At 60.4% G+C, this 55762-nt stretch carries 55 protein-coding genes (1 of these 55 cut by a window edge); 39 read left to right on the forward strand and 16 right to left on the reverse strand.

The window, feature by feature from the left end; translation table 11 throughout:
- Positions 1 to 217: 217 nt before the first annotated feature.
- Both AC1Q6I_RS26020 and ttcA read right to left on the reverse strand, forming a co-directional pair.
- Entirely contained in the window at positions 218 to 889 is a 672-nt protein-coding gene (locus AC1Q6I_RS26020; protein ID WP_102625108.1) for a DNA-3-methyladenine glycosylase I, read from the reverse strand.
- Positions 890 to 956: 67 nt separating this feature from the next.
- Complete coding sequence (ttcA, locus tag AC1Q6I_RS26025) at positions 957 to 1781, reverse strand: tRNA 2-thiocytidine(32) synthetase TtcA (RefSeq protein WP_024076146.1); 825 nt, start codon at positions 1779 to 1781, stop codon at positions 957 to 959.
- Positions 1782 to 2082: 301 nt separating this feature from the next.
- On the opposite strand from ttcA, the gene AC1Q6I_RS26030 reads away from it, so the two are divergent.
- Positions 2083 to 2685, forward strand: a complete 603-nt coding sequence (locus AC1Q6I_RS26030; RefSeq protein WP_024076147.1) for a Yip1 family protein — start codon at positions 2083 to 2085, stop codon at positions 2683 to 2685.
- A 127-nt stretch (positions 2686 to 2812) separates the two neighbouring features.
- A complete protein-coding gene (locus AC1Q6I_RS26035; RefSeq protein WP_041161247.1) occupies positions 2813 to 3307 on the forward strand; it encodes a SprT family zinc-dependent metalloprotease in 495 nt (164 codons plus the stop codon).
- Between the two features lie 115 nt (positions 3308 to 3422).
- Here the strand turns inward: AC1Q6I_RS26035 and AC1Q6I_RS26040 are convergent, their stop codons facing one another.
- Complete coding sequence (locus tag AC1Q6I_RS26040) at positions 3423 to 4598, reverse strand: CaiB/BaiF CoA transferase family protein (protein WP_024076149.1); 1176 nt, start codon at positions 4596 to 4598, stop codon at positions 3423 to 3425.
- Positions 4599 to 4755: 157 nt separating this feature from the next.
- On the opposite strand from AC1Q6I_RS26040, the gene tusD reads away from it, so the two are divergent.
- The 6 genes from tusD (at position 4756) to AC1Q6I_RS26070 (ending at position 8192) form a co-directional block, all read left to right on the forward strand.
- Positions 4756 to 5148, forward strand: coding sequence for a sulfurtransferase complex subunit TusD (gene tusD, locus AC1Q6I_RS26045; RefSeq protein WP_041160966.1), 393 nt, complete (start codon positions 4756 to 4758; stop codon positions 5146 to 5148).
- A 1-nt stretch (position 5149) separates the two neighbouring features.
- Positions 5150 to 5500: a sulfurtransferase complex subunit TusC gene (gene tusC, locus AC1Q6I_RS26050; protein WP_024076151.1), complete on the forward strand. Its 351-nt coding sequence runs from the start codon at positions 5150 to 5152 to the stop codon at positions 5498 to 5500.
- Positions 5500 to 5778: a sulfurtransferase complex subunit TusB gene (gene tusB, locus AC1Q6I_RS26055; RefSeq protein WP_024076152.1), complete on the forward strand. Its 279-nt coding sequence runs from the start codon at positions 5500 to 5502 to the stop codon at positions 5776 to 5778. Before tusC ends, tusB begins: the two co-directional genes overlap by 1 nt.
- Positions 5775 to 6110, forward strand: coding sequence for a TusE/DsrC/DsvC family sulfur relay protein (locus tag AC1Q6I_RS26060; protein WP_102625109.1), 336 nt, complete (start codon positions 5775 to 5777; stop codon positions 6108 to 6110). The genes tusB and AC1Q6I_RS26060 overlap by 4 nt, the downstream gene beginning before the upstream one ends.
- On the forward strand, positions 6107 to 7108 hold the full coding sequence (locus tag AC1Q6I_RS26065; RefSeq protein WP_024076154.1) for a glycosyl transferase family protein: 1002 nt from the start codon (positions 6107 to 6109) through the stop codon (positions 7106 to 7108). Before AC1Q6I_RS26060 ends, AC1Q6I_RS26065 begins: the two co-directional genes overlap by 4 nt.
- Positions 7109 to 7196: 88 nt before the next feature.
- Positions 7197 to 8192, forward strand: coding sequence for a glutathione S-transferase family protein (locus tag AC1Q6I_RS26070; RefSeq protein ID WP_102625110.1), 996 nt, complete (start codon positions 7197 to 7199; stop codon positions 8190 to 8192).
- A gap of 106 nt (positions 8193 to 8298) precedes the next feature.
- Here the strand turns inward: AC1Q6I_RS26070 and cysG are convergent, their stop codons facing one another.
- From cysG to ftsK, 6 genes are read right to left on the reverse strand one after another with little or no spacing between them, the layout of a single operon-like run.
- Entirely contained in the window at positions 8299 to 9693 is a 1395-nt protein-coding gene (cysG, locus tag AC1Q6I_RS26075; RefSeq protein ID WP_024076156.1) for a siroheme synthase CysG, read from the reverse strand.
- Positions 9694 to 10974: a serine--tRNA ligase gene (gene serS / locus AC1Q6I_RS26080; protein ID WP_102625111.1), complete on the reverse strand. Its 1281-nt coding sequence runs from the start codon at positions 10972 to 10974 to the stop codon at positions 9694 to 9696.
- A 16-nt stretch (positions 10975 to 10990) separates the two neighbouring features.
- Complete coding sequence (crcB, locus tag AC1Q6I_RS26085) at positions 10991 to 11365, reverse strand: fluoride efflux transporter CrcB (RefSeq protein ID WP_024076158.1); 375 nt, start codon at positions 11363 to 11365, stop codon at positions 10991 to 10993.
- Positions 11365 to 12687 carry a replication-associated recombination protein A gene (locus AC1Q6I_RS26090; protein WP_102625112.1) on the reverse strand — a complete coding sequence of 441 codons (1323 nt, stop codon included), beginning with the start codon at positions 12685 to 12687 and terminating at the stop codon, positions 11365 to 11367. The genes crcB and AC1Q6I_RS26090 overlap by 1 nt, the downstream gene beginning before the upstream one ends.
- A gap of 27 nt (positions 12688 to 12714) precedes the next feature.
- Positions 12715 to 13338: an outer membrane lipoprotein periplasmic chaperone LolA gene (lolA, locus tag AC1Q6I_RS26095; protein WP_024076160.1), complete on the reverse strand. Its 624-nt coding sequence runs from the start codon at positions 13336 to 13338 to the stop codon at positions 12715 to 12717.
- A gap of 55 nt (positions 13339 to 13393) precedes the next feature.
- Positions 13394 to 15799: a DNA translocase FtsK gene (gene ftsK / locus AC1Q6I_RS26100; protein ID WP_024076161.1), complete on the reverse strand. Its 2406-nt coding sequence runs from the start codon at positions 15797 to 15799 to the stop codon at positions 13394 to 13396.
- A 497-nt stretch (positions 15800 to 16296) separates the two neighbouring features.
- On the opposite strand from ftsK, the gene aat reads away from it, so the two are divergent.
- From aat to infA, 3 genes are all read left to right on the forward strand, one after another.
- Positions 16297 to 16977, forward strand: coding sequence for a leucyl/phenylalanyl-tRNA--protein transferase (gene aat / locus AC1Q6I_RS26105; protein ID WP_024076162.1), 681 nt, complete (start codon positions 16297 to 16299; stop codon positions 16975 to 16977).
- A gap of 55 nt (positions 16978 to 17032) precedes the next feature.
- On the forward strand, positions 17033 to 17740 hold the full coding sequence (locus AC1Q6I_RS26110) for an arginyltransferase (RefSeq protein ID WP_024076163.1): 708 nt from the start codon (positions 17033 to 17035) through the stop codon (positions 17738 to 17740).
- Positions 17741 to 17840: 100 nt separating this feature from the next.
- Positions 17841 to 18059 (forward strand): translation initiation factor IF-1, encoded by a 219-nt coding sequence (infA, locus tag AC1Q6I_RS26115; RefSeq protein WP_002553999.1) that lies wholly within the window; start codon positions 17841 to 17843, stop codon positions 18057 to 18059.
- 183 nt (positions 18060 to 18242) lie between these two features.
- Here the strand turns inward: infA and clpA are convergent, their stop codons facing one another.
- Both clpA and clpS read right to left on the reverse strand, forming a co-directional pair.
- On the reverse strand, positions 18243 to 20513 hold the full coding sequence (gene clpA, locus AC1Q6I_RS26120; protein WP_024076164.1) for an ATP-dependent Clp protease ATP-binding subunit ClpA: 2271 nt from the start codon (positions 20511 to 20513) through the stop codon (positions 18243 to 18245).
- Positions 20514 to 20542: 29 nt separating this feature from the next.
- Positions 20543 to 20911 carry an ATP-dependent Clp protease adapter ClpS gene (gene clpS, locus AC1Q6I_RS26125; protein WP_010567912.1) on the reverse strand — a complete coding sequence of 123 codons (369 nt, stop codon included), beginning with the start codon at positions 20909 to 20911 and terminating at the stop codon, positions 20543 to 20545.
- A gap of 224 nt (positions 20912 to 21135) precedes the next feature.
- Between clpS and cspD the strand changes: the two genes are divergently transcribed.
- Entirely contained in the window at positions 21136 to 21414 is a 279-nt protein-coding gene (gene cspD / locus AC1Q6I_RS26130; protein WP_024076165.1) for a cold shock domain-containing protein CspD, read from the forward strand.
- Between the two features lie 91 nt (positions 21415 to 21505).
- Here the strand turns inward: cspD and icd are convergent, their stop codons facing one another.
- Entirely contained in the window at positions 21506 to 22762 is a 1257-nt protein-coding gene (icd, locus tag AC1Q6I_RS26135) for an NADP-dependent isocitrate dehydrogenase (RefSeq protein WP_102625113.1), read from the reverse strand.
- A gap of 493 nt (positions 22763 to 23255) precedes the next feature.
- Between icd and AC1Q6I_RS26140 the strand changes: the two genes are divergently transcribed.
- The 22 genes from AC1Q6I_RS26140 (at position 23256) to nuoN (ending at position 49661) form a co-directional block, all read left to right on the forward strand.
- Positions 23256 to 25481: an NADP-dependent isocitrate dehydrogenase gene (locus tag AC1Q6I_RS26140; protein WP_024076167.1), complete on the forward strand. Its 2226-nt coding sequence runs from the start codon at positions 23256 to 23258 to the stop codon at positions 25479 to 25481.
- A gap of 222 nt (positions 25482 to 25703) precedes the next feature.
- Positions 25704 to 26150, forward strand: a complete 447-nt coding sequence (locus AC1Q6I_RS26145; protein ID WP_024076168.1) for an NUDIX hydrolase — start codon at positions 25704 to 25706, stop codon at positions 26148 to 26150.
- A gap of 59 nt (positions 26151 to 26209) precedes the next feature.
- A complete protein-coding gene (gene mnmA, locus AC1Q6I_RS26150) occupies positions 26210 to 27334 on the forward strand; it encodes a tRNA 2-thiouridine(34) synthase MnmA (RefSeq protein WP_024076169.1) in 1125 nt (374 codons plus the stop codon).
- Complete coding sequence (hflD, locus tag AC1Q6I_RS26155; RefSeq protein ID WP_024076170.1) at positions 27331 to 27954, forward strand: high frequency lysogenization protein HflD; 624 nt, start codon at positions 27331 to 27333, stop codon at positions 27952 to 27954. Before mnmA ends, hflD begins: the two co-directional genes overlap by 4 nt.
- Positions 27955 to 28079: 125 nt before the next feature.
- Positions 28080 to 29450 carry an adenylosuccinate lyase gene (purB, locus tag AC1Q6I_RS26160; RefSeq protein ID WP_024076171.1) on the forward strand — a complete coding sequence of 457 codons (1371 nt, stop codon included), beginning with the start codon at positions 28080 to 28082 and terminating at the stop codon, positions 29448 to 29450.
- 83 nt (positions 29451 to 29533) lie between these two features.
- Positions 29534 to 30703 (forward strand): ribosomal protein uL16 3-hydroxylase, encoded by a 1170-nt coding sequence (locus AC1Q6I_RS26165; protein ID WP_024076172.1) that lies wholly within the window; start codon positions 29534 to 29536, stop codon positions 30701 to 30703.
- Positions 30696 to 31118, forward strand: a complete 423-nt coding sequence (locus AC1Q6I_RS26170) for a GNAT family N-acetyltransferase (RefSeq protein WP_024076173.1) — start codon at positions 30696 to 30698, stop codon at positions 31116 to 31118. Before AC1Q6I_RS26165 ends, AC1Q6I_RS26170 begins: the two co-directional genes overlap by 8 nt.
- A 244-nt stretch (positions 31119 to 31362) precedes the next feature.
- Positions 31363 to 32100, forward strand: coding sequence for a secretin N-terminal domain-containing protein (locus tag AC1Q6I_RS26175; protein ID WP_102625780.1), 738 nt, complete (start codon positions 31363 to 31365; stop codon positions 32098 to 32100).
- Positions 32101 to 32594: 494 nt separating this feature from the next.
- A complete protein-coding gene (gene aceA / locus AC1Q6I_RS26180) occupies positions 32595 to 33920 on the forward strand; it encodes an isocitrate lyase (protein WP_024076175.1) in 1326 nt (441 codons plus the stop codon).
- Between the two features lie 802 nt (positions 33921 to 34722).
- Entirely contained in the window at positions 34723 to 35136 is a 414-nt protein-coding gene (locus AC1Q6I_RS26185) for an NADH-quinone oxidoreductase subunit A (protein ID WP_003219575.1), read from the forward strand.
- Positions 35137 to 35146: 10 nt separating this feature from the next.
- Positions 35147 to 35821 carry a NuoB/complex I 20 kDa subunit family protein gene (locus tag AC1Q6I_RS26190; RefSeq protein WP_003219572.1) on the forward strand — a complete coding sequence of 225 codons (675 nt, stop codon included), beginning with the start codon at positions 35147 to 35149 and terminating at the stop codon, positions 35819 to 35821.
- 72 nt (positions 35822 to 35893) lie between these two features.
- A complete protein-coding gene (nuoC, locus tag AC1Q6I_RS26195) occupies positions 35894 to 37678 on the forward strand; it encodes an NADH-quinone oxidoreductase subunit C/D (protein ID WP_024076176.1) in 1785 nt (594 codons plus the stop codon).
- Between the two features lie 2 nt (positions 37679 to 37680).
- Positions 37681 to 38178 (forward strand): NADH-quinone oxidoreductase subunit NuoE, encoded by a 498-nt coding sequence (nuoE, locus tag AC1Q6I_RS26200; RefSeq protein ID WP_003174721.1) that lies wholly within the window; start codon positions 37681 to 37683, stop codon positions 38176 to 38178.
- Positions 38175 to 39530 carry an NADH-quinone oxidoreductase subunit NuoF gene (nuoF, locus tag AC1Q6I_RS26205; protein ID WP_024076177.1) on the forward strand — a complete coding sequence of 452 codons (1356 nt, stop codon included), beginning with the start codon at positions 38175 to 38177 and terminating at the stop codon, positions 39528 to 39530. Before nuoE ends, nuoF begins: the two co-directional genes overlap by 4 nt.
- A 135-nt stretch (positions 39531 to 39665) precedes the next feature.
- Entirely contained in the window at positions 39666 to 42380 is a 2715-nt protein-coding gene (gene nuoG, locus AC1Q6I_RS26210) for an NADH-quinone oxidoreductase subunit NuoG (protein ID WP_024076178.1), read from the forward strand.
- Complete coding sequence (gene nuoH, locus AC1Q6I_RS26215; protein WP_017137518.1) at positions 42377 to 43384, forward strand: NADH-quinone oxidoreductase subunit NuoH; 1008 nt, start codon at positions 42377 to 42379, stop codon at positions 43382 to 43384. Before nuoG ends, nuoH begins: the two co-directional genes overlap by 4 nt.
- Positions 43385 to 43395: 11 nt before the next feature.
- A complete protein-coding gene (gene nuoI, locus AC1Q6I_RS26220) occupies positions 43396 to 43944 on the forward strand; it encodes an NADH-quinone oxidoreductase subunit NuoI (protein WP_003174725.1) in 549 nt (182 codons plus the stop codon).
- A gap of 9 nt (positions 43945 to 43953) precedes the next feature.
- On the forward strand, positions 43954 to 44457 hold the full coding sequence (gene nuoJ / locus AC1Q6I_RS26225) for an NADH-quinone oxidoreductase subunit J (RefSeq protein WP_003174726.1): 504 nt from the start codon (positions 43954 to 43956) through the stop codon (positions 44455 to 44457).
- A gap of 2 nt (positions 44458 to 44459) precedes the next feature.
- A complete protein-coding gene (gene nuoK, locus AC1Q6I_RS26230) occupies positions 44460 to 44768 on the forward strand; it encodes an NADH-quinone oxidoreductase subunit NuoK (protein ID WP_003174727.1) in 309 nt (102 codons plus the stop codon).
- Positions 44765 to 46618, forward strand: a complete 1854-nt coding sequence (nuoL, locus tag AC1Q6I_RS26235; protein WP_024076179.1) for an NADH-quinone oxidoreductase subunit L — start codon at positions 44765 to 44767, stop codon at positions 46616 to 46618. Before nuoK ends, nuoL begins: the two co-directional genes overlap by 4 nt.
- A 39-nt stretch (positions 46619 to 46657) precedes the next feature.
- Positions 46658 to 48190: an NADH-quinone oxidoreductase subunit M gene (gene nuoM, locus AC1Q6I_RS26240; RefSeq protein WP_024076180.1), complete on the forward strand. Its 1533-nt coding sequence runs from the start codon at positions 46658 to 46660 to the stop codon at positions 48188 to 48190.
- A 7-nt stretch (positions 48191 to 48197) separates the two neighbouring features.
- Positions 48198 to 49661, forward strand: a complete 1464-nt coding sequence (nuoN, locus tag AC1Q6I_RS26245) for an NADH-quinone oxidoreductase subunit NuoN (RefSeq protein ID WP_024076181.1) — start codon at positions 48198 to 48200, stop codon at positions 49659 to 49661.
- Between the two features lie 80 nt (positions 49662 to 49741).
- Here nuoN and AC1Q6I_RS26250 read toward each other — a convergent pair whose 3' ends face one another.
- Positions 49742 to 50668, reverse strand: a complete 927-nt coding sequence (locus AC1Q6I_RS26250) for a LysR family transcriptional regulator (RefSeq protein ID WP_069076516.1) — start codon at positions 50666 to 50668, stop codon at positions 49742 to 49744.
- Between the two features lie 310 nt (positions 50669 to 50978).
- On the opposite strand from AC1Q6I_RS26250, the gene AC1Q6I_RS26255 reads away from it, so the two are divergent.
- The 3 genes from AC1Q6I_RS26255 to AC1Q6I_RS26265 are packed head-to-tail and all read left to right on the forward strand — an operon-like array spanning position 50979 to position 53764.
- On the forward strand, positions 50979 to 52415 hold the full coding sequence (locus AC1Q6I_RS26255) for an NAD-dependent succinate-semialdehyde dehydrogenase (protein ID WP_069076515.1): 1437 nt from the start codon (positions 50979 to 50981) through the stop codon (positions 52413 to 52415).
- 12 nt (positions 52416 to 52427) lie between these two features.
- Positions 52428 to 52760 (forward strand): carboxymuconolactone decarboxylase family protein, encoded by a 333-nt coding sequence (locus AC1Q6I_RS26260; protein WP_024076184.1) that lies wholly within the window; start codon positions 52428 to 52430, stop codon positions 52758 to 52760.
- 2 nt (positions 52761 to 52762) lie between these two features.
- Positions 52763 to 53764, forward strand: coding sequence for an NAD(P)H-quinone oxidoreductase (locus tag AC1Q6I_RS26265; RefSeq protein WP_102625037.1), 1002 nt, complete (start codon positions 52763 to 52765; stop codon positions 53762 to 53764).
- 81 nt (positions 53765 to 53845) lie between these two features.
- Here the strand turns inward: AC1Q6I_RS26265 and AC1Q6I_RS26270 are convergent, their stop codons facing one another.
- Positions 53846 to 54670 (reverse strand): arylamine N-acetyltransferase family protein, encoded by an 825-nt coding sequence (locus AC1Q6I_RS26270; RefSeq protein ID WP_102625036.1) that lies wholly within the window; start codon positions 54668 to 54670, stop codon positions 53846 to 53848.
- 121 nt (positions 54671 to 54791) lie between these two features.
- Here AC1Q6I_RS26270 and AC1Q6I_RS26275 point away from each other — a divergent pair, with 121 nt between their 5' ends.
- On the forward strand, positions 54792 to 55028 hold the full coding sequence (locus tag AC1Q6I_RS26275; RefSeq protein WP_024076187.1) for a DUF6555 family protein: 237 nt from the start codon (positions 54792 to 54794) through the stop codon (positions 55026 to 55028).
- Between the two features lie 31 nt (positions 55029 to 55059).
- Here AC1Q6I_RS26275 and AC1Q6I_RS26280 read toward each other — a convergent pair whose 3' ends face one another.
- Together AC1Q6I_RS26280 and AC1Q6I_RS26285 are read right to left on the reverse strand one after the other, a co-directional pair.
- On the reverse strand, positions 55060 to 55260 hold the full coding sequence (locus AC1Q6I_RS26280) for a DUF6021 family protein (RefSeq protein WP_024076188.1): 201 nt from the start codon (positions 55258 to 55260) through the stop codon (positions 55060 to 55062).
- A 12-nt stretch (positions 55261 to 55272) separates the two neighbouring features.
- A complete protein-coding gene (locus AC1Q6I_RS26285; RefSeq protein WP_024076189.1) occupies positions 55273 to 55452 on the reverse strand; it encodes a hypothetical protein in 180 nt (59 codons plus the stop codon).
- Between the two features lie 126 nt (positions 55453 to 55578).
- Between AC1Q6I_RS26285 and AC1Q6I_RS26290 the strand changes: the two genes are divergently transcribed.
- On the forward strand, positions 55579 to 55762 hold the beginning of the coding sequence (locus AC1Q6I_RS26290; RefSeq protein WP_069076513.1) for a DUF3087 domain-containing protein. Its footprint extends 338 nt past the window's final position; the window shows 184 of its 522 coding nt (coding positions 1-184); its start codon is at positions 55579 to 55581; the stop codon falls past the right edge of the window.

Genomic DNA, 55762 nt, shown 5'->3' on the forward strand with positions numbered 1-55762 from the left:
CTCGCTCCTACAGAAGGCGATGTACGCTTAACTGAACGGCATTAGGGCTTGCCCCGCGTTGGGCTGCGAAGCAGCCCTGACCCAGGCGCCGCATTCTTTCAGGCAGAACCAATTAGCCGGTCTTAGGGCCGCTTCGCAGCCCAACGCGGGGCAAGCCCGCTCGCCACCACAAGCCCGCTCGCCACAACAAGCGGACTCGCCACATTAAAAAACCGGCTCAATGGTTGACGGTGTACGCCAACATCATCGACAACTGGCACATTGGCCGCCCACTCTCGGCATGCCACTGGTTGAACGCGCCCTGCACCGTCGCCAAGTCGCGCAGGCTGGTCGGCGCCTTGTCGACAATCTTCTGCGCATTCAATGCGGCGACCACGTCATCACTCGGCACAAACGTGTCCTTGCCCACCATGCGCAGGAAGCGCGGTGCCGACAGCCCACCCAACTGATGGCCGTGCTTGCTCAGGTACTTCCACAAGCCGACGATATCGGTCACCGGCCAATCGGCGATAAACGCACCGAAGCTGCCTTTCTCCTGCTCGATATCCAGGATCATCTGCGCATTGCGCGGCACACTCTTGAGCTTGCCCAGGTGGCGGATGATACGGGTGTCCTGCATCAGGCGCTCGAGGTGCTCAGCGCCCATCAGCACGACTTTTTCCGGGTCAAAACCGAAGAATACCTGCTCGAACGCCGGCCATTTGGCGTCCACCACACTGTGCTTGAGCCCGGCACGGAATACACGAAGCGCCAGGGTCGACAGGTAGCGATCATCACTGATCCTGCGCAATTGCGCCGGGGTCTTGGGCACTGGCAGGTGCGCCTCCAACTCGGCCGCCGAACCGAAGCGGTTCAGACAGTATTCGTGCAGCCACTTGTAATCGCGCATGCCCTCTCCTGGAAATTGAAATGAAAACGGCGCCCGTGAGCGCCGTCGTTCAGAGCCTTGAAAAGCGTCAGAGGTTCACTACGTTGACGAAGCGCGAAGCGGCGGTCTCGTCGATACGCAGGCTGGTGAAGTCAAACAGGTTGCGATCGGCCAACTGTGACGGGATCACGTTCTGCAGGCTGCGGAAGATACTCTCGGTGCGGCCCGGCGTCTTGCGCTCCCACTCCTGAAGCATCTCCTTGACCACCTGGCGCTGGAGGTTTTCCTGGGAGCCGCACAAGTTGCACGGGATGATCGGGAATTGCTTGAAATCCGAATAGGCCTGGATGTCCTTCTCGTTGCAATAGGCCAGCGGGCGGATCACCACGTTGCGCCCATCATCGGCGCGCAGCTTGGGCGGCATGGCCTTGAGGGAGCCGTTGAAGAACATATTGAGGAAGAAGGTTTCGACGATGTCATCGCGGTGATGACCCAGGGCCATCTTGGTCGCGCCGATTTCGTCGGCAAAGGTATAAAGCGTGCCACGGCGCAGGCGCGAGCACAGCGAGCAGGTGGTCTTGCCTTCGGGGATGAGTTCCTTGACTACCGAGTAAGTGTCTTTCTCGACGATGTGGTAATCGATGCCCAGCTCTTTCAAGTACGCCGGCAGTACGTGCTCGGGGAAGCCCGGTTGCTTCTGGTCCATATTGACGGCGACGATCTCGAACTTGATCGGCGCGACCTTTTGCAGGTGCAGCAGCACGTCGAGCATGGTGTAGCTGTCTTTGCCGCCGGAGAGGCAGACCATGACCTTGTCGCCGTCCTCGATCATGTTGAAATCGGCGACCGCTTCACCGGCCAGGCGACGCAGGCGTTTTTGCAGTTTGTTCTGGTTGACCGTAAGAGTGCCCATGGCGCTTGGATCCGCTGGAGGTATGTGACGAAAAGCCGGGTATTTTACCGATAAGGTTGGCCAAGTTCCAATGTAGGAGGGAGCAAGCCCTCTCCCACACTTGGCTGCATGGCCGACTACAGACCGCGCCGCGATTAACCCCACTGTTTACAGCGCAATTTGCTCTAAAGCCCTACGGTTTTTCCGGTCATCACTTCCTATACTGCGACTTGAGGTCGCACACATATCCAGACCTTTCAGGCCATCTGGCCCGTGGGCGCTCCAATGGGGGGCGATGGTAATAACGACAGGAGTGACTGGCATGATCCATCACGTCGTGGGGCTTTTTACCCATCCCGACCAGGAATGGCGGGAAATTCGTGGCGATAAAGAAGAAAGCATCGGCCACATGTACCTCACTCATACCTTGATTCTCGCGGCGATCCCCGCCGTGTCTGCCTTTATCGGTACTACCCAGGTGGGCTGGGTCATCGGCAACCGCTCCCCGGTCATGCTGACCCAGGAAAGCGCGCTGTGGATGACCATCATGTCGTACCTGGCCATGCTCGGCGGCGTAGCGGTCATGGGCGCCTTCATTCACTGGATGGCGCGCACCTACGACGCCAGCCCCAGCATGGCGCGTTGTGTCGCCTTTGCCACCTACACGGCGACACCGCTGTTTATCGGCGGGCTCGCGGCGCTCTATCCGCATATGTGGCTCGGCATGGTGGTCGGAACGGCAGCCATTTGCTACACGGTGTACCTGCTGTACGTAGGGCTGCCGACTTTTATGAACATCGACCCCGATGAAGGCTTCCTGTTTTCCAGCTCGGTACTGGCCGTGGGCCTGGTGGTGCTGGTCGCGATCATGGCGTTTACCGTGATTGTCTGGGGCCTGGGCGTGGGCCCGATCTACACCAACTGAGTATTCACACCGCAGGCAAGGCCACCGCAAGGTGGCTTTGTGCGTCATGCATGACCATTCGGCGCCTGACAGATTCGGAAACACCCAGCTTTGCGGCATACTGGGCACCTCTGGAGATATGTACAGCATGCCCGAGCAACTCAATACCCGCGTCGAAGATTGTTTCCTGCTAGCCGAATCCTTTTTCAAACGAAGCTTCAAACGCCCCCAGGTCAGCCTCAAGCTGCGGGGCCAGAAAGCCGGTGTCGCGCATTTGCATGAGAACCTGCTGCGCTTCAACCCACAGTTGTACCGAGAAAACAGCCAACACTTCCTGAAGCAAACCGTGGCGCATGAAGTCGCGCACCTGATCGCCCACCAATTGTTTGGTGAACGCATCCAGCCCCATGGCGAGGAATGGCAGTTGATCATGCGCGGCGTCTATGAACTACCGCCGGACCGCTGCCACACCTATGCAATCAAGCGCCGCCAGGTGACCCGTTACATCTATCGTTGCCCGTGTGCCGACAGCGACTTCCCATTTTCGCCGCAGCGCCATGGGCTGGTGCGGCAGGGGCGGCGTTACCTGTGCCGGCGCTGCCGACAGACCTTGGTGTTTACCGGGGAAACCCGCGTCGAGTGAAGGTTGCGGTGCCTGCCAGGGCCTCATCGCGGGCAAAACCGACGCCCACAGTTGATCGACATGACAGCGCGGTCAAATGTGGGAGGGGGCTTGCCCACCGATAGCGCCGGTGAAGTCACCCCACAACCTTGCTCCGCCGCAAATCGGCTATGCGCTGGGCACTGAAACCCAGCTCCGCCAACACTTCATCACTGTGCGCGCCCACGGCGGCGCCAATGTGCCGGGGCGCGGGCAACCCTTCCGAAAACCTCAACGGGCAGGCAATCTGGGCCTGGCTCGAGCCATCCCCCCTGGGCACCTGGCTGACCAGCGCCCGCGCCTTTAACTGCGGATGGGCCACGGCTTCGCTGAGCGTCAGCACCGGTTCAACGCAGGCATCCACCCCGGCAAACAGCTCGCACAACTCCTCGAAACTGCGCTTCTCGAACTCCACCTGCAAGGCCTGCTTAAGCGCCGGCTGCTGCTCTGGCTTCAAACCCTGCGCAGCCAACTCCGGGCGCCCCAACGCTTCACACAACCGCTGCATAAAAGCCGGCTCCAGGCTGCCCACTGACATCCAGCGCCCATCCCGCGACCGGTAGTAATCGTAGAAACTACCGCCATTAAGCACATGGCTTTCCCATTCCGGCTCCACCCCGCAGGCCAGGTAGCCAGCGCCTGCCATGGCATTCAGGCTGAACGAACAATCGGTCATGCTCACGTCCAGATACTGGCCCACGCCGCTTTGCTGTCGAGCGATCACAGCAGCGAGCAGGCCCACCACCGCATGCAACGACCCGCCGCCGACATCCGCCAACTGTATGCCCAACGGCAATGGCCCGCTGTCCCGACGCCCGGTGTAACTGGCCACGCCGGCCAGTGCCAGGTAATTGATATCGTGCCCGGCGCGGTCCTTATAGGGGCCGGTCTGGCCGTAGCCGGTAATCGACACATAAATCAGCCGCGGATTGATCGCCTTCAATGCGTCATAACCCAAGCCCAGGCGTTCCATCACCCCGGGACGAAATTGCTCAAGCACAATGTCGTAGCCCTTGACCAGCTCGCGCACAATCTCCAGCGCCTCTGCCTGCTTGAGGTCCAAGGCAAGGCTGCGCTTATTGCGGTTGAGGTAGGCATGGCTTGCCGACGTCCCCTGGTCATGGGGCGGCAATACCCGTAACAGGTCCATGCGCGTGGGCGACTCGATGCGCAGTACGTCGGCGCCCATGTCGGCGAGCATCAACGAGGCAAACGGGCCGGGTAGCAAGGTGGAAAAATCCAGGACTTTGAGGGACGCCAAGGGACCTGACATGGAGACTCCTGCTGGGTTTCGAATGCCCACAGACTAGGCAGCCTTGCGCCGACCGGCAATCGTCAGAACGATCAGCGACAGTGACCGTTTTGATCATGGCGGGCTTTTTCGCGTCGGCGGCTTTATCATTGGCCCACGTTTGCTTGCAGAGTGTTCCATGAAGTTCGCGATTGCACTGTTTTCCGCCGCCCACGCGCCCTCCTCGCGCCGCGCCTTGTTGTTCGCCAAGGCCGCATTGGCCGGTGGGCATGAGATTGTGCGCCTGTTTTTTTACCAGGATGGCGTGTACAGCGCTTCCAATGCCATCGTCACGCCCCAGGACGAGCAGGATATTGCCCGCCAATGGCGTGAGCTGGTCAGCGCGCATCAGCTCGATGGCGTCGTCTGCATCGCCGCGGCGTTGCGCCGTGGCGTGCTCAATCACGAAGAAGCCACGCGCTATCAACGCAGCGCGGTCAACCTGGAAGCGCCATGGGCATTGTCCGGCCTGGGCCAATTGCATGACGCCGCCCAGGCGGCCGACCGCCTGATCTGTTTTGGAGGACCGTGACATGGCCAAATCCTTGCTGGTGATCAGCCGCCAGGCGCCTTGGTCCGGGCCGAGTGCGCGGGAGGCCCTGGACATCGTGCTGGCCGGCGGCGCGTTCGACCTGCCCATCGGCCTGCTATTGCTCGATGACGGCGTGTTCCAACTGGCCCCGCACCAGGACGCCAAGGCCGTGCAGCAAAAAGACCTCAGCGCCAACCTGCAGGCGCTGGGACTGTTTGGCATCGACGACGTGTTCGCCTGCAGCCACAGCCTCGCCGCCCGCGGGCTTGTGCACTCGACCCTTGCCCAGCCGCTGGACAGCGCAGCCATCACCCAGCTGATTGACCGTTACGACCAGGTGATCACCCTCTGATGTCGACTTTACATGTGATATCCCACTCCCCGTTTACCGATAGCCGCCTCGAGAGCTGCCTGCGTATCTGCGGCAGCGAGGACGCCATCCTGCTCTGCGGCGATGGCGCCTACGGGCTGCACGCCCCTGCCCTGCTGACCAGGGGGGTGAAGGTCTTTGTGCTGGCCGAGGACATGCTGGCGCGTAATCTACCGCTGCCAGACTGGGCCGATAGCGTGGACTACCCGGGTTTCGTGCAGTTGTCGATTGACTACGACAAGGTCAACAGCTGGTTATGAACACCCTGACCGTAGGCGCTCGTACCCTTGAACTGGACAAGGACGGCTACCTCGTCGACCTGAACGCATGGTCCGTCGACGTGGCCAACGCCCTGGCCGCCGCCGAGCCTCTGGAGTTGACCGCGGACCACTGGGAAATCCTCGAGTTGCTGCGCCAGTTCTATGCCGAATTCCAGCTGTCCCCCGCCACGCGCCCCCTGATCAAGTACACCGCCTTGAGGCTGGGCCCGGAAAAGGGCAACAGCCTGCACCTCAACAAACTGTTCAACGGCACTCCCGCCAAACTCGCCGCCAAGCTGGCGGGCCTGCCAAGGCCGACGAATTGCTTATGACCGACTTTGCCCCGCTGACCCTCGAAACCCCTGCCGAGCACCCCTTTGCGCAATTCGTACGCATCCTGGGCAAAGGCAAACGCGGCGCGCGCAACCTGACCCGCGAAGAAGCGCGCGAAGCCATGGGCATGCTGCTCGATGAAAAGGTCGAGGACACCCAGCTCGGCGCCTTCCTGATGCTGTTGCGGCATAAGGAAGAAAGCCCTGAAGAGCTCGCTGGCTTCACCGAAGCCGTGCGCGAACGCCTGCACGCACCGGCACTGAACGTAGATGTCGACTGGCCAACCTATGCCGGCAAGAAACGCCACCTGCCCTGGTTCCTGCTGGCGGCCAAATGCCTGGCGCAACATGGCGTGCGCATCCTGATGCACGGCGGCGGCGCACACACCGCCGGCCGGTTGTACACCGAGCAATTGCTGGAAGGCTTGCAGATCCCGCTGTGCCGCAACTGGCAGCAGGTGGAGGCGGCCTATGAACACGGCAACCTGGCGTTTATCCCGCTCGGCGATTGGGCACCGCAACTGCAACGCATGATCGACTTGCGCAATACCCTGGGCCTGCGTTCACCGATCCACTCCCTGGCGCGCCTGCTCAACCCACTGAATGCCCGGTGCGGCCTGCAAAGCATTTTCCACCCGGGCTACCAGGGTGTTCATCGCGATGCCAGCGGCCTGCTTGGCGACAATGTGATTGTGGTCAAGGGCGACGGTGGCGAGATCGAGATCAACCCCGACACGCTCAGCCACCTGTACGGCACCACGGGCGGGGCCAGTTGGGACGAAGAATGGCCCGCCCTCTCCGCCCAGCGCCATGTCAAGCCGGCCACGCTTGAGCCGGAGCACTTGAAGGCACTGTGGCGCGGCGACGTCGAGGACAGCTACCCGCAACTGGCCCTGATCGCCACCATGGCGTTGGCGCTGCGCGGCCTCGGCCACCCACGGGAACAGGCGTTCGAATTGGCCCAGCAATACTGGGACGCGCGGGACAAATCGATTTAATCGATCATTAACTTCCGGTCTTTGCGCTTTTAGTTCGAACTCATCCCTCTAGACTGGGCTCCAACGTTTATTAGCCAAGGAGCCCATCATGGGTTTGCTGATCAAAGGACACTGGCATGACCAGTGGTACGAAAGTAGCGCCGATGGCGCCTTCCAACGGGAACAGGCGCAACGCCGCAGCTGGGTGACCGCCGATGGCCAGCCCGGGCCAAGTGGTGAGGGTGGCTTCAAGGCCGAGGCCGGTCGCTATCACCTGTATGTTTCCCTGGCCTGCCCCTGGGCGCACCGTACCCTGATCCTGCGCAAGCTCAAGGGCCTGGAAAGCCTGATCGACGTCTCCGTGGTCAGCTGGCTGATGCTGGAAAACGGCTGGACCTTCGACAAGGCCCTCGGCTCCAGTGGCGATACGCTGGATGGCTTCGACTTCATGCACCAACGCTATACCGCCGACACCGCCGACTACACCGGGCGCGTTACCGTGCCGGTGCTGTGGGATAAGCAGTTGAATCGCATCGTCAGCAACGAATCGGCAGAGATCATTCGCATGTTTAACAGTGCGTTCAATGCACTGACCGGCAATACCCTGGACTTCTACCCCGAGGCGCTGCGCCCAAGCATCGACACGCTGAACGAGCGCATCTACCCCGCCGTCAACAACGGTGTGTATCGCGCAGGCTTCGCCACTTCGCAGCCAGCGTACGAAAGCGCGTTTGATGATGTGTTTGCCGAACTGGACTACCTGGAACAGCACCTGGGCGACCATCGCTACCTGGCAGGCGAATACCTGACCGAAGCGGATGTGCGGCTGTTTACCACGCTGATTCGTTTTGATGCGGTGTACTACAGCCACTTCAAATGCAACCTACGGCGGATTGCCGATTATTCGAACCTTTCGAATTGGTTGAGGGAGCTGTATCAGTGGCCGGGCGTGGCCGAGACGGTGGATTTCGAGCACATCAAGGGGCATTACTACGCCAGCCACCGGACGATCAATCCGACCGGGATTGTGCCGAAGGGGCCGTTGCAGGCGTTCGATGCCAAGCATGATCGTGGACGGTTGAGCGGTAAGGGTGTCTGGAGCTGATCCAGAGGACTGGTTGGATCAAATGGCCTTATCGGGGGCAAGCCCCCTCCCACATTGGAATGCATTCCAAAATGTGGGAGGGGGCTTGCCCCCGATGCATTCAGGCTCAGACCTGGGCCTGGGCGCCTTCAAACCACTTCAGCTTCTCACGCAACACCACTACCTCACCGACAATCACCAGCGTCGGCGCATGCACTTCATGCTCCGCCACCATGCGCGGCAAGTCAGCCAAGGTGCCTGTAAACACGCGCTGGTTGGCGGTAGTGCCCTGCTGGATCAGCGCTGCCGGGGTATCCGCCGCGCGACCATGCTTGATCAACTGCTCGCAGATGATCGGCAAGCCAATCAGGCCCATGTAGAACACCAGCGTCTGCGAAGGCCCCACCAGGTCCTGCCAAGGCAGGTCCGAGGTGCCGTCCTTCAAGTGCCCGGTGATAAAGCGTACCGATTGCGCATAGTCGCGGTGTGTCAGCGGAATCCCGGCATACGCCGCGCAACCACTGGCGGCGGTAATTCCCGGCACCACCTGGAACGGGATGCCATGGGCCGCCAGTTCCTCGATTTCTTCGCCACCCCGCCCAAAGATGAACGGATCCCCCCCCTTGAGGCGCAACACGCGCTTGCCTTGCTTGGCCAGGTCCACCAATTGCTGGTTGATCTGGTCTTGGGGCACGGCGTGATCGGCGCGACGCTTGCCGACATACACCCGCTCGGCATCGCGACGGCACAGCTCGAGAATCGCCGGCGCCACCAGGCGGTCATACAGCACCACATCGGCTTGTTGCATCAGGCGTAAGGCGCGGAAGGTCAGCAGGTCCGGATCGCCCGGGCCAGCGCCGACCAGATAGACTTCACCCGGCGCATAAGGCGGCGCACCGTTGACCTTGTCGATCAGCAGGCGCTCGGCCTCATCGCCCTGCCCGGCCAGTTGCCGGTCGGCAATCGGGCCTTGGAACACCTCCTCCCAGAACGCGCGGCGTTGCTGCACATCCGGGTACAAGGCTTTGACCTGGGCGCGAAAACGCGCCGCCAACCCGGCCAATTGGCCGTAGGTAGACGGAATCCAGGTTTCCAGCTTGGCGCGGATCAAGCGTGCCAGCACCGGCGCGTCGCCGCCGCTGGACACCGCGATCACCAAGGGCGAACGGTCGACAATCGCCGGGAAGATCACGCTGCACAAGGCCGGTGCATCCACCACGTTGACCGGCACACAACGGCGCCTGGCATCACTGGACACCTGCGCATTCAGTGGTTCGTCATCCGTCGCGGCGATGATCAGGGTGCACCCCTCAAGGTCGGCCTCCTGATAACCGCGCAACATCAGCTCCCCGCCACTGCCCAGCACCAGTTCACGCAACTGGGGTTCAATCTGGGGAGCAACCACCCGCAGCAACGCACCGGCGTCGGCCAGCAGCCGGGATTTGCGCAAGGCAATCTCCCCGCCACCGACGACCAACACACGACTGCCGCGCAGGTTATGAAACAGCGGCAGAAATTCCATTTAGCCGATGACCTCAATGCCCGCCATGTAAGGCTTCAGCACGTCAGGTACACGGATCGAGCCGTCGGCCTGCTGGTAGTTTTCCAGCACCGCCACCAGGGTGCGGCCAACGGCCAGGCCCGAACCGTTGAGGGTGTGCACCAGCTCCGGCTTGCCAGTTTCCGGGTTGCGGAAACGCGCCTGCATGCGACGCGCCTGGAAATCACCGCAGTTGGAGCACGACGAAATCTCGCGGTATTTGTCCTGGCTGGGCACCCATACTTCGAGGTCGTAGGTCTTCACGGCGCTGAAGCCCATGTCGCCGGTGCACAACGCCAGTACGCGGTACGGCAGCTCCAGCAATTGCAGGACGCGTTCGGCGTTGGCGGTCAGCCCCTCGAGGGCTTCCATGGAGGTCGACGGCTCGACCACTTGCACCATCTCGACCTTGTCGAACTGGTGCTGGCGAATCATGCCGCGGGTATCGCGACCCGATGCACCGGCCTCACTGCGAAAGCACGGCGTGTGTGCGACAAACTTGATCGGCAGTTGCTTGGCGTCGAGGATCTCGCCGGCCACGATATTGGTCAGCGACACTTCAGCGGTCGGGATCAGGTACAAGTCGGCTTCGCCATCGCGACCGATCTTGAACAGGTCTTCTTCGAACTTCGGCAGTTGCCCAGTCCCCTGCAGGGCCGGCGCCTGAACCAGGTAAGGCGTGTATGCCTCTTCGTAACCGTGCTCGCCGGTGTGCAAGTTGATCATGAACTGCGCCAGGGCACGGTGCAGGCGCGCGATCGGTCCACGCAGCAGGGCGAAGCGCGCGCCGGACAGCTTGGCGGCGGTTTCGAAATCCAGGCCACCGCTCAGTTCGCCCAGGGCGACATGGTCCTTGATCTCGAAATCAAAGGTTTTCGGCGTGCCCCAGCGGCGCACTTCGACGTTGCCGTCTTCATCGGCGCCGACCGGCACGGACTCGTGCGGCAGGTTGGGAATACCCAGCAGGATTGAATCCAGCTCGCCCTGAATCTTGTCCAGCTCGATTTTACCGTGGGACAGCTCGGTGCCCATGCGCTCGACATCGGCCATCAACGGCGCGATGTCTTCGCCGCGCTGCTTGGCCTGACCGATGGATTTGGAACGCGCATTACGCTCAGCCTGCAGTGCTTCAGTGCGGGTCTGGACGGTCTTGCGCTGTTCTTCCAGCGCTTCGATGCGCGCAACATCCAAGGCAAAGCCACGGGATGCCAGGCGGTCCGCTACGTCCTGAAGGTTGCTACGTAACAGTTTGGAATCGAGCATGTCGGTCTCTCGTTTATCAAAGTTTGGTCAAGGACAGGCCGGCCCAGGTGGCGAGCAGCCCGCCGAACACGCTGATGCCCAGGTACCCGAAGGCGACCAGGGCCTGCCCGCTTTCCAGCAGGCGCAGCGTATCCAGTGAAAAGGATGAAAAGGTCGTCAGACCGCCTACAAAGCCGACAATCAAGCCGGCCCGAATTTCAATCGGCACTTCCGGGCGCAACAGGAACCAGCCGTACAACAGCCCAATGATCAGGCAACCCACCAGGTTGACGGCCAGGGTCGCCGCATAAAAATGCTTCGGCCAATTGGCGTTTACCCAAGTACCGGTGGCGAAACGCAATAATGTACCAGCGATGCCGGCAACGGACACGGCAAGAATCGTCTTGAGCACTACTTTCTCCGCTGTTTTGGGCTGAGGCGATCGAGTTGGGCGAGGTGATTGAGCTTTTCACCGATCTTCAGCTCCAGGCCGCGAGGCACTGGCTGGTAGAACGGCTGCGGCTCAAGTTCCTCGGGGAAGTAATCTTCGCCGGCGGCATAGGCGTCCGGCTCATCGTGGGCATAGCGATATTCATCGCCATAGCCCAGTTGCTTCATCAGTTTGGTCGGGGCATTGCGCAGGTGCAGCGGTACTTCGAGGGAACCATGCTCGGCGGCGGCCCGCAGGGCCGACTTGAACCCCATGTACACCGCGTTGCTTTTTGGCGCGCAGGCCAGGTAGGTGATGGCTTGGGCCACCGCCAACTCGCCTTCAGGGCTACCGAGGCGCTCCTGCACCTCCCAGGCCGCCAGGCATAGGCTCAAGGCGCGCGGGTCGGCGTTGCCGATGTCTTCGCTGGCCATGCGCACCACGCGGCGCGCCAGGTACAACGGGTCACACCCGCCATCGATCATCCGCGCGAACCAGTACAGCGCGCCGTCCGGGTTGGAACCACGTACCGACTTGTGCAGTGCGGAGATCTGGTCATAGAAGGCTTCGCCACCCTTGTCGAAGCGGCGGCGGGTATCGCCGAGCAGACTTTGCAGCAGGTCAACGCCAATTTCGCTGCCGTCTTCGGCCAGGTCGGAGGCGTTCTCCAACAGGTTGAGAAAGCGTCGGCCGTCGCCGTCGGCGGCGCTCAGCAGGATCTTGAAGCCTTCGTCACTGAGGCTCAGCTGACGCTTGCCCAAGCCCTTGTCTTCGCTCAAGGCGCGATGCAGCAGCTTGCGCATCGCCGCTTCGTCGAGGCTCTTGAGCACATAGACCCGCGCCCGAGAGAGCAAGGCGTTGTTCAATTCGAAGGACGGGTTCTCGGTGGTGGCCCCGATAAAGATCAGCGTGCCATCTTCGACATAAGGCAAAAATGCATCCTGCTGCGACTTGTTGAAGCGATGCACTTCGTCAACGAACAGGATGGTGCGCTTACCGTATTGCCCGGCCTGCTGCTTGGCGACCTCGACGGCCTGGCGGATCTCCTTGACCCCGGCCAGGACCGCCGAGACCGTTTCAAAGTGCGCGTCGGAGACCTTCGCCAGCAGCCTGGCCAGGGTGGTTTTACCCACGCCCGGCGGCCCCCAGAAAATCATCGAGTGCAGCGCACCCTGCTCCAGGGCTTCGCGCAGAGGCTTACCGCGAGCGAGCAGGTGTTCTTGACCGACATACTCATCCAGGTTGGTGGAGCGCAAGCGCGCGGCCAGGGGCTGGGCAATCGGGTCACTTCGAAACAGATCCATGGGCAGCGCTTGAGACCTCTAGGCAGGTTATTCCTGGATCACGTCGGCACCCTTGGGGATGTCGAACTTGAACTTGGATGCCGGTACCGGCTGGTTGGCCTTGACCCCGGAGAACAGGATATCGGTACGCTGGCCGACACTGTCGATCAGGCGCATGTTGTTGATCATGCCGTTGCCGAACGACAGGTTCAGGCTGTCAAACAGCGTGTCCTTGGATTTCGGCTTGAGGGTGAATTCGATCACATTGCTGGTTTGCTTGGAGGTGATGTCGAAGCTTTTGTTGATTTCCGACACGTCGCCCGACAGCAACAGCGCCGGGGTCTGGCTCAGGCGCGGATCCAGCGTTTTGATGGTCGCCTGTTCCAGGTCAGGATCCCACAGCGTGACCTTCTTGCCGTCGGAAACGATGGTCTGTTCAGCCTTACCTTCGGTGTGCCAGTAAAACAGGCCTGGACGCTGCACGGCCATCTCACCCGCGGTTTCCTGCAACCGGGTACCACCGGCATCCAGGGTCAGCTGGGAGAAACGCGCAGTCAGGGTCTGGGATTTGTCCAACAGGTTTTTCAAGCTGTCGACGGAAGCCTGGTCAGCGTGGGCCGAGACAGCAGTCAGGGCCAGTGCCGGCAACAACAGCATGCGGATAAGACGCATGGGAGTCCTCATTGAGTCGTTTAAGGCGCGCCGCGTAATGCCACGCGGCGCGTGATCAGTCGCGCATCTGCCCAGGAGCGATGACTTCGCGCGAGCCGTTGGTGTTCATTGCGGTGACGACGCCAGCGTTTTCCATGGCTTCGATCATACGGGCGGCGCGGTTGTAGCCGATCTTCAGCTTGCGCTGCACCGCGGAGATCGAGGCGCGACGACTTTCCAGCACGAACGCCACGGCCTCGTCGTACAGCGCATCGGTTTCGGCATCATCGTCACCGCCGCCGCTGCCACCGTCGAAGCCGCTGCCGGCCTCTTCGACACCGGCGAGGATGTCATCGTTGTACTCCGGCGCGCCGCGCAGTTTCCAGGCTTCCACCACACGATGCACTTCGTCGTCGGAAACGAAGGCGCCGTGGACCCGGATCGGCAGGCTGGTGCCCGGCGGCATGTAGAGCATGTCACCGTGACCCAGCAATTGCTCGGCGCCGCCCTGGTCGATGATGGTGCGCGAGTCGATCTTGCTGGAAACCTGGAACGCCATCCGGGTCGGAATGTTGGCCTTGATCAGGCCGGTGATCACATCCACCGAAGGACGCTGGGTGGCGAGGATCAAGTGGATACCGGCCGCACGCGCTTTCTGGGCAATACGTGCGATCAGTTCTTCGACCTTCTTGCCGACGATCATCATCATGTCGGCAAATTCATCGACTACCACCACGATGGTCGGCAGCTTGCTCAGCAAGGGCGCTTCGTCGTGGATGCTTTCGCGCTTGTACAGCGGGTCGGTCAACGGCGTGCCGGCATCCTGGGCTTCCTTGACCTTGGCGTTGAAGCCCGACAGGTTACGCACGCCCATCTTCGCCATCAGCTTGTAGCGGCGCTCCATCTCGGCCACGCTCCAACGCAGGGCGTTGGCGGCGTCCTTCATGTCGGTGACTACCGGGCAAAGCAGGTGTGGAATGCCTTCGTAGATCGACAATTCCAACATTTTCGGGTCGATCATGATCAGCTTGGCGTCTTCCGGGCCGGACTTGAACAGGATCGACAGGATCATCGCGTTCACACCCACCGACTTACCGGAACCGGTGGTACCGGCCACCAGCAGGTGAGGCATCTTGGCCAGGTCGGTGATCACCGGCTTGCCGCCGATATCATGGCCCAGAGCCAAGGTCACCGGCGATTTGAAGTTGTCGTACTCCGGCGTCGACAGCACCTCGGAGAAGCGCACGATCTGGCGGTCTTCGTTGGGAATCTCGATACCCACGGTGGTCTTGCCGGGAATAACTTCCACCACGCGCACGCTGGTCACGGCCAGGGAGCGCGCCAGGTCCTTGGCCAGGTTGGAAATGCGGCTGACCTTGACGCCAGCGGCGGGCTGGATTTCGTAACGGGTAATCACCGGGCCGGGGTGGATCGAATCCACCGATACCTCGACGCCGAACTCCTTGAGCTTGATTTCCAGCAGGTGGCCGACGGCCGCCAGGGACTCAGGGGAATAATTGAGTTGTTTCTTTTCGGCCGGGTCGAGAATCGAGATCGGTGGCAAGGTGCCTTCGACCGCGCTGTCGACAAACAAGGGGGCCTGCTTCTCTTTCTGGACGCGATGGCTCGGCTCCGGGGCCTTGGTCGGCGCAGGGGCGATCACCGGTGGCACCTGTTTCTCACGGTCCGACATGTGCTTGCTCAGGGCCTGCTCGCGCTCGATCAAGCGTTCCTTGACCTTGGCTTGCTCGCGGCGATCCGGCGTACTCGGCGCGACCACTTCGTTGACGCGGGTATCCACCTCACGCAGTTGCGCGACCATGCGCTTGCGATCGACCCGGGCCGCCCACCAGCGGTTGGCAGCGCCTTGGAACAGTTCCAGCAGGTCAAGGGTGATCTTGCCGGTCACGTCCATCACCTTGAACCATGACAGGTCGGTGAACACCGTGAGGCCGAACAGGAACAATGCGATAAACATCAGGGTGCTGCCCTGGATATTCAGGGTCTTGCGCGCCAGGTCGCCGAGGCTTTCGCCCAATGCGCCACCTGCGCCCGCCGGTAGGCCGGTGGGCGCGTGGAAATGGATATGAGCCAGCGCCGCGCCGGACAGCACCAGGAACACCAGGCCGATCAGCCGCCAGGAAAACAGCCAGCCACTCCACTGCCACGGCTCATGACGCTGGCGGAAGATCTGCCAGGTCTTGATCGCCAGCAACAGCGGGAAGATATAAGCGAAGTAGCCCAATACCATGAACAGGATATCGGCGCTGTAGGAACCGGCAGGCCCACCGAAATTCTGCACGTCTTCGATCTTGCTGTTGTGGCTCCAGCCCGGATCGTCCTTGCCATAGGTGAGCAAGGCCATCATCAGGAACAGGCACAACGCACCGATAGCGATCAGCGCACCTTCCTTGAGTCGATAGTGCAGGTGCTGGCGCCAGGCCGGCACGACTGTCTTGGGTGTCGCGGTGGATTTCTTCAAAACGGGTCTTTTCCTGCGCCTTCAGCGCGTCCATCTGTTGAATGACTGCACACTACCGCTCAATCCGAGCAGTTGAAAAATGAACGAACATTGTTGAATTTACTTTTAACATTCCGTGACTGATTCACGAAACGGCGATAACGCCACAATGGCCGCATTGTACGGGTTTGTGCCCCCGATGCCACGCCACTTGCCTTTCTTCAGGCAGCATAGCCAATTGTGTGTCACACCATGTTCAATTTGAGCATGCATTGTCTTTGCTGACAAAGGCTTATGAGCTGTTTTTGCCAATCCAGGCAAGCTTGGCAAATGGCCTGCATCGGCCAGACCCGATTACGACCACACCTCGCGCACAGAGTTGCAGAACCTTCCGCTCACGTTAATCCACGCCAATGGCCGATTCGGACTGGCCCCATGGCGCTGGGTCGACAATAATCACCCCCTTGGGGCAGTCAACATGCCTGCCACTCCCCTCCCCTTCCGTAAGCCTGGATGCCATGCTGACCTGGTTGCAACGCAATACCCTGACCTTCCCGCCGCTGGCCAAAGCCATGCGCGAACCCAACGGCCTGCTCGCCGCCGGTGGCGACCTGTCGGCCGAACGATTGATTCAGGCCTACCGCCATGGCTGCTTTCCATGGTTCTCGGAAGGCCAGCCGATCCTGTGGTGGTCGCCGGACCCGCGCACCGTGATTTTTCCGGACGAGCTGCACGTATCCCGCAGCCTGGGCAAATTATTGCGCCAACAGCGTTATACCGTGACGTTCGACCAGGACTTCGCAGCGGTCATCCAGGCCTGCGCCGCGCCCCGCGCCTATGCCGATGGCACCTGGATCACCGAAGGCATCCAGAGCGCCTACCAGGCGCTGCACAAACGCGGTTATGCGCACTCCGTGGAGGTATGGGACAACGGAGAGCTGGTGGGCGGGCTGTATGGCCTGGCGATGGGCCAGCTTTTTTTTGGCGAGTCCATGTTCAGCCGCGCTGACAACGCCTCGAAATTTGGCTTCGTCACGCTGACCCGTCAATTGCAGGCCTGGGGGTTTGTGCTGATCGACTGCCAGATGCCCAATGATCACCTGCACAGCCTGGGCGCCCGCGCCATCCCCCGCAGCGAGTTCGCCGGCTTCCTGCACGACCACTTGGATCAACCCAGCTCTGGGCCGTGGGTTTCCTAGGCGACATCCGCGCACCTGGCTTACACTTATTTCAAAGCTTATCCGAGGGTTGATCATGACCGAGCTGGCGCGTTTGAAGTTTTATGCCACTCAAGCCCACTCTTGCAGCTATCTGCCAGACGAACAGGCCACCACCCTGTTCCTCGACCCCAGCCAGCCGATGGATGTGCATGTGTATGCCGACCTTTCGGAAATGGGTTTTCGGCGCAGCGGCGATCACCTCTACCGGCCCCACTGCCAGAACTGTAATGCCTGCGTGCCGGCACGCATCCCGGTGGCGCAGTTTTTACCCGATCGCAACCAGAAGCGCATCCTCAAGCGCAATGCCGACCTGACTGTCACCGCGAGCAAGCCTCGATTCAGCGAAGAATACTTCGACCTGTATCAGCGCTACATTGAACAACGCCATGCCGACGGCGATATGTTCCCCCCCAGCCGCGACCAGTTTTCCACGTTCCTGGTGCGCGACCTGCCCTTCTCGCGCTTCTACGAGTTTCGCCTCGACGGCCGCCTGCTGGCCGTCGCCGTGACCGACCTGCTGCCCAACGGCCTGTCGGCGGTCTATACCTTCTATGAGCCGGCCGAGGAACGTCGCAGCCTGGGACGTTTCGCGATCCTCTGGCAAATCGGCGAAGCCCTACGCCTGGAACTGGAGGCGGTATACCTGGGCTACTGGATCAAAAACTGCAAAAAGATGAACTACAAGACCCAATATCGGCCCATTGAACTGCTAATTAATCAAAGATGGGTCACGCTTAACTAGAACCCCTTGGCTTAAACACCCTTTTTCGGGCACAATGCACGCCGCTTTTGCCTGGCGCAGTTGCACCGGGCCATTCACTGGATACCGAGGGCTTTACTGCATGTCGAAAGAAGACAGCTTCGAAATGGAAGGCACTGTCGTCGACACCCTGCCCAACACCATGTTTCGTGTGGAGTTGGAAAATGGGCACGTCGTAACCGCGCATATCTCCGGCAAGATGCGCAAGAACTACATTCGTATTCTTACCGGTGACAAAGTGCGCGTCGAGCTGACGCCCTATGACTTGAGCAAAGGGCGCATCACTTACCGCGCTCGCTAATCAAGTCAATACAAAACGCCCGGTTATGCCGGGCGTTTTTGTGTGCGTGTTATTTACCAAGCGCCAAAACCAAATGTGGGAGGGGGCTTGCCCCCGATGGCGGTAGATCAGCCACTCATGTAGCGACTGAAACACTGCTATCGGGGGCAAGCCCCCTCCCACATTGGCGCCCGCAGCTATCGATCAGGCCATTTCAGCCGTGGTTTCGAACTCGAAGGTCAGCTCGCCGTCCTTCAGGTCGATATGCACCACGCCACCATGGTCGGACAATTCGCCAAACAGGATCTCCTCGGCCAATGGCCGCTTGATCTTGTCCTGGATCAGACGTGCCATTGGGCGTGCACCCATTGCCGCGTCGTAGCCACCCTCTGCCAGCCAATTGCGCGCCGCGTCCGTTACGTCCAACTGCACGCGCTTGTCTTCCAACTGCGCTTGAAGCTCGGTAAGGAACTTGTCCACCACACTTTTGATGACCTCATGGCTGAGGCGACCAAACTGGATAATAGTGTCCAGGCGGTTGCGGAACTCCGGCGTAAAGCTCTTCTTGATGACTTCCATCGCATCGGACGAGTGATCCTGATGCGTAAAGCCGATCGAGGCCCGCGCAGCCGTTTCAGCACCGGCGTTGGTAGTCATGATCACGATCACATTGCGGAAGTCCGCCTTGCGCCCGTTGTTGTCGGTCAGGGTCCCGTGATCCATGACCTGCAGCAGCAGGTTGAAGACTTCCGGGTGAGCCTTCTCGATTTCATCGAGCAACAATACGCAATGCGGCTGCTTGGTGATTGCCTCGGTCAACAGGCCGCCCTGGTCGAAGCCAACATAGCCTGGAGGCGCACCGATCAGGCGCGACACGGTGTGACGCTCCATGTACTCGGACATGTCGAACCGCACCAACTCGATACCCATGGCCTTGGCCAACTGCCGCGCAGCCTCGGTCTTGCCAACGCCGGTAGGGCCGGCGAACAGGAACGAACCGACAGGCTTGTCCGGCGACTTGAGGCCCGCACGCGACAGCTTGATCGCGGTGGACAGCGAGTCGATGGCCGCATCCTGGCCGAAAACGGTGAGCTTGAGGTCACGTTCCAGATTACGAAGCAGTTCCTTGTCGGAGCTGGTGACGTGTTTTGGCGGAATCCGCGCAATTTTCGCCACGATATCCTCGACCTGGGCCACGTCGATGCGCTTCACGCGCTTCTCGACCGGCTGCAGACGCTGATAAGCACCCGCCTCATCGATCACATCGATCGCCTTGTCCGGCATGTGACGGTCATTGATATAGCGCGATGCCAGCTCAGCCGCCGCCCGCAATGCTTCATCGGTGTACTCGATGCCGTGGTGCGCCTCGAAACGGCCCTTGAGCCCGCGCAGGATACCGATGGTGTCTTCAACCGAAGGCTCGGACACGTCGACTTTCTGGAAGCGACGCGCCAGTGCGCGATCTTTCTCGAAGATCCCACGGAATTCCTGGAACGTGGTCGAACCGATGCAGCGAATGTCACCCGACGACAGCAGAGGCTTGAGCAGGTTGGACGCATCCATCACCCCACCGGACGCCGCACCGGCACCAATGATCGTGTGGATCTCATCAATGAACAGGATCGCCTGCGGGCGTTTTTTCAATTCGCCAAGCAAAGCCTTGAAGCGCTTCTCGAAATCGCCACGGTACTTGGTGCCCGCGAGCAACGCGCCCAGGTCCAGTGAATAGACAACGCTGTTGGCCAGCAGGTCTGGCACCTGGTTATCGACGATGCGCTTGGCCAGGCCTTCGGCGATCGCGGTTTTACCGACACCCGCCTCACCCACCAGCAGCGGGTTGTTCTTGCGACGGCGCGCGAGGATCTGCGCGACACGCTCCACCTCAAGCTCACGCCCTACCAGCGGATCGATCCGCCCCTGGCGCGCCAATTCATTAAGGTTGCTGGCATAGGCATCCAGTGGATTGCCCGAAGAAGAAGACTCACCGCCCTCGTCATCCTGCATTTCCTGCTCACCCTCGGAATGATCGCCGTGCCCAGGTACCTTGGAGATACCGTGGGCGATATAGTTGACGACATCAATACGGGCAACGCTCTGTTGCTTGAGCAGGAATACCGCCTGGCTTTCCTGTTCGCTGAAAATCGCCACAAGCACGTTGGCGCCCGTGACTTCACGCTTGCCGGAGCTCTGTACGTGGAAAACAGCACGCTGCAACACCCGCTGGAAGCCCAGGGTTGGCTGGGTTTCGCGGTCCTCGTCATGCACGGGGATCAGTGGCGTGGTGGAGTCGATAAACTCCTGCAGGTCATGCTTGAGTTTGTCGAGGTTGGCGCCGCACGCACGCAATACGGTGGCGGCAGCTTCGTTATCCAAAAGTGCCAGCAGCAGGTGCTCGACGGTCATGAATTCATGACGCTTCGAACGAGCCTCCTTGAAGGCAAGATTGAGGGTGACTTCGAGCTCGCGGTTTAACATAGCTTCACCTCATACCCAAGTGGTCGGCGTTAACCGTCCTTCTCGATTTCACAGAGTAGCGGATGCTGGCTTTCCCTGGCGTACTGGTTGACCTGCATGGCCTTTGTCTCGGCGATGTCGCGGGTAAACACTCCACATACTGCCCGTCCTTCTGTGTGAACGGCCAGCATTACCTTGGTCGCCAACTCGCGGTTCAGGTTAAAAAACACCTCGAGCACTTCGACCACGAAATCCATCGGTGTGTAGTCATCATTGAACAAAACCACCTTGTACATCGGCGGCGCCTGTAAAGCAGGCTTGGCCTCCTGAACAGCAATGCCTGCAGAACCGTCGTCATCGTGTTCGTGATCCGGTCGATCCTGATTGAATGTTAGTCGAATCTGGCTGATTGCATGCATGGAAAGAAAGGTTCGTCAGTGGTTCAAATACAGTGGTGGGGGCGAGCTGTCAGAATTTCAACTCTGACTATACGGTCGCCTTGACTATCGGCAAAACGGTGTTACAACCAATAGAACCCACAGTGGGTAAAAAAGGTCCGCGCAGTCAACCTTATTTATTCGGGTTAGGACGGATAAACTGGATGATACTCCAGTGATGGAGTCTGGTGCAGAAGGAAATGTGTATGTCTGGCGTCAAGATCAATGGCAAGGTCAAGTGGTTCAACAACGCCAAAGGATATGGCTTTGTGCAGGAGGATGGAAAAACCGAGGACCTTTTTGCGCATTATTCAGCGATCATAATGGATGGCTATAAAACGCTGAAAGCGGGCCAAGCTGTGAGCTTTGAAATCATTCAAGGACCGAAAGGGCTGCACGCCGTGAAGATCGAACCAGTGAAAGCGGAAACACTGGAAAAACCCGCAGCCCCGCACGCTCATAAAGAAAAGAAACAAACGGCCTGAACCATCGGCTGCCGAGCGAGCAAATTGCGATAAAAAAAACGGCCACCCAGTCAAATAGGGGCGGCCGTTTTTTGTTGCCTGAGCCCTACACCTACATATGCGAAATCAGCGCATCACCGAAGCCTGACGAAGAGACCAGTTTGGCACCTTCCATCAAGCGCTCGAAGTCATAGGTCACGGTCTTGGCCGAGATAGCGCCATTGGTGCCCTTGATGATCAGGTCGGCCGCCTCAGTCCAACCCATATGGCGCAGCATCATTTCTGCCGACAGGATCAATGAGCCCGGGTTGACCTGGTCCTTGCCCGCATACTTGGGCGCAGTCCCGTGGGTGGCCTCGAACATGGCCACGGTGTCGGACAGGTTGGCGCCCGGCGCAATACCGATACCACCCACCTCCGCCGCCAGGGCGTCGGACAGGTAGTCGCCGTTCAGGTTAAGCGTCGCGATCACGTCATATTCAGCCGGACGCAGCAGGATCTGCTGGAGCATCGCGTCGGCAATGGCATCCTTGACCACCACATTCTTGCCGGTCTTGGGGTTCTTGAACTGCATCCACGGGCCACCATCAAGCAGGGTGGCACCGAACTCTTCAGCCGCCACTTCGTAGGCCCATTCCTTGAAGGCACCTTCGGTGAACTTCATGATGTTGCCTTTGTGCACGATGGTCAGCGAGTCGCGGTCGTTATCCACCACATATTGCAGGGCCTTGCGCGCCAGGCGCTTGGTGCCCTCCAGCGATACCGGCTTGATACCAATACCGCAATCCTGATCGAAACGGATCTTGGTGACACCCATTTCTTCCTTGAGGAACTTGATCACCTTGATGGCTTCCGGCGAGCCGGCTTTCCACTCGATGCCGGCGTAAATATCTTCGGAGTTTTCACGGAAGATGGTCATATCCACGTCACCGGGCTTCTTGACCGGGCTCGGTACACCCTCGAACCAGCGCACCGGACGCAGGCACACATACAGGTCGAGTTGCTGGCGCAGGGCTACGTTCAATGAACGGATACCACCACCGACTGGAGTGGTCAGCGGGCCCTTGATGGACACCACGTAATCCCTGACCGCATCCAGGGTTTCCTGGGGCAGCCAGGTGTCCTGGTCGTAGACTTGGGTCGCCTTTTCGCCGGCGTACACCTCCATCCACGAGATTTTGCGCTTGCCGCCGTAGGCTTTTTCAACAGCCGCGTCGACTACCTTGATCATCACCGGGCTGATGTCGACGCCAATACCGTCACCTTCGATATAAGGGATGATCGGTTGGTCAGGAACATTGAGAGAATGGTCTGGATTGACGGTGATTTTTTCGCCGACTGCCGGAACCTGAATCTTCTTGTATCCCATGCTGAACTCCATCTATGGATTGAACATCTGGCTGCGTTCGAGCCTACTCCAGATAAATGGCGACTGAAACCTCGCGCCATGCTCATTTGCATCGAAAACAGCACATTTAGTCGCCTACAAGCCTGAAAGCAAAGGGAAAAGCGCCAATCTTGAGCACATCGTGCAACTTTAGGCGTAATCCGGTACCTGCGACCTTTAGACCAATGGACGACACACCTTTTGTATGAAGGCTCGGCGTAAGCATAGCGACCTATGTATAATGCCGCCGCTGACCAAAGAGTCACGACGGCGGACCGCTCTAGAACAACGCCCTCCGCCACAAAGCAGGACTATTACAATAGTCCACCCGCTTGACGCTCGACTGATGCAACCCAACATCACCGCGAAGAAACCTCGACCTTTCGCTCATGGATGACTTTGAACGAACGCGCTCTACCCGGCGCATCTCGAGTTTCTGCGCACGCTTTCAGCAAAGAAGAGAGTTAATCCGAATATGCCCACCCGCTCGAAGATCATCTACACCTTCACCGACGAAGCCCCAGCCCTCGCCACCTATTCACTGCTGCCTATCGTAGAGGCCTTCACCGCTTCCGCTGATATTGCCGTGGAAACCCGCGACATCTCCCTCGCCGGGCGCATCCTCGCAAGCTTCCCCGAGCAACTGGGCACCAAGGCCGTACCGGACCACCTCGCCGAACTGGGCGCCCTGGCCGTGACCCCTGAAGCCAACATCATCAAGCTGCCTAACATCAGTGCCTCGACCCCCCAACTGCAGGCGGCGATCAAGGAACTGCAGGCCCAGGGCTATGCCCTGCCGGACTACCCCGAAACCGTAACCACCGACGCGGAAAAAGAAACCCGTGCACGTTACGACAAGGTCAAGGGCAGCGCCGTGAACCCGGTCCTGCGCGAAGGCAACTCCGACCGTCGCGCCCCCCTGTCGGTCAAGAACTACGCACGCAAGCACCCGCACAAAATGGGCGCCTGGGCTGCCGACTCCAAGTCCCACGTTGCCCACATGAGCAACGGCGACTTCTACGGCAGCGAAAAAGCCGTACAGATCGAAGCCGCTGACACTGTCAAAATTGCGCTGGTCGCCCAAGACGGCACCACCACCGTCCTGAAGGAAAAGACCACGGTCAAGGCCGGCGAAATCATCGACAGCGCCGTACTGAGCAAGAAAGCCCTGCGCAGCTTCATCGCCGCTGAAATCGAAGACGCCAAGAAACAAGGCGTACTGCTGTCGGTTCACTTGAAAGCCACCATGATGAAGGTCTCCGACCCGATCATGTTCGGCCAGATCGTTGCCGAGTTCTATAAAGACGCCCTGGCCAAGCACGCAGACGTGCTGGCCGAGATCGGCTTCAACCTGAACAACGGTATCGGCGACCTGTACGCACGCATCAAGGCCCTGCCGGCCGAGCAGCAAGCGCAGATCGAAGCTGACATCCAGGCGGTCTACGCCTCGCGCCCTTCCCTGGCGATGGTCAACTCCGACAAAGGCATCACCAACCTGCACGTGCCGAGCGACGTCATCGTCGACGCTTCGATGCCGGCCATGATCCGTGACTCCGGTAAAATGTGGGGCACCGACGGCCAACTGCACGACACCAAGGCCGTGATTCCGGATCGCTGCTACGCCACCATCTACCAGGCCGTCATCGAAGACTGCAAGGCCAATGGCGCGTTCGATCCAACCACCATGGGCAGCGTACCGAACGTTGGCCTGATGGCGCAGAAAGCCGAAGAGTACGGCTCTCACGACAAGACTTTCCAGATCAAGGCTGACGGCGTGGTCCGCGTCACCGACAGCAAGGGCAACCTGCTGATGGAACAGCCCGTCGAAGCCGGCGACATCTTCCGCATGTGCCAGGCCAAAGACGCGCCGATCCAGGACTGGGTCAAGCTGGCCGTCAACCGCGCTCGCGCCAGCAACACCCCAGCCATCTTCTGGCTGGACCCGAAGCGCGCCCACGATGGCGCCGTGATCGAAAAAGTCCAGACCTACCTGAAAGACCACAACACCGAAGGCCTGGACATCCGCATCATGTCGCCGGTCGACGCGATGAAGTTCACCCTGGAGCGCACCCGCAAGGGCCTGGACACCATCTCGGTGACCGGTAACGTACTGCGCGACTACCTGACCGACCTGTTCCCGATCATGGAACTGGGCACCAGCGCCAAAATGCTGTCGATCGTGCCACTGATGAACGGCGGCGGCCTGTTCGAAACCGGCGCTGGCGGTTCGGCACCCAAGCACGTGCAACAGCTGCTGGAAGAGAACTTCCTGCGCTGGGACTCCCTGGGCGAATTCCTGGCCCTGGCAGCCTCCCTGGAACACCTGGGCGTGACATACAACAACCCGAAAGCCCTGGTACTGTCCAAGACCCTGGACCAGGCCACCGGCCAGTTCCTCGACAACAACAAGTCGCCATCGCGCAAAGTCGGCAACATCGACAACCGCGGCAGCCACTTCTACCTGGCGCTGTACTGGGCCCAGGCCCTGGCGGCACAGACCGAAGACACGGCACTGCAAGGGCAGTTCAGCGAACTGGCCAAGACCCTGGCCGCGAACGAAGCAACCATCGTTGCCGAGCTCAACGCCGTACAGGGCAAGCCAGTGGACATCGGCGGCTACTACGCGCCGAACCCGGAGCTGACCAGCAAGGCCATGCGCCCAAGCAACACCCTCAACGCGGCGATTGCCAAGTTGAAGTAAGGTTGTAAGGATGCAAAGAAGCCCCGGCCCTGTGCCGGGGTTTTTGTTTATGTGCTTTTTGCTGAAGAAACCCAATCAAGTTGTGGGAGGGGGCTTGCCCCCGATGGCACATACCGACCAGGCTACTTATAGCTGATCCACCGCTATCGGGGGCAAGCCCCCTCCCACATTGACTGCAATCCTGCCGATAGGCCGAGCCGTACAACTGAATCGAGGCATCCCATGACCTGGCAACCCCACATCACCGTCGCCACCATCGTCGAAGACAACGGCCGCTTCCTGATGGTCGAAGAACTCAAGAACGGGCGTGCCGTGCTCAACCAGCCCGCCGGCCACCTCGACCCGCATGAAACCCTGACCGAAGCCGCCGTGCGCGAAACCCTCGAAGAAACCGGCTGGGACGTGGAAGCCACCGGCGTCGTCGGTATCTACCTGTACACCGCCCCCAGCAATGGCGTGACCTACCAGCGGGTCTGCTTTACCGCCAAGGCGCTGAAACACTACCCGGACTATCAACTCGACGAGGGCATCGTGCGCGCCCGCTGGCTGACGCGCGACGAGCTGATAGCCTTGCGCGACGACTGGCGCAGCGAGCTGATCATCCGCTGTATCGACGATTATCTGGCCGGTCAGCGCCACAGTCTCGAATTGATCCGCCCTTCTCTTTAGCCTTGCAGGCGCGAGCCTGCTAGAATCGCGTCCTTTTTAAAGACACCCGTTGAAATCCTATGCGTGATCCAGCCCCTTCTGACACACAAAAGAAGCGCGTCATCGTCGGTATGTCCGGCGGCGTGGATTCTTCCGTTTCCGCCGTTCTGCTCATGGAGCAGGGCTATGAGGTGGAAGGCCTGTTCATGAAGAACTGGGAAGAAGACGATGGAACGGAATATTGCACCGCCATGGACGACCTGGCGGATGCCCAGGCCGTGTGCGACAAAATCGGTATAAAGCTGCACACCGCCAACTTCGCCGCCGAGTACTGGGACAATGTGTTCGAGCACTTCCTGGCCGAATACAAGGCCGGTCGTACGCCGAACCCGGACATCCTGTGTAACCGCGAGATCAAGTTCAAGGCGTTCCTCGACTACGCCATGATGCTCGGCGCCGACCTGATTGCAACTGGCCACTACGTGCGCCGTCGCGATATCGATGGCCGCACCGAACTGCTCAAGGGCCTGGACCCGAACAAGGACCAGAGCTACTTCCTGCACGCCGTCGGCGGCGAACAGATCGCCAAGACCCTGTTCCCGGTCGGCGAGCTGGAGAAACCCGAAGTGCGCCGGATCGCCGAGCAACACGGCCTGGCCACGGCCAAGAAGAAGGACTCCACCGGGATCTGCTTTATTGGCGAGCGCCGCTTCAGTGACTTCCTCAAGCAGTACCTGCCGGCACAACCGGGCGAGATCAAGACCACCGACGGCGAGGTCATCGGCCGCCACCACGGCCTGATGTACCACACCATCGGGCAGCGCCAGGGCCTGGGCATCGGCGGCTTGAAAGACGCCGGTGAAGAACCCTGGTACGTACTGATCAAGGACCTGGAGCACAACGTACTGGTTGTTGGACAGGGCAATGAACACCCGCTGCTGTTCTCCCGCGCCCTGCTGGCGTCGGAGATCTATTGGGTCAACCCGATCGACCTGAGCACCCCGCGTCGCCTGACCGCCAAGGTGCGCTATCGCCAGAGCGACCAACCCTGCACCCTGGAAAAAACCGCCAGCGGTTACCGTGCCACCTTCGACGACCCGCAACGCGCGGTCACGCCTGGCCAGTCCGTAGTGTTCTACGACGGGGAGATTTGCCTGGGGGGCGGCGTGATCGAAATCGCCGAACCCTGGAGCACCCCGGCATGAGCCCGACCCAGGAGCAACTGACGGCACTCGGCGGTGTATTCCTCGCCGCGGTGCTGGTGGACAAGATCGCCAAGACCGGCCAGGTCACCGAAGCGGGCCTGACCTGCATGCTCGGCAGCCTGCTGATCCGCGACCCCAAGGACACCCTGGAAGTCTACGGCGGCGACGACCTGGCCCTGCGCGAAGGTTACCGCGCGCTGATCGGCGCACTCGAGCGTGACCCGAGCACCTTGCAACGTGAGCCGCTGCGCTATGCCTTGTCGATGCTCGGTCTCGAGCGCCAACTGGCCAAGCGCGACGACCTGCTCGAGACCATTGGCAAACGCCTGCCGCAGATTCAATCCCAGGTGGAACACTTCGGCCCAGCCCACGAAAACGTGATCGCCGCCGTGGGTGCGCTGTACCAGGACACCTTGAGCACCTTGCGCCAGCGGATCCAGGTCCACGGCGACATGCGCAACCTGCAACAACCGAACAACGCCTCGAAAATCCGCGCGCTGCTCCTGGCCGGTATTCGTTCGGCGCGGTTGTGGCGCCAGTTGGGCGGTCATCGTTGGCAGCTGGTCATCAGCCGTCGCAAATTGCTCAAAGAGCTTTACCCGTTGATGCGCAACGAATAAGTCGTATCAACGGGCCCTTTTCAAGCCGTTACGCGTAATACGCCGGTCAGTTGGCAACGGACCGGCGGATTTTTTCATGTATGATACGCGCCCCATTTCGTTGCCCGACTGTCCGAGAACACCCCATGCAGCTCTCTTCGCTCACTGCGGTTTCCCCTGTTGACGGCCGCTACGCCGGCAAAACCCAGGCCCTGCGCCCTATTTTCAGCGAATACGGCCTGATCCGTGCTCGTGTACTGGTTGAAGTGCGCTGGCTCCAGCGCCTGGCCGCTCACCCCGCCATCAGCGAAGTGCCGGCGTTCTCCGCCGAAGCCAACGCCGTGCTCAACACCCTGGCGGAAAACTTCTCCCTGGAACACGCTGAGCGTGTCAAAGAGATCGAGCGCACCACCAACCACGACGTAAAAGCCATCGAGTACCTGCTCAAGGAACAGGCGGCCAAGCTGCCGGAACTGGCCCAGGTCAGCGAGTTCATCCACTTTGCCTGCACCAGCGAGGACATCAACAACCTGTCCCATGCCCTGATGCTGCGCGAAGGCCGTGATGACGTCATGCTGCCGCTGATGCGCCAGACCGCCGAAGCTATCCGCGAACTGGCGATCCGTTTCGCCGCCGTGCCGATGCTATCGCGCACCCATGGCCAGCCGGCGTCGCCGACCACCCTGGGCAAAGAACTGGCCAACGTGGTGTACCGCCTGGAGCGCCAGATCGCACAGGTCGCCGCCGTGCCATTACTGGGCAAGATCAACGGCGCTGTCGGCAACTACAACGCGCACCTGTCGGCCTACCCCGAGATCGACTGGGAAGCCAATGCCCGCGCCTTCATCGAAGACGAGCTGGGCCTGGGCTTCAACCCGTACACGACGCAGATCGAACCGCACGACTACATCGCCGAGCTGTTCGACGCCATTGCACGCTTCAACACCATCCTGATCGACTTCGATCGCGATATCTGGGGCTACATCTCCCTGGGCTACTTCAAGCAGCGCACTATTGCCGGCGAAATCGGTTCGTCGACCATGCCGCACAAGGTCAACCCGATCGACTTCGAAAACTCCGAAGGCAACCTCGGCATCGCCAACGCCCTGTTCCAGCACCTGGCCAGCAAGTTGCCGATCTCCCGCTGGCAGCGCGACCTGACCGACTCCACCGTACTGCGCAACCTCGGCGTCGGCTTTGCCCACAGCGTGATCGCGTACGAAGCCAGCCTCAAAGGCATCAGCAAGCTTGAGCTCAACGAGCAGAAGATCGCCGCTGACCTGGACGCTTGCTGGGAAGTGCTGGCCGAGCCGATCCAGACCGTGATGCGCCGCTATAACATCGAAAACCCGTACGAGAAGCTCAAAGAGTTGACGCGTGGCAAGGGCATCAGCCCTGAAGCGCTGCAAACTTTCATCGACGGCCTGGACATGCCAGCCGCTGCCAAGGCCGAGCTGAAACTGCTCACCCCGGCCAACTACATCGGCAACGCCGTGGCCCAAGCCAAACGCATCTGATTACCGCAAGACCCCTGAGACGCCCGGCCGCGCCGGGCGTTTTTATTCCAGTCTGAAAAGTGCTTTTTTTCAATAGGTTACACATGAATCCTGATATCCCTCTTCAACTTCTGGGCGGCATCACGGCACGGGAGTTCCTGCGCGACTACTGGCAGAAAAAACCCCTGCTGATCCGCCAGGCCATCCCTGACTTCGAAAGCCCGATCGACGCCGACGAACTGGCCGGCCTCGCCTTGGAAGAGGAAGTCGAGTCGCGCCTGGTGATCGAGCATGGCGAACGCCCATGGGAGCTACGTCGCGGTCCGTTCGCCGAAGACACCTTCAGCACCCTGCCTGAGCGCGAGTGGACCCTGCTGGTACAAGCGGTCGACCAGTTCGTGCCGGAAGTGGCCGATCTGCTGGAGCAGTTCCGCTTCCTGCCGAGCTGGCGCATCGACGATGTGATGATCAGCTTCGCTGCGCCGGGCGGCAGCGTGGGTCCGCACTTCGACAACTACGATGTGTTCCTGCTGCAGGCCCAGGGCAAGCGCAACTGGAAGATCGGCCAAATGTGCAGCTCCGAAAGCCCGCTGCTGCAACACGCCGACCTGCGCATCCTCGCCGAATTCGAAGAAAGCGCCGAGTGGGTACTGGAACCGGGCGACATGCTCTATCTGCCGCCACGCCTGGCACACTTCGGTATCGCTGAAGATGACTGCATGACCTACTCGGTAGGTTTCCGTGCACCGAGCGCCGCTGAAGTGCTGACCCACTTCACCGACTTCCTCAGCCAGTACCTGACCGACGAAGAGCGCTACACCGACGCCGACGCCCAACCAGCCGGCGACCCGCACCAGATCCAGAGCGACGCCCTGGACCGTCTCAAGAGCCTGCTGGCCGAGCACATGAGCGACGAGCGCATGCTGCTGACCTGGTTTGGCCAGTTCATGACCGAGCCGCGCTATCCGGAACTGGTTACCGGACCGGAAGACCTGTCGGAAGAAGACGTGGTGAGCAGCCTGGAAGACGGCGCCGTGCTGATTCGCAACCCGAGCGCGCGCCTGGCCTGGTCGGAAGTGGACGACGACCTGCTGCTGTTCGCCAGCGGCCAGAGTCGCTACCTGCCGGGCAAACTGCGCGAGCTGCTGAAGCTGATCTGCGCCGCCGACGCGCTGCACATCGAGAACCTCAGCCCATGGCTGGCGGACGAAGATGGCCGCGACCTGTTGTGCGAACTGGTCAAACAAGGAAGCCTGGGGTTTGCCGATGAATAAAATTCACGTAAGTGTCGCGGACTGGCAAAAGGATATCGCCGAGATTCGGCGCATTCGTGAAGCGGTATTTATCGCCGAACAATCGGTCCCACCAGAACTGGAGTGGGACGCAGACGACGCAGATGCAGTGCATTTCCTCGCATACGAGGGCGACTTCCCGATTGGCACCGCTCGCCTGCTGCCCAGCGGCGAGATCGGTCGCGTGTCGGTCCTCAAGGACTGGCGCGGGCTGAAAGTCGGCGACAAGCTGATGGAAGCCGTGATTGGCGAGGCCGAGAAACGCGGCCAGACCAAACAGTTCCTTAGCGCGCAGGTCTATGCGGCACCGTTCTATGAGCGACTGGGCTTCAAGATCACCAGCGAGGAATTCCTGGAAGTCGGGATTCCGCATGTCGACATGGTGCGCGGGGGCTGATCCCCGTGGCGAGCGGGCTTGCCCCGCGCTGGGCTGCGTGGCAGCCCCAAAAACCAGACGCCGCGCTCTTTCTGAAGGAACGCGGCGTTTTTTATTGGGGCTGCTACGCAGCCCAGCGCGGGGCAAGCCCGCTCGCCACGACAGACTTACCCACTACAGCAGGCTTGATCCTCACTAAATTTGCGACCTGCCAGGCCGACAAACTGGCACTATCAAGCCTAAATGACTCGCAGAGATAACGGACATGTCCCTTCGCACCCTACTCACCGCTCTCCTCCTGACCGCCAGTTGCACGGCATTGGCCGACACCGAAGTCGTCAACCTGAGCAACCGTACCAGCGCCGACCTGCTGCCCGTGGCGCAGAACTTCATCGGCAAGGACGGTACCGTCAGCGCCTACGGCAACCAACTGATCGTGAATGCCGCCCCCGGCAAGATCCAGGACCTGCGCGCCCTGCTCGCCCAACTGGACACGCCGGCCAAACGCCTGCTGATCACCGTCGATACCAATGAAAACAACCAGCAGAACAGCGGCGACAGCCAGACGCGCATCATCAGCTACGGCACCGCCAGCCGCGAGGGCGGCATCCAGCAGATCCAGGCCAGCGAAGGCGTACCCGCGTTGATCCAGGTCGGCCAGAGCGTCCCCCTGACCACCACGCAGTCCGATGCCTACGGCCGCCCGCAGAACCAGACCCAGTACCGCAACGTCACTCAGGGCTTCTACGTCACCGCCAGCGTCACCGGCGACACCGTGCACCTGGCGATCAGTACCAACCGTGACCGCATGAGCCAGGAACGTGCCGATGTAGTGAACGTGCAAAGTACCGACACAACCGTCAGCGGCCGCCTGGGCGAATGGATCCCCCTGGCCGGCATCAACCGTGAGACCCAGGCCGATAAATCCTCCACAACCCGCAGCTACTCTACTCAGGGCCGTGACGACCTGACTTTGCGGGTTAAGGTCGACACCCTGAACTGAAGCACCAAAAACTGACTGACGAGTCGTATTAGACTAAAGATGTAGTGCTATAAAAAAAGCACTACAAAACATTTGACGATCCAAAAAAGCCTGTGCATGATGGCCTCGCTCCCGCTAATCAGGGGCCCTGGCAAGGGCCTTCGGATCGACGCTCCAAGCTACCCACCCGAGCCGATTCGTGTCTGTACCGCCCACAAGGTGTGTTTGACGAGGTTGCGACTGGAACGAAGTTGTCCCGAGGGACGGAAGCTAACCAGGTAACCCGGCTACACACTGATGGATCGTACAAAGGCCCACGATGCCCGAAGACCGTTCGCAGTTCGCCCTTACCTGCTCAACTCCCCCCTTGAGCCATCGTTCATCCCGTCGCCATCCCCGCCGAACTTGACTTGAACACCCAAGCTTCTGGTCAGCGAGCAGCCACAACCACGCATTCACTACGTGGCTGGCAAATGGAATTTTCCACCTAGACCTATGCGACGAGGTTTTCCCCCATGGCACTGACACGCGAACAGCAAATTGCAGCCCTTGAAAAAGACTGGGCTGAAAACCCACGCTGGAAAGGCGTAACCCGCGCTTATTCCGCTGCTGACGTCGTCCGCCTGCGTGGCTCGGTTCAACCTGAGCACACCTTTGCAAAACTCGGCGCCGAGAAGCTGTGGAACCTGGTGACCCAGGGCGCCAAGCCTTCCTTCCGTCCCGACAAAGATTTCGTCAACTGCATGGGCGCCCTCACTGGCGGCCAGGCAGTCCAACAGGTAAAAGCCGGTATCCAGGCGATCTACCTGTCCGGCTGGCAAGTGGCAGCGGACAACAACTCCGCTGAATCCATGTACCCCGACCAATCGCTGTACCCGGTGGACTCCGTACCGACCGTGGTCAAGCGCATCAACAACTCGTTCCGCCGTGCCGACCAGATCCAGTGGAAAGCCGGTAAAGGTCCTGGCGACGAAGGCTACATCGACTACTTCGCACCGATCGTGGCTGACGCCGAAGCCGGTTTCGGCGGCGTACTGAACGCCTACGAGCTGATGAAGAGCATGATCGAGGCTGGCGCCGCCGGCGTGCACTTCGAAGACCAACTGGCCTCGGTGAAAAAATGCGGCCACATGGGCGGCAAGGTACTGGTGCCGACCCAGGAAGCCGTACAGAAGCTGACCGCTGCCCGCCTGGCGGCTGACGTTGCCGGTACACCGACCATCATCCTGGCCCGTACCGACGCCAACGCCGCCGACCTGCTGACATCGGACTGCGACCCGTACGACCAACCGTTCGTCACTGGCGAACGCACCCAGGAAGGTTTCTACAAAGTACGCGCCGGTCTTGACCAGGCGATCGCCCGCGGCCTGGCCTACGCGCCGTACGCCGACCTGATCTGGTGCGAAACCGCCAAGCCGGACCTGGCTGAAGCCCGTCGCTTTGCTGAAGCGATCAAAAAGGAATACCCGGACCAACTGCTGTCCTACAACTGCTCGCCTTCCTTCAACTGGAAGAAAAACCTGGACGACGCGACCATCGCCAAGTTCCAGCGCGAACTGTCCGCCATGGGCTACAAGCACCAGTTCATCACCCTGGCCGGCATTCACAACATGTGGCACAGCATGTTCAACCTGGCGCACGACTACGCCCGCAACGACATGACCGCCTACGTGAAGCTGCAAGAGCAAGAGTTCGCTGACGCCGCCAAGGGCTACACCTTCGTGGCTCACCAGCAGGAAGTGGGTACCGGCTACTTCGACGACATGACCACCGTGATCCAGGGCGGCACCTCGTCCGTGACCGCACTGACCGGCTCGACCGAAGAAGAACAGTTCCACTGAGTGCATGAGCACACGGCCATCGCGGACCCGATAAAGAGCTAACCGCAGTGCCGCACGATCTGACGCCCCGACTGGTTCGGGGCGTTTTTTTGCCTGAGCGATCCGCCCCAGGTCAATGAGCCCCCAAATGTGGGAGGGGGCCTGCCCTGATGCCTGTCAGTCCAGAAGGAGCACCCTAACTGTGGCGAGCGGGCTTGCCCCGCGCTGGGCTGCGAAGCAGCCCCGTTACAGGCGATGTGTTTTCAACTGACACACCGCGATGCCTGGTTTTGGGGCCGCTTCGCAGCCCAACGCGGGGCAAGCCCGCTCGCCACAGGTGACTGTTTGCTCGTTCTATCTCTTAACTGACAAGCCCCCCCACACCCCGGGAACGCATGCAACCTGAATATTTTTTACAAAACATTGATCCAGCGCGGTATTCGCTGCAAATAAATCGGTTAAAAGATCCGCTCCGGCAACTAGCGGAAATCAACCAAGTAACGGCAACTTCCCCCGCTACACCATCAGCACCTGCTTAAAACCCACCCAAACAATATTCATTATCATTTAGAACAAGAAAGCTTCGTTACAGGTTAAACAAAACACATTTGATCAAATGCCCGCTAATGCCCACTATGCAAGGGCTGCAGCCCCAAGGAGGTGCACTATGTGCTTATTCCCGCGAATAATTTCGCTATAGGAATTTTACTTGCCCGGTGTTTAGCCATAAAATCAACGCGATTGATTGCGCTGCGACATATCGTCACTGCATCGTTACTTTTTCGAGCTCAGAGACCTTTGCTCTCTGTTAAGGATTTCCAGCATGACCGAAGCGACAGGACTCATGGCCCACAACTGGGGCTTTGCCATTTTCCTCCTCGGTGTTGTCGGCCTTTGTGCCTTCATGCTTGGCGTCTCCAGCCTCCTCGGGTCAAAAGCCTGGGGCCGCAGCAAAAACGAACCGTTCGAGTCCGGCATGCTACCCACAGGTGGCGCCCGCTTGCGGCTCTCAGCCAAATTCTATCTGGTCGCGATGCTCTTCGTGATCTTCGATATCGAAGCCCTCTTTCTCTTTGCCTGGTCTGTGTCCGTCCGCGAAAGCGGCTGGACCGGATTCGTCGAAGCCCTCGTTTTCATAGCAATTCTGTTGGCAGGCCTTGTCTACCTATTTCGAGTGGGCGCCCTTGACTGGGCTCCGGAAGCTCGTCGCAAGCGGCAAGCGAAGCTGAAACAATGAGGCTTTGGCGATGCAATACAATCTCACCAGGATCGACCCGGATGCTCCTAACGAGCAGTACCCCATCGGCGAACGGGAAACCGTTTCCGACCCGTTAGAAGACCAAGTCCACAAAAACATCTACATGGGCAAGCTGGAAGACGTGCTGAGTGGCGCGGTCAACTGGGGACGTAAGAACTCCCTGTGGCCGTACAACTTCGGTCTGTCCTGCTGCTACGTGGAAATGACCACCGCCTTCACGGCGCCCCACGACATCGCACGCTTCGGCGCCGAAGTCATCCGGGCATCACCGCGCCAGGCGGATTTCATGGTTATCGCCGGAACCTGCTTTATCAAGATGGCGCCGATCATTCAGCGTCTCTACGAGCAAATGCTCGAGCCAAAGTGGGTTATCTCCATGGGTTCGTGCGCCAACTCCGGTGGCATGTACGACATCTACTCCGTGGTTCAGGGGGTGGACAAGTTCCTGCCCGTGGACGTCTACGTGCCTGGCTGCCCGCCCCGCCCTGAAGCATTCCTGCAAGGCTTGATGCTGTTGCAGGAATCGATTGGCAAGGAGCGTCGCCCACTTTCCTGGGTTGTCGGAGATCAAGGCGTTTACCGCGCCGAGATGCCGTCACAAAAGGAACAGCGCCGCGAACAGCGTATTCAGGTCACCAACCTGCGCAGCCCCGACGAAGTCTGATCCAGAACCGATTCTTTTATAGAACGAAAACCTGGCTTCATTCTTTACGTTGACCGAAAGCGATAAAAAACCATGACTACAGGCAGTGCTCTGTACATCCCGCCTTACAAGGCAGACGACCAGGATGTGGTCGTCGAACTCAATAACCGTTTCGGCCCTGATGCCTTCACCGCCCAGGCCACACGCACCGGCATGCCGGTGCTGTGGGTGGCACGTGCCAAGCTCGTCGAAGTCCTGACCTTCCTGCGCAACCTGCCCAAGCCGTACGTCATGCTCTATGACCTGCATGGCGTGGACGAGCGTCTGCGCACCAAGCGCCAGGGGCTGCCGAGCGGCGCCGATTTCACCGTGTTCTATCACCTGCTGTCGATCGAACGTAACAGCGACGTGATGATCAAGGTCGCCCTGTCCGAGAGCGACCTGAGCATTCCCACCGTGACCGGTATCTGGCCGAACGCCAGCTGGTACGAGCGTGAAGTCTGGGACATGTTCGGCATCGACTTCCCCGGCCACCCGCACCTGACGCGCATCATGATGCCGCCGACCTGGGAAGGTCACCCGCTGCGCAAGGACTTCCCTGCCCGCGCCACCGAATTCGACCCGTTCAGCCTCAACCTCGCCAAGCAACAGCTGGAAGAGGAGGCTGCACGCTTCCGTCCGGAAGACTGGGGCATGAAGCGTTCCGGCGCCAACGAGGACTACATGTTCCTCAACCTGGGTCCGAACCACCCTTCGGCCCACGGTGCCTTCCGTATCATCCTGCAACTGGACGGCGAAGAGATCGTCGACTGCGTGCCCGACATCGGCTACCACCACCGTGGCGCCGAGAAGATGGCCGAGCGTCAGTCCTGGCACAGCTTCATCCCGTACACCGACCGTATCGACTACCTCGGCGGCGTGATGAACAACCTGCCGTACGTGCTCTCGGTCGAGAAGCTGGCCGGCATCAAGGTACCGGACCGCGTCGACACCATCCGCATCATGATGGCCGAGTTCTTCCGGATCACCAGCCACCTGCTGTTCCTGGGTACCTATATCCAGGACGTCGGCGCCATGACCCCGGTGTTCTTCACCTTCACCGACCGTCAGCGCGCCTACAAGGTCATCGAAGCCATCACCGGTTTCCGCCTGCACCCGGCCTGGTACCGCATCGGCGGCGTAGCCCACGACCTGCCGAACGGCTGGGAACGCCTGGTCAAGGAATTCATCGACTGGATGCCCAAGCGCCTGGACGAGTACCAGAAAGCCGCGCTGGACAACAGCATTCTCAAGGGCCGCACCATCGGCGTCGCCGCCTACAACACCAAAGAGGCCCTGGAATGGGGCGTCACCGGTGCCGGCCTGCGTTCCACCGGCTGCGATTTCGACCTGCGTAAAGCACGCCCGTACTCCGGCTACGAGAACTTCGAGTTCGAAGTACCGCTGGCGGCCAACGGCGATGCCTACGACCGTTGCATCGTGCGCGTCGAAGAAATGCGCCAGAGCCTGAAGATCATCGAGCAGTGCATGCGCAACATGCCGGCAGGTCCCTACAAGGCGGATCACCCGCTGACCACGCCGCCGCCGAAAGAGCGCACCCTGCAGCACATCGAAACCCTGATCACGCACTTCCTGCAAGTTTCGTGGGGCCCGGTAATGCCGGCCAACGAATCCTTCCAGATGATCGAAGCGACCAAGGGTATCAACAGTTATTACCTGACGAGCGATGGCGGCACCATGAGCTACCGCACCCGGATTCGCACCCCAAGCTTCGCCCACTTGCAGCAGATCCCTTCGGTGATCAAAGGCGAGATGGTCGCGGACTTGATTGCGTACCTGGGTAGTATCGATTTCGTTATGGCCGACGTGGACCGCTAAGCATGAACAGCACGCTTATCCAGACAGACCGTTTCACCTTGAGTGAAACCGAGCGCTCGGCCATCGAGCACGAGCTGCATCACTACGAAGACCCGCGCGCGGCGTCGATCGAAGCCTTGAAGATCGTCCAGAAGGAACGTGGTTGGGTGCCGGACGGCGCCCTCTACGCCATCGGCGAGATCCTTGGCATTCCTGCCAGCGACGTTGAAGGCGTGGCCACGTTCTACAGCCAGATCTTCCGCCAGCCGGTTGGCCGCCACATCATTCGCGTGTGCGACAGCATGGTCTGCTACATCGGTGGCCACGAGTCGGTGGTCAGCGAGATCCAGAACAAACTGGGCATCGGCCTCGGCCAGACCACCCCGGACGGCCGCTTCACGCTGCTGCCGGTGTGCTGCCTGGGCAACTGCGACAAGGCGCCGGCGTTGATGATCGACGACGACACATTCGGTGACGTGCAGCCTGCTGGCGTGACCCAATTGCTCGAGGGCTACCCATGACCCTGACTTCCTTCGGCCCGGCCAACCTGATCAAGCGTTCGGCCGAAACCCACCCGCTGACCTGGCGCCTGCGTGACGACGGCGAGCCGGTATGGCTCGACGAGTACCAGGCCAAGAACGGTTACGCCGCTGCGCGCAAAGCCTTCGCCGACATGAGCCAGGACGACATCGTCCAGACGGTGAAAGACGCCGGCCTCAAGGGTCGCGGCGGTGCAGGCTTCCCCACCGGCGTGAAGTGGGGCCTGATGCCCAAAGACGAATCCATCAACATCCGCTACCTGCTGTGCAACGCGGATGAAATGGAGCCCAACACCTGGAAAGACCGCATGCTGATGGAGCAACTGCCCCATCTGCTGATCGAAGGCATGCTGATCAGCGCCCGCGCGCTGAAAACCTACCGTGGCTATATCTTCCTGCGCGGCGAATACACCACCGCCGCCAAGCACCTCAACCGTGCCGTGGAAGAAGCCAAGGCCGCTGGCCTGCTGGGCAAGAACATCCTTGGTTCGGGTTTTGACTTCGAACTGTTCGTGCACACCGGCGCCGGGCGTTACATCTGCGGTGAAGAAACCGCACTGATCAACTCCCTCGAAGGCCGCCGCGCCAACCCACGCTCCAAGCCGCCCTTCCCTGCCGCCGTGGGCGTGTGGGGCAAGCCGACCTGCGTGAACAACGTCGAGACCCTGTGCAACGTGCCGGCGATCATCGCCGACGGCGTGGACTGGTACAAATCGTTGGCTCGCGAAGGCAGTGAAGACATGGGCACCAAGCTCATGGGCTTCTCCGGCAAGGTCAAGAACCCTGGCCTGTGGGAACTGCCGTTCGGCGTGACCGCGCGCGAGCTGTTCGAGGACTACGCCGGCGGCATGCGCGACGGCTACACCTTGAAAGCCTGGCAACCAGGCGGCGCCGGTACCGGTTTCCTGCTTCCTGAGCACCTCGACGCACAAATGTATGCCGGCGGCATCGGCAAGGTCGGCACCCGGATGGGGACCGGCCTGGCGATGGCAGTCGACAACACCGTGAACATGGTCTCGCTGCTGCGCAACATGGAGCAGTTCTTTGCCCGTGAATCCTGCGGTTTCTGCACCCCATGCCGCGACGGTTTGCCGTGGAGCGTCAAGCTGCTGATGGCCCTGGAAAACGGCGAAGGCCGCGAGGGTGACATCGAGACCCTGCTGGGCCTGGTCGGTTTCCTCGGCCCAGGCAAGACCTTCTGTGCTCACGCACCGGGCGCCGTAGAGCCATTGGGCAGCGCAATCAAATACTTCCGCTCGGAGTTCGAAGCCGGCATCGCGCCCACCAGCGCCGCCGTCCCGCCTCTGGCAAGGCCGATCGTAGTCGGCGCGTAACGCTTAAACAGGCGAAGGGTCCGTGCCCTTCGCCTTGTCATGTGCTGACGCCTTGATGGCTGTGTTGATGCACATGAATAACAAGATTCCATTAGCCACGCCCGCTGACAACGGGCCAACGAAGAACTTTGAACCATGGCCACTATCCACGTAGACGGCAAAGCGCTCGAAGTCGATGGGGCGGACAACCTGTTACAGGCGTGTCTGTCACTCGGCCTCGATATCCCGTATTTCTGCTGGCACCCCGCGCTTGGTAGCGTCGGTGCCTGTCGCCAGTGTGCGGTCAAGCAGTACACCGACGAGAACGACACCCGTGGTCGTATCGTCATGTCCTGCATGACCCCTGCCACCGACAACACCTGGATCTCCATCGACGATGAAGAATCCAAGGCGTTCCGCGCCAGCGTTGTCGAATGGCTGATGACCAACCACCCCCACGACTGCCCGGTCTGTGAGGAAGGCGGTCACTGTCACCTGCAAGACATGACGGTGATGACCGGCCACAACGAGCGCCGTTATCGCTTCACCAAGCGCACCCACCAGAACCAGGACCTCGGCCCGTTCATTTCCCACGAAATGAACCGCTGCATCGCCTGCTATCGTTGCGTGCGCTTCTATAAAGACTACGCTGGCGGCACCGACCTCGGCGTTTTCGGCGCCCACGATAACGTGTACTTCGGTCGCGTCGAGGACGGCGTGCTGGAAAGCGAATTCTCCGGCAACCTCACCGAGGTCTGCCCGACCGGTGTCTTCACCGACAAGACGCACTCCGAGCGCTACAACCGCAAGTGGGACATGCAGTTCGCACCGAGCATCTGCCATGGCTGCTCCAGCGGTTGCAACATCTCCCCGGGCGAGCGCTACGGTGAACTGCGTCGCATCGAAAACCGCTTCAACGGTTCGGTCAACCAGTACTTCCTGTGCGACCGTGGCCGTTTCGGCTATGGCTACGTCAACCGCGAAGACCGCCCGCGCCAGCCCCTGCTGGCCGGCGGCGCCAAGCTGAGCACCGATGAGGCCCTCGATAAGGCCGCTGACCTGCTGCGCGGGCGCAATATCGTCGGTATCGGTTCGCCCCGCGCCAGCCTCGAAAGCAACTACGCGTTGCGCGAACTGGTCGGCGCCGAGCACTTCTACTCCGGTATCGAAGCCGGTGAACTGGAACGTATCCGCCTGGTCCTGCAAGTGCTGAACGACAGCCCGCTGCCAGTGCCGAACATGCGCGACATCGAAGACCACGACGCGATCTTCGTGCTCGGTGAAGACCTGACCCAGACCGCCGCGCGTATCGCGCTGTCCCTGCGTCAATCAGTCAAAGGCAAGGCCGAAGACATGGCCGACGCCATGCGCGTACAGCCTTGGCTCGACGCTGCGGTGAAAAACATCGGCCAGCACGCGCTGAACCCGCTGTTTATCGCAAGCATCGCTGAAACCAAGCTCGACGATATCGCCGAAGAATGCGTACACGCCGCCCCTGACGACCTGGCCCGCATCGGTTTCGCCGTGGCCCACGCCCTCGATGCCAGCGCGCCTGCCGTCGAAGGCCTGGACGCTGAAGCGCTGGCACTTGCCCAACGCATCGCCGACGCCCTGCTGGCGGCCAAGCGCCCACTGATCATTGCCGGGACCTCGCTGGCGTCCAAGGCGTTGATCGAAGCCGCCGCAAACATCGCCAAGGCCCTGAAGCTGCGTGACAAGAACGGCTCCATCAGCCTGGTCGTGCCGGAAGCCAACAGCCTTGGCCTGGCCATGCTCGGGGGCGAGTCCCTGGACGCGGCCCTGCAAGCGGTCACCGACGGCAAGGCCGACGCGATCGTGGTACTGGAAAACGACCTGTACACCCGCACCGATTCGGCCAAGGTCGATGCCGCGCTGAACGCCGCCAAGGTGCTGATCGTGGCCGACCACCAGAAGACCGCGACCAGCGAGCGAGCCGACCTGGTACTGCCGGCCGCGACCTTCGCCGAAGGCGACGGTACCCTGGTCAGCCAGGAAGGCCGCGCCCAGCGCTTCTTCCAGGTGTTCGATCCGAAGTACATGGACGCCAGCATCCTGGTTCACGAAGGCTGGCGCTGGCTGCATGCCTTGCGCTCGACCCTGCTGAACCAGCCGCTGGACTGGACCCAGCTCGACCACGTCACCGCAGCTGTCGCCGCAAGTGCACCGCAACTGGCACGTATCGTCGACGCCGCACCGTCCGCCGCGTTCCGCATCAAGGGCTTGAAACTCGCCCGTGAACCGCTGCGCTACTCCGGTCGTACCGCCATGCGTGCCGATATCAGCGTGCACGAACCGCGCACCCCGCAAGATAACGACACCGCATTCGCCTTCTCCATGGAAGGTTACTCGGGTTCCGTCGAGCCACGTCAGCAGGTGCCGTTTGCCTGGTCGCCGGGCTGGAACTCGCCGCAGGCCTGGAACAAGTTCCAGGACGAAGTCGGTGGTCATATCCGCGCTGGCGACCCAGGCACCCGCCTGATCGAAACCCAGGGCGATGCGCTGAACTGGTTCGCCGCCGTACCGCGTCCGTTCAATCCGGCCCCCGGTACTTGGCAGGTCGTGCCGTTCTTCCACCTGTTCGGCAGCGAAGAAACCTCTTCCAAAGCCGCGCCGGTGCAAGAGCGCATTCCCGCTGCCTATGTATCCGTGGCCAAGTCCGAAGCCGACCGCCTGGGCGTCAACGACGGCGCCCTGCTCAGCCTGAACGTGGCCGGCCAGACCCTGCGTCTGCCGCTGCGCATCAACGAAGCGTTGGGTGCCGGCCTGGTTGCACTGCCTAAAGGTTTCGCCGGTATTCCCGCGGCAATCTTTGGCAAAACCGTTGACGGTCTGCAGGAGGCAGCGCAATGACCTGGTTCACCCCTGAAGTGATCGACGTGATCATCTCGGTCGTCAAGGCCATCGTGATCCTGTTGGCCGTGGTCGTCGCGGGCGCCCTGCTCAGCTTCGTCGAACGTCGCCTGCTGGGCTGGTGGCAGGACCGCTACGGTCCGAACCGCGTTGGCCCGTTCGGCATGTTCCAGATCGCTGCCGACATGCTGAAAATGTTCTTCAAGGAAGACTGGACCCCGCCGTTTGCCGACAAGGTGATCTTCACCCTGGCACCGGTCGTGGCCATGAGCGCCTTGCTGATTGCCTTCGCGATCATCCCGATCACCCCGACCTGGGGCGTGGCGGACCTGAACATCGGCCTGCTGTTCTTCTTCGCCATGGCGGGTTTGTCGGTCTACGCGGTGCTGTTCGCCGGCTGGTCGAGTAACAACAAGTTCGCCCTGCTCGGCAGCTTGCGTGCCTCGGCCCAGACCGTGTCCTACGAAGTGTTCATGGGCCTCGCGCTGATGGGCATCGTGGTGCAGGTCGGCTCGTTCAACATGCGCGACATCGTCGAGTACCAGGCGCAGAACCTGTGGTTCATCATTCCGCAGTTCTTTGGCTTCTGTACCTTCTTCATCGCTGGCGTGGCCGTGACTCACCGTCACCCGTTCGACCAGCCGGAAGCGGAACAGGAACTGGCCGACGGTTACCACATTGAATACGCCGGCATGAAATGGGGCATGTTCTTCGTCGGTGAATACATCGGCATCATCTTGATCTCGGCCCTGCTGGTCACGCTGTTCTTCGGCGGCTGGCACGGTCCATTCGGCATCCTGCCGCAGCTGGCGTTCTTCTGGTTCTTCCTGAAGACCGCGTTCTTCATCATGCTGTTTATCCTGCTGCGCGCTTCCATTCCGCGTCCACGATACGACCAGGTGATGGATTTCAGCTGGCGTTTCTGCCTGCCGCTGACCCTGATCAATTTGCTGGTGACTGCTGCCGTTGTGTTGTTGAACACGCCAGCGGGCGCGGTTCAGTGAGGATTTGACCCATGTTCAAATATATTGGCGACATCGTTAAGGGTACCGGTACCCAGTTGCGAAGCCTGGTGATGGTGTTCGGTCACGGCTTCCGCAAACGCGACACCCTGCAATACCCGGAAGAAGCGGTGTACCTGCCGCCGCGCTATCGCGGCCGCATCGTGCTGACCCGCGACCCCGATGGCGAAGAGCGTTGCGTAGCCTGCAACCTGTGCGCCGTGGCGTGCCCGGTGGGTTGCATCTCCCTGCAGAAAGCTGAAACCGAAGACGGTCGCTGGTACCCGGACTTCTTCCGCATCAACTTCTCGCGCTGCATTTTCTGCGGCCTGTGCGAGGAAGCTTGCCCGACCACCGCGATCCAGCTCACACCGGATTTCGAGATGGCCGAGTTCAAACGTCAGGACCTGGTGTACGAGAAAGAAGATCTGCTGATCTCTGGTCCCGGTAAAAACCCTGATTACAACTTCTATCGTGTTGCAGGTATGGCCGTTGCCGGTAAGCCGAAGGGCGCCGCACAAAACGAAGCCGAGCCGATCAACGTGAAGAGCTTGCTGCCTTAAGGAAGAAAGATGGAATTCGCTTTCTATTTCGCATCGGGTATCGCGGTTGTGTCCACGCTTCGCGTGATCACCAACACCAACCCCGTGCACGCCCTGCTCTATCTGATCATTTCGCTGATCGCCGTGGCCATGACCTTCTTCAGCCTCGGCGCACCGTTCGCCGGTGTCCTGGAAGTGATCGCCTACGCCGGCGCCATCATGGTGCTGTTCGTGTTTGTGGTGATGATGCTCAACCTCGGGCCGGCTTCGGTCGCCCAGGAGCGCGTCTGGCTCAAGCCCGGCATCTGGCTCGGCCCGGTCGTCCTCGCAGCCCTGCTGCTGGGTGAACTGCTGTATGTGCTGTTCGCTCACCAGAGCGGCCAGGCCATCGGCCACACCACCGTGGATGCGAAAGCCGTGGGCATCAGCCTGTTCGGCCCGTACCTGCTGGTGGTCGAACTGGCTTCGATGCTGCTGCTCGCCGCAGCCATCACCGCCTTCCACTTGGGCCGCAACGAAGCCAAGGAGCAATGACGATGCCTGCTATCCCTTTGGAGCATGGTCTGGCGGTCGCCGGCATCCTGTTCTGCCTTGGCCTGGTCGGCCTGATGGTCCGCCGTAACATTTTGTTCGTGTTGATGAGCCTGGAAATCATGATGAACGCTGCGGCACTGGCGTTCATCGTGGCGGGTGCACGTTGGGGCCAGCCGGATGGACAAGTCATGTTCATCCTGGTGATCAGCCTGGCAGCCGCCGAGGCCAGTATTGGCCTGGCGATCCTGCTGCAACTGTATCGTCGCTTCCACACGCTTGATATCGACGCTGCCAGTGAGATGCGCGGATGAACATGATCTTTCTGACTTTCGTATTTCCCCTGATCGGTTTCCTGCTGCTGTCGTTCTCCCGTGGACGCTGGTCGGAAAACCTTTCTGCCCTGATCGGCGTGGGTTCCATTGGCCTGTCGGCGATCGTCGCCGCCTACGTCATCTGGCAATTCAACGTCGCGCCACCCGAAGGCGGTCACTACACCCTGGTGCTGTGGCAATGGATGTCGGTGGAGGGCTTCAAGCCCAACTTCGCCCTCTACGTCGACGGCCTGTCGATCACCATGCTAGGCGTGGTGGTGGGCGTGGGCTTCCTGATCCACCTGTTCGCATCCTGGTACATGCGCGGTGAAGCGGGCTACTCGCGCTTCTTCTCGTACACCAACCTGTTTATCGCCAGCATGCTGTTCCTGGTGCTCGGCGATAACCTGTTGTTCCTGTACTTCGGCTGGGAAGGCGTGGGCCTGTGCTCGTACCTGTTGATCGGTTTCTACTACAGCAACCGCAACAACGGTAACGCGGCACTCAAGGCCTTTATCGTCACCCGCATCGGCGACGTGTTCATGGCCATCGGCCTGTTCATCCTGTTCCAACAAGTGGGCACGCTGAACATCCAGGAACTGCTGGTGCTGGCACCGCAGAAATTCCAGGTCGGTGACTTCTGGATCACCCTGGCGACCCTGATGCTGCTGGGCGGCGCCGTGGGTAAATCCGCACAGCTGCCGCTGCAAACCTGGCTGGCGGATGCGATGGCCGGCCCTACACCGGTCTCGGCACTGATCCACGCCGCGACCATGGTGACCGCCGGTGTCTACCTGATCGCCCGTACCCACGGCCTGTTCACCCTGGCGCCGGACATCCTGCACCTGGTGGGCGTGGTCGGCGGCGTGACCCTGGTACTGGCCGGCTTCGCCGCGCTGGTGCAGACCGACATCAAGCGTATCCTCGCCTACTCGACCATGAGCCAGATCGGCTACATGTTCCTGGCCCTGGGCGTTGGCGCCTGGGACGCGGCGATCTTCCACCTGATGACCCACGCCTTCTTCAAGGCCCTGTTGTTCCTTGCCTCCGGTGCGGTGATCGTTGCCTGCCACCACGAGCAGAACATCTTCAAGATGGGCGGCCTGTGGAAGAAACTGCCACTGGCCTACGCCAGCTTCATCGTCGGTGGTGCCGCGTTGGCCGCCTTGCCGTTGGTGACCGCCGGTTTCTACTCCAAGGACGAAATCCTCTGGGAAGCCTTTGCCAGCGGTAACCAGAACCTGCTGTATGCAGGCCTGGTCGGTGCATTCATGACCTCGCTGTACACCTTCCGCCTGATCTTCATCACCTTCCACGGTGAAGCCAAGACCGAAGCCCACGCAGGCCATGGCATCTCCCACTGGTTGCCACTGTCGGTGCTGATCATCCTGTCGACCTTCATCGGCGCCCTGATCACCCCGCCACTGGCCGGTGTACTGCCGGAAAGCGCCGGCCATGCCGGTGGCGCCGCCAAGCACAGCCTGGAAATCGCCTCGGGCGCCATTGCCATCGCCGGTATCCTGCTGGCGGCCCTGCTGTTCCTCGGCAAGCGTCGCTTCGTGACCGCCGTGGCCAACAGTGGCATCGGCCGTTTCCTCTCGGCCTGGTGGTTCGCTGCCTGGGGCTTCGACTGGATCTACGACAAACTGTTCGTCAAGCCATACCTGGCCATCAGTCATGTACTGCGTAAAGACCCGCTGGACCAGACCATCGGTTTGATCCCGCGCGCTGCCAAAGGCGGTCACACCGCCCTGAGCCGTACCGAGACGGGCCAACTGCGTTGGTATGCAGCTTCCATGGCGGCCGGTGCCGTGCTGGTGATCGGCGCCATCGTTGTGGTAGCGGTCTGATATGAACTTTGCGAACTTGCGAAAGGAAACGAGCCCGTCATGATTCTGCCCTGGCTAATCCTGATCCCCTTTATCGGCGGCCTGCTCTGCTGGATGGGTGAACGCTTCAGCGCCACCCTCCCCCGCTGGATTGCGTTGCTGACCATGTCCCTGGAACTCGCTCTCGGCCTCTGGCTGTGGGCCCATGGCGACTATTCATTTGCTCCGGCACCGGGTGTCGATCCGACGTTCGCGCTTGAATTCAAGCACGTGTGGATCCAACGCTTCGGCATCAACGTGCACCTGGCCCTCGACGGCCTGTCGCTGTTGATGATCCTGCTGACCGGCCTGCTGGGTATCCTCTCGGTACTCTGCTCCTGGAAAGAGATCCAGCGTCACGTGGGCTTCTTCCACCTGAACCTGATGTGGATCCTGGGCGGCGTTGTCGGCGTGTTCCTCGCCCTCGACCTGTTCATGTTCTTCTTCTTCTGGGAAATGATGCTGGTGCCGATGTACTTCCTCATCGCGCTCTGGGGTCACAGTTCTTCGGACGGCAAGAAAACCCGGATCTACGCGGCGACCAAGTTCTTCATCTTCACCCAGGCTTCCGGCCTGATCATGTTGGTGGCGATCCTTGGCCTGGTACTGGTCAACTTCAACAGCACGGGCGTGATTACCTTCAACTACGCCGACCTGTTGAAAACCAAGATGTCCCTGACCACCGAGTACATCCTGATGCTGGGCTTCTTCATCGCCTTCGCGGTGAAGCTGCCGGTGGTGCCGTTCCACTCCTGGCTGCCTGACGCCCACGCCCAGGCGCCGACCGCGGGTTCCGTGGACTTGGCCGGTATCCTGCTGAAGACCGCTGCGTATGGCCTGCTGCGTTTCGCCCTGCCGCTGTTCCCGAATGCCTCGGCCGAGTTCGCGCCGATCGCCATGACCCTGGGTCTGATCGGGATCTTCTACGGTGCGTTCCTGGCCTTTGCGCAAACCGACATCAAGCGTCTGATCGCCTTCTCGTCTGTTTCCCATATGGGTTTCGTGCTGATCGGCATCTACTCCGGTAGCCAGCTGGCGTTGCAAGGCGCGGTGATCCAGATGCTCGCTCACGGTGTCTCGGCTGCCGCGCTGTTTATCCTCAGTGGCCAGCTGTACGAGCGCCTGCATACCCGTGACATGCGTGAGATGGGTGGCGTGTGGTCGCGCATTGCCTACCTGCCGGCGATCAGCCTGTTCTTCGCCGCCGCGTCCCTGGGCTTGCCGGGTACCGGCAACTTCATCGGCGAGTTCCTGATCCTGATGGGTTCGTTCGTACACACGCCATGGATCAGCGCCATCGCCACCTCCGGCCTGGTGTTCGGTTCGGTCTACTCGCTGATCATGATCCACCGCGCGTACTTCGGTCCGGCCAAGTCCGACACCGTGCTGCACGGGATGGATGCTCGCGAACTGATCATGGTGCTCGGTCTTGCGGTCTTGCTGATCTACATCGGCGTTTACCCGCAACCGTTCCTGGACACTTCTGCCGCAACGATGCATGGCGTGCAGCAGTGGTTCGGCACCGCCTTCTCTCAACTCGCTTCGGCCCGGTAAGAGCGCTATGGAATTCACGATCCAACACTTTATCGCGCTTGCGCCGCTGCTGATCACCAGCCTCACCATCGTGGTGGTGATGCTGGCGATCGCCTGGCGCCGCAATCACTCGCAAACGTTCCTGCTGTCCTGCGCGGGCTTGAACCTGGCCCTGCTGTCGATTATCCCGGCACTCAAGGTCGCACCACTGGCGGTCACCCCGCTGATGATGATCGATGACTTCGCGTTGCTGTATATCGCGCTGATCCTCGTGGCGACCCTGGCCTGCGTCACCCTCGCCCACGCCTACCTCGGCGAAGGCGGCACGGGCTACCCGGGCAACCGCGAAGAGCTGTACCTGCTGATCCTGCTGGCTGCGGCCGGCGGCATCGTGCTGGTCAGCGCGCAGCACCTGGCCGGCTTGTTCATCGGCCTGGAACTGCTGTCGATCCCGACCTACGGCCTGGTGGCCTACGCCTTCTTCAACAAGCGCTCCCTGGAAGCCGGCATCAAGTACATGGTGCTGTCGGCCGCCGGTTCCGCGTTCCTGTTGTTCGGCATGGCCCTGCTCTACGCCGAAGCCGGCAGCCTGAGCTTCACCGGTATCGGTCACGCCCTGGCCGCCACCAACAGCCCCGCGCCGATTGCCCAACTGGGCCTGGCGATGATGCTGATCGGCCTGGCGTTCAAGCTGTCGCTGGTGCCGTTCCACTTGTGGACCCCGGACGTGTACGAAGGCGCCCCGGCGCCGGTCGCCGCGTTCCTGGCCACCGCGTCGAAGGTTGCCGTGTTTGCGGTGATGGTGCGTCTGTTCCAGATCTCTCCTGCCGCCAACACCGGCGTGCTGAGCAACGTGCTGACCGTGATCGCCATTGCGTCGATCCTGTTCGGTAACCTGCTGGCACTGACCCAGAACAACCTCAAGCGTCTGCTGGGTTACTCGTCCATCGCCCACTTCGGCTACCTGCTGATCGCCCTGGTGGCGAGCAAAGGCCTGGCCGTGGAAGCGATCGGCGTGTACCTGGTCACCTACGTGATCACCAGCCTCGGCGCGTTCGGCGTGATCACCCTGATGTCCTCGCCTTACAAAGGCCGTGACGCCGACGCCCTGTACGAATACCGCGGCCTGTTCTGGCGCCGTCCGTACCTGACCGCCGTGCTGACCGTGATGATGCTCTCCCTGGCCGGTATCCCGCTGACCGCGGGCTTCATCGGCAAGTTCTACATCGTCGCTACCGGTGTCGAAGCCCACGAGTGGTGGTTGGTTGCATCCCTGGTACTGGGCAGTGCCATCGGCGTGTTCTACTACCTGCGCGTGATGGTCACCCTGTACCTGATCGAGCCAAACCTGCGCCGTGTTGACGCCGAGCTGCACTGGGAACAGAAAGCCGGTGGCGTGATGCTGCTGGCCATCGCCCTGCTCGCCTTCTTCCTGGGCGTGTACCCACAACCGTTGCTCACCCTTGTGCAGCACGCGGTGCTGGGCGTTTGATTGCCTAGCGGGATGTCAGTAAACAGAAACGGCGCCTTCGGGCGCCGTTTTGCATGCTGGGGAATGGTTCCAGGCTTCGTTCAAACAATGAGTTCCTGAGCGGTCATCATCAGCTCAGTGCCGACCCGATTTTTTAACGTCTCGATGAAGCGGGTAATTTTTGCATCGATGAACTGCCGTGATGTGTAGACGGCGTAAACATTGCGCTCGTAGGTGTGATACTCAGGCAGAACACGCACGAGCCTGCCTGAACGCAGGTCCTCGATAGCTGAAAAGCCGGCCAGCAAACCTATGCCTGCGCCCTCTCGAATGGCGGACGCCATTGCGTCCATATCATTGACGCTGAAACTCGGGCCCTGGGGGGCGAACGTGGCATCCCCGGCCTTGCTCTTCAATTGCCACTCATCCCGCACATAATCGACGGTGCCCAACAGCAAGCACTGATGATCATTGAGATCTTCCGGCGTCACAGGGGCTGGGTGTCGTTCCAGATAGGCTGGAGACGCAACCAGCACACAATGGCTAACACCGATTTTTTGGCTGACATACGCTGAATCCGGCAGCGTGCGGGCGATCAGAATAGACACGTCCAATTGGTCTTCCAAAAGGTTAGGCATTCGCTGAGAAAGCAATAAGTCCACGGTGACTTCGGGGAATTCCCGGCGGTACTCCAGCACGGCCGAGGTGACCAACTGCCGCGCCAGCCCCGGCACACAATGCACACGCAATGTCCCCCTGGGTTTCAGCGCGGCATTACTCGCCTCGGCTTCTGCGTTTTCAAGGTCCGCCAGAATCTTGGTACAACGCTCATAAAAGCGCCGGCCAGCGTCCGTCACCGAAAGACGGCGGGTCGAGCGCTGCAATAGGCGGGTGTCGAGCACGTTTTCCAGCGCGGAAACCGCACGCGAGACATTGCCGACCGTAGAGTCAAGATGGTTAGCCACAGCAGTAAAACTGCCCATCTCAACCACTTTGACGTACACCGACATGTTCGTAAGCTTATCCATCCAGATCTACCTGTCGATCCAATTCCCAACGTTCTTCACTGCAGAAGTACGCCACCAAAAAACACTAACGTCTTGAACTTCGATCCGGACAGTCATCGCCGCATGACGCGTGCGGCAGTGCAGATGCTACACGCTCCTGCCTGTGCTCGATATTCCCTCCAGACACAACAATGATTCCCTCCTGGCCGGCTAAATCAAACGGTTCCCAGTCCATAGACTGGGTTGCACAGGGCGCCTGAACAAGCCCTGCCGCGGCACCCCAGGCGCCGAGCTGTATGAACGTTTGATAATCCAACCGAAGGGCAACCCCATGAACACGTCTTACGACCCGCTTTATCTCTTTATCGGTGGTGAATGGATCAGTGCCGAAGGACGCGCAACCGCTGCTGTCGTCAACCCCGCAACCGCACATGAGATCGGGCGCGTTCCACTCGCCACCACCGACGACCTCAATCACGCCCTCGAAGTGGCGCAACTGAGCTTTGAGCAATGGCGCCAGACCGTACCTGACAAGCGCGCAAAAATTCTCAAACGTGCTGCCGATCTCATCCTGGAGCGCGCCCCCCACATTGCCGAGCAAATGACCCTTGAAGAGGGCAAGCCGCTTGCAGAAAGCCTGGATGAGGTCACGCGTGCGGCTGAATACTTCGAGTGGTTTGCCGAAAGCGCACGCCGCATCGATGGGCGCGTAGTGCCGGCCAATCGTCCCGGTGTGCTGCAACTGGTAAAACGCCAAGCGATCGGTCCTGTCGCTGCGTTCACGCCCTGGAATTTCCCAGCCATTACGCCCGCGCGCAAGCTCTCGGCAGCCTTGGCCGCAGGTTGCAGTGTCATCCTCAAGCCAGGGGAAGAAAGCCCCTCCACGGCGCTGGCCCTGGCGCGTGCACTCGACGATGCAGGCTTGCCTAAAGGCGTGTTGCAGGTGGTCTTTGGTGTACCGGATCAGGTTTCCAGCCACCTGATCGCCTCCTCCATCATTCGAAAGGTGACCTTTACGGGTTCGGTTCCCATCGGGCGGCTGCTATCAGCCCGCGCGGCAGAAGGCGTCAAGCCCATCACCCTGGAATTGGGAGGGCACGGGCCAGTGCTGGTATTCGATGACGCCGACGTCGAAAAAGCCGCCGTCGAAGGCGTTGCCAATCGGTTCCGCGGGACTGGCCAAGTCTGCATCTCATCAACGCGGTTTCTGATTCAGCGTGACGTCTACGAAACCTTTGTCGATCACTTTGTGACGGCCACCCTCGCGTTGAACATTGGCGATGGCCTGCTGCCTGGTACCCAGGTTGGACCGCTCGCCAATCCAAGGCAGTTGGCCAAGATGGAAGCGTTGGTGGCTGATGCCGTCGCCAAAGGTGCACGCGTGTTGGCCGGTGGTAAACGCCTGGAATGCAGCGGCTACTTTTTTGAGCCCACCGTGTTGGCGGATGTGCCTATGAGCGCCCGAGTCATGCATGAAGAACCCTTTGGGCCTATCGCCGTACTGATGCCATTCGATCACTTGGCGGATGGTTTGAAGGAGGCAAATCGACTGCCCTACGGGCTGTCAGCCTACGCGTTCACGTCCAGCGCTCGAACAGCCATTGACGTCGCTGACGGGTTGGAGGCCGGAATGATCGGCATCAACCAATACCGCATCGTCGCCACGGAACTTCCCTTCGGCGGCATGAAAGAAAGCGGCCACGGTTCGGAAGGCGGCATTGAAGGCATCGAGCACTACCTCACCCACAAATTCATCAGCCAGGCTTAAGGAGACCTCATCATGTCCACGCTCAATTTCAGCAGCCCTCGTGAAGCGGCCCGGGCGTTTACACCCAAGCTGTCGCAATTCGTCGATTCAACGCTGTATCCGCAGATCTGGAGCGACCCGGCATTGTCCCCGCGCGACCGAAGCCTGATCACCGTGGCGGCATTGATTGCCGGCGGTCACTCTGAAGAGTTGCCCGCGCACTTGCGACGGGCAGTCAGCAACGGGGTGACCCATGACGAAATCGCCGCCGCGATCACTCACCTGGCGTTCTACGTAGGCTTTCCAGGCGCCATCACCGCCTCCGCTATCGCCAATGCCACGTTTACCGAATCGGAGAAAAACTGACCATGAAAGCCATCAGCATTAGCGCCTTCGGCGCGGCGGACGTACTTGAACTGGCAGACGCTCCCACCCCTGAAGTCCGCCCGACTGACTTGCTGGTACGGGTCTATGCGGCGGGTGTGAACCGTGCGGATCTGACCCATCGAACAGGTGGCTACGGCCATCCAAATTTCGGTGACTCACCGATCATCGGTCTGGAGATCGCTGGCGAGGTGATTGGCAAAGGTGATGAGGTCAAGGATTTTGAGATCGGAGATCGAGTGATGGGCGTTGTCGGCGGTGGGGCCTACGCCGAGCTTGCACGCATCGACTATCGCATGGCCATGCCTATTCCTGCGCAGTTGGACTATGTGCACGCAGCCGCTATTCCCGAGGTCTTCGTCACCGCCCATGAAGCAATGATGCACCTGGCTCGGCTCAAGTCCGGCGATTCGGTATTGATCCATGCCGCTGCGGGTGGTGTGGGATCTGCCGCCGTGCAACTGGCATACGCCACCGGGGCCACGGTGTATGCGACAACCGACGGCAGCAAGCTGGCGCGTGTCGAACATTTGGGAGCCGATACGGCCATTGACTACAAGACGCAGGATTTTGCCCAAGTCATCGCCGATAAAACCCATGGTCGAGGGGTTGATGTCGTCATTGATTTCGTGGGCGAGCCCTACTTCGCACGCAACATCGCTTCCCTTGCCCATGGAGGCCGGCTGGTACAGGTCGGTATCCTGGGCGGAGGCGGTAAGGTAAGCGTAGAACTGGAGCACATCCTTTACCGTCACTTGCAAATCATCGGTACGGTCATGAAGTCCCGTACACAGCCAGAGAAGCACGACATGATCAAGCGCTTCCGCGAGCATTGGCTTGATCGCTTCGAGGGCGCCGGAAGTCTGGAGCCGGTCGTTGACAGCACGTTCCCGCTGTCTCGTGCGGCCGATGCCCATCGCCGAATGGAATCATCCGAGAATGTTGGAAAAATCATTCTGACGATGCAACCGGCTGACTTGGTTTAAGCCCGGCAGCAGGTTGCCACCCTAAAAAACGTTGTTGGTGAGTTTCCCGTCAAGCTCGTTGATTTCCGGTTCGTCGCGCGCTTACGGACGCCCCAGGATTAAGCCCTCCAGCGCTTCGCGAAGTTGCGGATGCGTTGGCAGGCGAATACCGAAGGTATCGTGCAGCACCCTCGACAATTCGTCGGCACTGTCTATCCGGCGTTTTTCGCTGGGGCGATCCAGGGTGTGAATCGCATAGTCAGCGTTGTTCAAGGTGTGGCGTCGACCGGGCGCCAGCAGTGCCACTTTCAACTGGCCGAGAAACGGCGAACCTGGGTGGGTGGAGACGTACCAATTGCCGATTTCATAATCGATGTCCGCCTGCACTTGCAGGTCGAACACGTACAAGCCGCGCCACTCCCCGGCGACCAGGGCCCACAGGGTGTAGCTGCCGTCATTGAAGGTCAGGCGATAGGGTTCATGGGCGGTCGCCTGCACCGCTTCGGTGTCCAGCAGCAACGGGCTGCTGGGCACCATGCCGCCAAAGCCGACATCGGTCATATAGCGCACGCCGTCCAGGGTCACCAGGCTCAGGCGATGGGTCCGCGCGGTGCGTGCATCGGGTGGCCCGCCCATCACCACCCTGCCGGTGATCCCACGCGCGTCGAAACCCAGTTCCTGCAGCAACGCGAGAAACATCTGGTTCAACTCGTAGCAATAACCACCGCGCCCCTCGAACAACACTTTTTGCTCGACGCTGGGCAGGTCGATCGGTACCGGCAGCTTCATCAGGGTCGACAGGCTTTCAAAGGCAAAGCGGCAGACATGACGCAGCTGCAAATCCCGCAGGGTCTGCAACGTAGGCGCGGGCGGCGCATCGTAACCGAGGTGTTGCAGGTACAAACGGCTATGGGTCAGCTGGAGCATGGCGCGATCCTTGGGCACGGTGCAAAGGCGTCACTATGCCGTCCTGGCATGCACCTTGTCATTTTGAGTGAACCTTTTTGGACGCTTTCCTCTCCATCTATGAACAAGACAGGGAGGCAACATGAGTACCGCAAAAATCTACACCATCCACTACCAACTGCACGGCCAGCCGAAATCTTTTGTGGTGCGCGCAGAAATCATGAACAACGCCGAAGCCTGGCACTGGGCAGCCGTCGACGCCGACATCGCCCATGTCAGTCGTATCGGCCGGGTAGGTCACGAGCAGGTGAAAAAAACCACGCGGCCCTGGGCAGAGAAATACGGCATCACCGACGTCAGTTGGACACCGCCCAAATAAAGCAAAGCCCCGCTCAATGGCGGGGCCCGTATTAGTGTTTCAAGTCGCCCAACGGATCGTAGGGCGGCTTTTTTTTCGCCTCGTCCTTACCTTTCCTATCCAGCGGGGCGATGGCCGGACCTACCGGGTCGACCTGCGGGTCTGCCACATCCGGCGAGTCCGGGTCGAAGCCCAGCTCATCCTGGCCGCTGGCATGTTCGTTGGAGTGTGGGCCATCCGAGGGTTTATTCATGACTGTCTCCTGTTAAAGCGGGCGGGCTTTGTCGTGGAGGGTTTCCAGGTCTTGCTCGACGCGCTCCACCTCATCGTGTTCGTCACGCTCCTTCGGATCATTGGGGCGCAATGCATCGTTATCGCGCTCTTCTTCACCGGGTGTGCGGTCGGGGTCGGGAGTGCCGGGCGGCGGCTGCTTGTATTCGGGCATGATGCTTCACCTCACGGGGGTTAGTGGCCTGCATCGTTTTAGAGGAAGTACCGCAAACCATCGTTCAACTTGATTGCCCCAGGCATGAGAAGATGCCGGCACATTCCTTCTGGAGACCTGCCCCGGATGTTCGAGCTCAAACCCTGCGACCCCGTCACCTACCGCCGTCAGACCCGTCGCAGCACGCTGATCGTGGCCGTGCTTTTCGTGGCCCTGGCGATGCTGCTGTCGAGCCTGGCCGTGATGCTGTTCGGCGAGCCTGGTGGTGATAACTTTCGCTTCAACGTCGGTGGTGTATTTGCCGGCGTGT

It is taken from the genome of Pseudomonas sp. MPR-R2A5 (assembly GCF_058793055.1).

What these genes read in the sequence shown, in the direction of transcription:
- AC1Q6I_RS26175 (WP_102625780.1), top strand. Translation starts at nt 31,363, where the DNA reads ATGTCCCTTCGCACCCTACTCACCGCTCTCCTCCTGACCGCCAGTTGC.
- tusB (WP_024076152.1), top strand. Translation starts at nt 5,500, where the DNA reads ATGTCGACTTTACATGTGATATCCCACTCCCCGTTTACCGATAGCCGC.
- AC1Q6I_RS26185 (WP_003219575.1), top strand. Translation starts at nt 34,723, where the DNA reads ATGACCGAAGCGACAGGACTCATGGCCCACAACTGGGGCTTTGCCATT.
- AC1Q6I_RS26170 (WP_024076173.1), top strand. Translation starts at nt 30,696, where the DNA reads ATGAATAAAATTCACGTAAGTGTCGCGGACTGGCAAAAGGATATCGCC.
- cysG (WP_024076156.1), bottom strand. Translation starts at nt 9,693, where the DNA reads ATGGAATTTCTGCCGCTGTTTCATAACCTGCGCGGCAGTCGTGTGTTG.
- AC1Q6I_RS26020 (WP_102625108.1), bottom strand. Translation starts at nt 889, where the DNA reads ATGCGCGATTACAAGTGGCTGCACGAATACTGTCTGAACCGCTTCGGT.
- serS (WP_102625111.1), bottom strand. Translation starts at nt 10,974, where the DNA reads ATGCTCGATTCCAAACTGTTACGTAGCAACCTTCAGGACGTAGCGGAC.
- nuoC (WP_024076176.1), top strand. Translation starts at nt 35,894, where the DNA reads ATGACTACAGGCAGTGCTCTGTACATCCCGCCTTACAAGGCAGACGAC.
- tusD (WP_041160966.1), top strand. Translation starts at nt 4,756, where the DNA reads ATGAAGTTCGCGATTGCACTGTTTTCCGCCGCCCACGCGCCCTCCTCG.
- nuoI (WP_003174725.1), top strand. Translation starts at nt 43,396, where the DNA reads ATGTTCAAATATATTGGCGACATCGTTAAGGGTACCGGTACCCAGTTG.
- AC1Q6I_RS26190 (WP_003219572.1), top strand. Translation starts at nt 35,147, where the DNA reads ATGCAATACAATCTCACCAGGATCGACCCGGATGCTCCTAACGAGCAG.
- tusC (WP_024076151.1), top strand. Translation starts at nt 5,150, where the DNA reads ATGGCCAAATCCTTGCTGGTGATCAGCCGCCAGGCGCCTTGGTCCGGG.
- AC1Q6I_RS26265 (WP_102625037.1), top strand. Translation starts at nt 52,763, where the DNA reads ATGAAAGCCATCAGCATTAGCGCCTTCGGCGCGGCGGACGTACTTGAA.
- AC1Q6I_RS26260 (WP_024076184.1), top strand. Translation starts at nt 52,428, where the DNA reads ATGTCCACGCTCAATTTCAGCAGCCCTCGTGAAGCGGCCCGGGCGTTT.
- AC1Q6I_RS26255 (WP_069076515.1), top strand. Translation starts at nt 50,979, where the DNA reads ATGAACACGTCTTACGACCCGCTTTATCTCTTTATCGGTGGTGAATGG.
- AC1Q6I_RS26140 (WP_024076167.1), top strand. Translation starts at nt 23,256, where the DNA reads ATGCCCACCCGCTCGAAGATCATCTACACCTTCACCGACGAAGCCCCA.
- AC1Q6I_RS26280 (WP_024076188.1), bottom strand. Translation starts at nt 55,260, where the DNA reads ATGAATAAACCCTCGGATGGCCCACACTCCAACGAACATGCCAGCGGC.
- icd (WP_102625113.1), bottom strand. Translation starts at nt 22,762, where the DNA reads ATGGGATACAAGAAGATTCAGGTTCCGGCAGTCGGCGAAAAAATCACC.
- hflD (WP_024076170.1), top strand. Translation starts at nt 27,331, where the DNA reads ATGAGCCCGACCCAGGAGCAACTGACGGCACTCGGCGGTGTATTCCTC.
- ttcA (WP_024076146.1), bottom strand. Translation starts at nt 1,781, where the DNA reads ATGGGCACTCTTACGGTCAACCAGAACAAACTGCAAAAACGCCTGCGT.
- nuoG (WP_024076178.1), top strand. Translation starts at nt 39,666, where the DNA reads ATGGCCACTATCCACGTAGACGGCAAAGCGCTCGAAGTCGATGGGGCG.
- AC1Q6I_RS26030 (WP_024076147.1), top strand. Translation starts at nt 2,083, where the DNA reads ATGATCCATCACGTCGTGGGGCTTTTTACCCATCCCGACCAGGAATGG.
- AC1Q6I_RS26110 (WP_024076163.1), top strand. Translation starts at nt 17,033, where the DNA reads ATGACCGAGCTGGCGCGTTTGAAGTTTTATGCCACTCAAGCCCACTCT.
- nuoJ (WP_003174726.1), top strand. Translation starts at nt 43,954, where the DNA reads ATGGAATTCGCTTTCTATTTCGCATCGGGTATCGCGGTTGTGTCCACG.
- clpS (WP_010567912.1), bottom strand. Translation starts at nt 20,911, where the DNA reads ATGCATGCAATCAGCCAGATTCGACTAACATTCAATCAGGATCGACCG.
- AC1Q6I_RS26070 (WP_102625110.1), top strand. Translation starts at nt 7,197, where the DNA reads ATGGGTTTGCTGATCAAAGGACACTGGCATGACCAGTGGTACGAAAGT.
- AC1Q6I_RS26040 (WP_024076149.1), bottom strand. Translation starts at nt 4,598, where the DNA reads ATGTCAGGTCCCTTGGCGTCCCTCAAAGTCCTGGATTTTTCCACCTTG.
- nuoH (WP_017137518.1), top strand. Translation starts at nt 42,377, where the DNA reads ATGACCTGGTTCACCCCTGAAGTGATCGACGTGATCATCTCGGTCGTC.
- aat (WP_024076162.1), top strand. Translation starts at nt 16,297, where the DNA reads ATGCTGACCTGGTTGCAACGCAATACCCTGACCTTCCCGCCGCTGGCC.
- nuoN (WP_024076181.1), top strand. Translation starts at nt 48,198, where the DNA reads ATGGAATTCACGATCCAACACTTTATCGCGCTTGCGCCGCTGCTGATC.
- infA (WP_002553999.1), top strand. Translation starts at nt 17,841, where the DNA reads ATGTCGAAAGAAGACAGCTTCGAAATGGAAGGCACTGTCGTCGACACC.
- nuoL (WP_024076179.1), top strand. Translation starts at nt 44,765, where the DNA reads ATGAACATGATCTTTCTGACTTTCGTATTTCCCCTGATCGGTTTCCTG.
- mnmA (WP_024076169.1), top strand. Translation starts at nt 26,210, where the DNA reads ATGCGTGATCCAGCCCCTTCTGACACACAAAAGAAGCGCGTCATCGTC.
- AC1Q6I_RS26035 (WP_041161247.1), top strand. Translation starts at nt 2,813, where the DNA reads ATGCCCGAGCAACTCAATACCCGCGTCGAAGATTGTTTCCTGCTAGCC.
- nuoE (WP_003174721.1), top strand. Translation starts at nt 37,681, where the DNA reads ATGAACAGCACGCTTATCCAGACAGACCGTTTCACCTTGAGTGAAACC.
- AC1Q6I_RS26165 (WP_024076172.1), top strand. Translation starts at nt 29,534, where the DNA reads ATGAATCCTGATATCCCTCTTCAACTTCTGGGCGGCATCACGGCACGG.
- aceA (WP_024076175.1), top strand. Translation starts at nt 32,595, where the DNA reads ATGGCACTGACACGCGAACAGCAAATTGCAGCCCTTGAAAAAGACTGG.
- AC1Q6I_RS26275 (WP_024076187.1), top strand. Translation starts at nt 54,792, where the DNA reads ATGAGTACCGCAAAAATCTACACCATCCACTACCAACTGCACGGCCAG.
- cspD (WP_024076165.1), top strand. Translation starts at nt 21,136, where the DNA reads ATGTCTGGCGTCAAGATCAATGGCAAGGTCAAGTGGTTCAACAACGCC.
- AC1Q6I_RS26060 (WP_102625109.1), top strand. Translation starts at nt 5,775, where the DNA reads ATGAACACCCTGACCGTAGGCGCTCGTACCCTTGAACTGGACAAGGAC.
- AC1Q6I_RS26145 (WP_024076168.1), top strand. Translation starts at nt 25,704, where the DNA reads ATGACCTGGCAACCCCACATCACCGTCGCCACCATCGTCGAAGACAAC.
- AC1Q6I_RS26250 (WP_069076516.1), bottom strand. Translation starts at nt 50,668, where the DNA reads ATGGATAAGCTTACGAACATGTCGGTGTACGTCAAAGTGGTTGAGATG.
- nuoF (WP_024076177.1), top strand. Translation starts at nt 38,175, where the DNA reads ATGACCCTGACTTCCTTCGGCCCGGCCAACCTGATCAAGCGTTCGGCC.
- AC1Q6I_RS26090 (WP_102625112.1), bottom strand. Translation starts at nt 12,687, where the DNA reads ATGGATCTGTTTCGAAGTGACCCGATTGCCCAGCCCCTGGCCGCGCGC.
- AC1Q6I_RS26270 (WP_102625036.1), bottom strand. Translation starts at nt 54,670, where the DNA reads ATGCTCCAGCTGACCCATAGCCGTTTGTACCTGCAACACCTCGGTTAC.
- AC1Q6I_RS26285 (WP_024076189.1), bottom strand. Translation starts at nt 55,452, where the DNA reads ATGCCCGAATACAAGCAGCCGCCGCCCGGCACTCCCGACCCCGACCGC.
- nuoM (WP_024076180.1), top strand. Translation starts at nt 46,658, where the DNA reads ATGATTCTGCCCTGGCTAATCCTGATCCCCTTTATCGGCGGCCTGCTC.
- purB (WP_024076171.1), top strand. Translation starts at nt 28,080, where the DNA reads ATGCAGCTCTCTTCGCTCACTGCGGTTTCCCCTGTTGACGGCCGCTAC.
- AC1Q6I_RS26065 (WP_024076154.1), top strand. Translation starts at nt 6,107, where the DNA reads ATGACCGACTTTGCCCCGCTGACCCTCGAAACCCCTGCCGAGCACCCC.
- lolA (WP_024076160.1), bottom strand. Translation starts at nt 13,338, where the DNA reads ATGCGTCTTATCCGCATGCTGTTGTTGCCGGCACTGGCCCTGACTGCT.
- nuoK (WP_003174727.1), top strand. Translation starts at nt 44,460, where the DNA reads ATGCCTGCTATCCCTTTGGAGCATGGTCTGGCGGTCGCCGGCATCCTG.
- clpA (WP_024076164.1), bottom strand. Translation starts at nt 20,513, where the DNA reads ATGTTAAACCGCGAGCTCGAAGTCACCCTCAATCTTGCCTTCAAGGAG.